45 protein-coding genes and 2 tRNA genes (1 of these 47 running past the window's edge) are annotated in these 57,671 nt (G+C 35.2%); 31 read left to right on the forward strand and 16 right to left on the reverse strand.

Annotation, left to right across the window (positions count from 1 at the left end):
• The 7 genes from FT986_RS08160 to FT986_RS08190 form a co-directional block, all read left to right on the forward strand.
• The coding region (locus tag FT986_RS08160) for a UDP binding domain-containing protein (protein ID WP_305054933.1) at positions 1–615 on the forward strand (615 nt) is incomplete at its 5' end.
• A gap of 85 nt (positions 616–700) precedes the next feature.
• Positions 701–1,672, forward strand: a complete 972-nt coding sequence (locus tag FT986_RS08165) for an exo-alpha-sialidase (protein WP_255505937.1) — start codon at positions 701–703, stop codon at positions 1,670–1,672.
• An 82-nt stretch (positions 1,673–1,754) separates the two neighbouring features.
• Positions 1,755–2,453 (forward strand): hypothetical protein, encoded by a 699-nt coding sequence (locus FT986_RS08170; protein WP_255505938.1) that lies wholly within the window; start codon positions 1,755–1,757, stop codon positions 2,451–2,453.
• A 175-nt stretch (positions 2,454–2,628) separates the two neighbouring features.
• Complete coding sequence (locus tag FT986_RS08175) at positions 2,629–3,729, forward strand: two-component regulator propeller domain-containing protein (RefSeq protein ID WP_147864655.1); 1,101 nt, start codon at positions 2,629–2,631, stop codon at positions 3,727–3,729.
• A gap of 48 nt (positions 3,730–3,777) precedes the next feature.
• Positions 3,778–4,803, forward strand: a complete 1,026-nt coding sequence (locus tag FT986_RS08180) for a serine hydrolase (RefSeq protein ID WP_147864656.1) — start codon at positions 3,778–3,780, stop codon at positions 4,801–4,803.
• Between the two features lie 259 nt (positions 4,804–5,062).
• On the forward strand, positions 5,063–6,325 hold the full coding sequence (locus FT986_RS08185) for a T9SS type A sorting domain-containing protein (protein WP_147864657.1): 1,263 nt from the start codon (positions 5,063–5,065) through the stop codon (positions 6,323–6,325).
• Positions 6,326–6,667: 342 nt separating this feature from the next.
• Positions 6,668–7,024 (forward strand): DUF6567 family protein, encoded by a 357-nt coding sequence (locus FT986_RS08190; RefSeq protein WP_147864658.1) that lies wholly within the window; start codon positions 6,668–6,670, stop codon positions 7,022–7,024.
• A gap of 153 nt (positions 7,025–7,177) precedes the next feature.
• On the opposite strand, the gene FT986_RS08195 is transcribed toward FT986_RS08190, so the two are convergent.
• Positions 7,178–7,777 carry an NAD(P)H-dependent oxidoreductase gene (locus tag FT986_RS08195; protein WP_147864659.1) on the reverse strand — a complete coding sequence of 200 codons (600 nt, stop codon included), beginning with the start codon at positions 7,775–7,777 and terminating at the stop codon, positions 7,178–7,180.
• Between the two features lie 91 nt (positions 7,778–7,868).
• Here FT986_RS08195 and FT986_RS08200 point away from each other — a divergent pair, with 91 nt between their 5' ends.
• The 3 genes from FT986_RS08200 (at position 7,869) to wecB (ending at position 10,845) form a co-directional block, all read left to right on the forward strand.
• Positions 7,869–8,771 carry a LysR family transcriptional regulator gene (locus tag FT986_RS08200; RefSeq protein WP_147864660.1) on the forward strand — a complete coding sequence of 301 codons (903 nt, stop codon included), beginning with the start codon at positions 7,869–7,871 and terminating at the stop codon, positions 8,769–8,771.
• A gap of 187 nt (positions 8,772–8,958) precedes the next feature.
• Positions 8,959–9,561 (forward strand): sugar transferase, encoded by a 603-nt coding sequence (locus FT986_RS08205; RefSeq protein ID WP_147864661.1) that lies wholly within the window; start codon positions 8,959–8,961, stop codon positions 9,559–9,561.
• Positions 9,562–9,720: 159 nt separating this feature from the next.
• Positions 9,721–10,845: a non-hydrolyzing UDP-N-acetylglucosamine 2-epimerase gene (wecB, locus tag FT986_RS08210; RefSeq protein ID WP_147864662.1), complete on the forward strand. Its 1,125-nt coding sequence runs from the start codon at positions 9,721–9,723 to the stop codon at positions 10,843–10,845.
• A 293-nt stretch (positions 10,846–11,138) separates the two neighbouring features.
• Here wecB and FT986_RS08215 read toward each other — a convergent pair whose 3' ends face one another.
• On the reverse strand, positions 11,139–12,419 hold the full coding sequence (locus tag FT986_RS08215; RefSeq protein WP_147864663.1) for an OmpA family protein: 1,281 nt from the start codon (positions 12,417–12,419) through the stop codon (positions 11,139–11,141).
• A gap of 287 nt (positions 12,420–12,706) precedes the next feature.
• Here FT986_RS08215 and FT986_RS08220 point away from each other — a divergent pair, with 287 nt between their 5' ends.
• A complete protein-coding gene (locus FT986_RS08220) occupies positions 12,707–13,330 on the forward strand; it encodes a hypothetical protein (RefSeq protein ID WP_147864664.1) in 624 nt (207 codons plus the stop codon).
• A gap of 243 nt (positions 13,331–13,573) precedes the next feature.
• On the opposite strand, the gene FT986_RS08225 is transcribed toward FT986_RS08220, so the two are convergent.
• The 6 genes from FT986_RS08225 to FT986_RS08250 all read right to left on the reverse strand — a co-directional run bounded on the left by FT986_RS08225 (position 13,574) and on the right by FT986_RS08250 (position 26,609).
• Entirely contained in the window at positions 13,574–18,163 is a 4,590-nt protein-coding gene (locus FT986_RS08225; RefSeq protein ID WP_147864665.1) for a T9SS type A sorting domain-containing protein, read from the reverse strand.
• A gap of 15 nt (positions 18,164–18,178) precedes the next feature.
• On the reverse strand, positions 18,179–18,397 hold the full coding sequence (locus FT986_RS08230) for a hypothetical protein (protein ID WP_147864666.1): 219 nt from the start codon (positions 18,395–18,397) through the stop codon (positions 18,179–18,181).
• Positions 18,398–18,653: 256 nt separating this feature from the next.
• Positions 18,654–21,680: a T9SS type A sorting domain-containing protein gene (locus FT986_RS08235; RefSeq protein WP_147864667.1), complete on the reverse strand. Its 3,027-nt coding sequence runs from the start codon at positions 21,678–21,680 to the stop codon at positions 18,654–18,656.
• Between the two features lie 141 nt (positions 21,681–21,821).
• On the reverse strand, positions 21,822–22,019 hold the full coding sequence (locus FT986_RS08240; RefSeq protein WP_147864668.1) for a hypothetical protein: 198 nt from the start codon (positions 22,017–22,019) through the stop codon (positions 21,822–21,824).
• Between the two features lie 10 nt (positions 22,020–22,029).
• The gene (locus FT986_RS08245) at positions 22,030–25,260 is read right to left on the reverse strand and encodes a T9SS type A sorting domain-containing protein (protein WP_147864669.1); all 3,231 of its coding nucleotides are present in this window, start codon (positions 25,258–25,260) and stop codon (positions 22,030–22,032) included.
• A 206-nt stretch (positions 25,261–25,466) separates the two neighbouring features.
• Positions 25,467–26,609, reverse strand: coding sequence for an acyl-CoA dehydrogenase (locus tag FT986_RS08250; protein ID WP_147864670.1), 1,143 nt, complete (start codon positions 26,607–26,609; stop codon positions 25,467–25,469).
• Between the two features lie 86 nt (positions 26,610–26,695).
• On the opposite strand from FT986_RS08250, the gene FT986_RS08255 reads away from it, so the two are divergent.
• The 9 genes from FT986_RS08255 to FT986_RS08295 all read left to right on the forward strand — a co-directional run bounded on the left by FT986_RS08255 (position 26,696) and on the right by FT986_RS08295 (position 34,094).
• On the forward strand, positions 26,696–27,769 hold the full coding sequence (locus FT986_RS08255; protein ID WP_147864671.1) for an anhydro-N-acetylmuramic acid kinase: 1,074 nt from the start codon (positions 26,696–26,698) through the stop codon (positions 27,767–27,769).
• A gap of 71 nt (positions 27,770–27,840) precedes the next feature.
• Positions 27,841–29,067 carry a Glu/Leu/Phe/Val dehydrogenase dimerization domain-containing protein gene (locus tag FT986_RS08260; protein WP_111539422.1) on the forward strand — a complete coding sequence of 409 codons (1,227 nt, stop codon included), beginning with the start codon at positions 27,841–27,843 and terminating at the stop codon, positions 29,065–29,067.
• A 31-nt stretch (positions 29,068–29,098) separates the two neighbouring features.
• On the forward strand, positions 29,099–30,568 hold the full coding sequence (nhaB, locus tag FT986_RS08265; protein WP_147864672.1) for a sodium/proton antiporter NhaB: 1,470 nt from the start codon (positions 29,099–29,101) through the stop codon (positions 30,566–30,568).
• Positions 30,569–30,653: 85 nt separating this feature from the next.
• Entirely contained in the window at positions 30,654–31,355 is a 702-nt protein-coding gene (locus tag FT986_RS08270) for a MotA/TolQ/ExbB proton channel family protein (RefSeq protein WP_111539420.1), read from the forward strand.
• Between the two features lies 1 nt (position 31,356).
• A complete protein-coding gene (locus tag FT986_RS08275) occupies positions 31,357–31,746 on the forward strand; it encodes a biopolymer transporter ExbD (RefSeq protein ID WP_111539419.1) in 390 nt (129 codons plus the stop codon).
• 2 nt (positions 31,747–31,748) lie between these two features.
• On the forward strand, positions 31,749–32,609 hold the full coding sequence (locus tag FT986_RS08280; RefSeq protein WP_147864673.1) for an energy transducer TonB: 861 nt from the start codon (positions 31,749–31,751) through the stop codon (positions 32,607–32,609).
• Positions 32,610–32,616: 7 nt separating this feature from the next.
• Positions 32,617–33,834, forward strand: a complete 1,218-nt coding sequence (locus FT986_RS08285; RefSeq protein WP_147864674.1) for a folylpolyglutamate synthase/dihydrofolate synthase family protein — start codon at positions 32,617–32,619, stop codon at positions 33,832–33,834.
• A gap of 63 nt (positions 33,835–33,897) precedes the next feature.
• Positions 33,898–33,972: transfer RNA gene (locus tag FT986_RS08290), tRNA-Val, on the forward strand.
• 47 nt (positions 33,973–34,019) lie between these two features.
• A tRNA-Val gene (locus tag FT986_RS08295) sits at positions 34,020–34,094 on the forward strand.
• A gap of 37 nt (positions 34,095–34,131) precedes the next feature.
• On the opposite strand, the gene murF is transcribed toward FT986_RS08295, so the two are convergent.
• Together murF and gldJ are read right to left on the reverse strand one after the other, a co-directional pair.
• Positions 34,132–35,409 (reverse strand): UDP-N-acetylmuramoyl-tripeptide--D-alanyl-D-alanine ligase, encoded by a 1,278-nt coding sequence (gene murF / locus FT986_RS08300; RefSeq protein WP_147864675.1) that lies wholly within the window; start codon positions 35,407–35,409, stop codon positions 34,132–34,134.
• A gap of 68 nt (positions 35,410–35,477) precedes the next feature.
• Entirely contained in the window at positions 35,478–37,139 is a 1,662-nt protein-coding gene (gene gldJ / locus FT986_RS08305) for a gliding motility lipoprotein GldJ (RefSeq protein ID WP_147864676.1), read from the reverse strand.
• 212 nt (positions 37,140–37,351) lie between these two features.
• Between gldJ and porU the strand changes: the two genes are divergently transcribed.
• The 10 genes from porU (at position 37,352) to FT986_RS08355 (ending at position 50,641) form a co-directional block, all read left to right on the forward strand.
• On the forward strand, positions 37,352–41,131 hold the full coding sequence (gene porU / locus FT986_RS08310) for a type IX secretion system sortase PorU (RefSeq protein WP_147864677.1): 3,780 nt from the start codon (positions 37,352–37,354) through the stop codon (positions 41,129–41,131).
• Between the two features lie 41 nt (positions 41,132–41,172).
• Positions 41,173–42,345 carry a type IX secretion system outer membrane channel protein PorV gene (gene porV, locus FT986_RS08315; protein WP_147864678.1) on the forward strand — a complete coding sequence of 391 codons (1,173 nt, stop codon included), beginning with the start codon at positions 41,173–41,175 and terminating at the stop codon, positions 42,343–42,345.
• Between the two features lie 83 nt (positions 42,346–42,428).
• Positions 42,429–42,911, forward strand: coding sequence for a cytidine deaminase (cdd, locus tag FT986_RS08320; RefSeq protein WP_147864679.1), 483 nt, complete (start codon positions 42,429–42,431; stop codon positions 42,909–42,911).
• Between the two features lie 97 nt (positions 42,912–43,008).
• Complete coding sequence (gene pdhA, locus FT986_RS08325; protein ID WP_111539411.1) at positions 43,009–44,007, forward strand: pyruvate dehydrogenase (acetyl-transferring) E1 component subunit alpha; 999 nt, start codon at positions 43,009–43,011, stop codon at positions 44,005–44,007.
• Between the two features lie 5 nt (positions 44,008–44,012).
• Complete coding sequence (locus FT986_RS08330) at positions 44,013–45,719, forward strand: pyruvate dehydrogenase complex dihydrolipoamide acetyltransferase (protein WP_147864680.1); 1,707 nt, start codon at positions 44,013–44,015, stop codon at positions 45,717–45,719.
• 70 nt (positions 45,720–45,789) lie between these two features.
• On the forward strand, positions 45,790–46,764 hold the full coding sequence (locus FT986_RS08335; protein ID WP_147864681.1) for a M28 family metallopeptidase: 975 nt from the start codon (positions 45,790–45,792) through the stop codon (positions 46,762–46,764).
• Positions 46,765–46,768: 4 nt separating this feature from the next.
• Complete coding sequence (locus FT986_RS08340) at positions 46,769–47,458, forward strand: SDR family oxidoreductase (RefSeq protein WP_147864682.1); 690 nt, start codon at positions 46,769–46,771, stop codon at positions 47,456–47,458.
• Positions 47,459–47,466: 8 nt separating this feature from the next.
• Positions 47,467–48,063, forward strand: a complete 597-nt coding sequence (locus tag FT986_RS08345) for a SprT-like domain-containing protein (protein ID WP_111539407.1) — start codon at positions 47,467–47,469, stop codon at positions 48,061–48,063.
• Between the two features lie 5 nt (positions 48,064–48,068).
• Positions 48,069–49,154, forward strand: coding sequence for a mannose-1-phosphate guanylyltransferase (locus FT986_RS08350; RefSeq protein ID WP_147864683.1), 1,086 nt, complete (start codon positions 48,069–48,071; stop codon positions 49,152–49,154).
• Between the two features lie 8 nt (positions 49,155–49,162).
• Positions 49,163–50,641: a DUF389 domain-containing protein gene (locus tag FT986_RS08355; protein ID WP_147864684.1), complete on the forward strand. Its 1,479-nt coding sequence runs from the start codon at positions 49,163–49,165 to the stop codon at positions 50,639–50,641.
• Positions 50,642–50,647: 6 nt separating this feature from the next.
• On the opposite strand, the gene FT986_RS08360 is transcribed toward FT986_RS08355, so the two are convergent.
• A complete protein-coding gene (locus FT986_RS08360; RefSeq protein ID WP_147864685.1) occupies positions 50,648–51,412 on the reverse strand; it encodes an ABC transporter ATP-binding protein in 765 nt (254 codons plus the stop codon).
• Entirely contained in the window at positions 51,412–52,149 is a 738-nt protein-coding gene (locus tag FT986_RS08365) for an ABC transporter permease (protein WP_147864686.1), read from the reverse strand. Before FT986_RS08365 ends, FT986_RS08360 begins: the two co-directional genes overlap by 1 nt.
• A 114-nt stretch (positions 52,150–52,263) precedes the next feature.
• On the opposite strand from FT986_RS08365, the gene pafA reads away from it, so the two are divergent.
• Positions 52,264–53,952: an alkaline phosphatase PafA gene (pafA, locus tag FT986_RS08370; RefSeq protein WP_147864687.1), complete on the forward strand. Its 1,689-nt coding sequence runs from the start codon at positions 52,264–52,266 to the stop codon at positions 53,950–53,952.
• 10 nt (positions 53,953–53,962) lie between these two features.
• On the opposite strand, the gene FT986_RS08375 is transcribed toward pafA, so the two are convergent.
• The 4 genes from FT986_RS08375 to gcvP form a co-directional block, all read right to left on the reverse strand.
• Entirely contained in the window at positions 53,963–54,811 is an 849-nt protein-coding gene (locus FT986_RS08375) for a glycosyltransferase family A protein (protein ID WP_147864688.1), read from the reverse strand.
• Positions 54,812–55,336: a methyltransferase gene (locus tag FT986_RS08380; RefSeq protein WP_147864689.1), complete on the reverse strand. Its 525-nt coding sequence runs from the start codon at positions 55,334–55,336 to the stop codon at positions 54,812–54,814. It abuts the gene before it with no gap.
• 10 nt (positions 55,337–55,346) lie between these two features.
• Positions 55,347–56,408, reverse strand: coding sequence for a 3-oxoacyl-ACP synthase III family protein (locus FT986_RS08385; protein ID WP_147864690.1), 1,062 nt, complete (start codon positions 56,406–56,408; stop codon positions 55,347–55,349).
• 292 nt (positions 56,409–56,700) lie between these two features.
• On the reverse strand, positions 56,701–57,671 hold the 3' end of the coding sequence (gcvP, locus tag FT986_RS08390; RefSeq protein ID WP_147864691.1) for an aminomethyl-transferring glycine dehydrogenase. It continues 1,873 nt past the right edge of the window; 971 of the gene's 2,844 nt are visible here — the last part of the coding sequence; the start codon falls outside the window, past its right edge; it ends in the stop codon at positions 56,701–56,703.

The raw sequence follows: 57,671 nt of genomic DNA on the forward strand, positions 1-57,671 counted from the left end.
GAAATGTGTAAACTGACCGAAAATTCAAGTCGGGATGTACAAATTGCTTTTGCGAATGAGTTGTCATTAATTTGCGCTAAAGCGGATATCAATGTATGGGAGCTAATTCATTTAGCAAATAAACACCCTCGAGTAAATATCTTACAACCAGGATGTGGGGTAGGCGGCCATTGCATTGCTGTAGATCCTTACTTTATCACTTCAGAGTTTCCAATGGAGTCGCAGATTATTGGAAAAGCGAGAGAAATCAATAACTATAAAAGCTTTTGGTGTGCCGAGCAAATCAAAACAGCGAAGCATGACTTCCAGCTTAAGCATGGGAGAAAACCCTCCATCGCTTTGATGGGCTTAGCTTTTAAACCTAATATTGATGATTTAAGGGAATCTCCAGCCAAATACATCGTGCAAAAAGTATTACAAGACGCACAAGATGAAAATTATTATATTGTAGAACCTAATATTGAAATCCATCAGGTATTTAAAATCACCTCTTATCAAGAAGCTCTAGAAAAAGCTGATATTGTTGCTTTCTTAGTTGCACATCAAGAGTTTAAAGAGGTAAGCTTAAATGAAAACCAAGTCGTTTTAGATTTTTGTGGTGTTTTAAATAACTAAAGAGGGAAATTTGTGATGGTTTTATTAAGGTATTAAACATATCCAAATACTTTATTAGGTTTTTGAAAAAAATATACCTGAAGAATTGAATAAAATAAAATACACAAGCCTGCTTTTAGTATTATTATTGTTGCTGAACTGTCAGACCCACACACGATCATCTCACGATGGTCTAATAGACATTAAAACCACAGCAGAAGGTCTAACATTGTTAGGTGAAAATATAATATCAACCTCATTATACGAAAGAGATTTTGCCGTATCGCCTCAAAGTGATGAGGTGATCTATACCCTGGGCGATTACAAACAAGAGAAAAGAAATCTTGTATATCTAAAGCGAGTTCAAGGAAAGTGGACAAGTCCACAAATTTTAAACATATCGGGCGAGTATCAAGATATAGAACCTTTTTATACGAAGCAGGGTAATAGATTGTATTTTGCGTCTAACAGACTTATTTATGGGGATGCCTCTAGAAAGGATTACAATATTTGGTATAGTGATCGTACCCAAACGGGATGGTCTGAGCCCGTCGCCTTAGATTCAATTATTAATACTAGAGGGGATGAGTTTTTTCCGTCTTTAAGCGATGCGGGGAATCTATTTTTTACCGCGACAAAAGATAACGGAATGGGAAAAGAAGACATTTTTAAATCTGAGTGGATAGCCGGTAAATTTCAAACTCCTAAAGCATTGCCTAAAGAAATCAACACTGCATCTTATGAATTTAACGCTTATGTAAGTCCGGATGAAAACCTGATCATTTTTAGTTCATTTGGAAGATCAGATGGGTTTGGGAGTGGAGATTTGTATATAAGTAGAAAAGATAGTTTAGGGAAATGGTCGGCATCTAAAAACTTAGGAGCGATCATCAATTCTGATAAATTGGATTATTGTCCGTTTGTAGATTGGAAGTCTGGTAATTTATATTTTACCAGTGAAAGAAGAACATTAGGGCCTAAAAAATTAGAAAGTATCGAGGCATTAAAAGCATTTGCTCATCGTCCACAAAACGGTTTTGGGAATATCTATAAAATTGGTGTTGACCAATTAGAATGATTCATTACAAGAATAGATGACAACTAAGAATATTAATTACCCATGGCCTAAAATGATTGCCTAAAGTTGTTAAAAAACAGGTTTGGAAAAATTGAAGCATAGATTTTACAACAAAAGTAGAAAAGAGCAAAATAGGATTTTAGGGGGAATCGCCTTGGGTTTTATGCTATTAATTACAGCTTCTATAATTATTTCTATTTATGCTGAGATCTATCTGATAGGGATATTAACCTTTGCCATAGGCTTATCTATAATAGCACCTTTTTTTGATATGCCATCTTTGAAAAAAAGTGGAAGAATAATTTACTATTCATCTCTCTTTGTAAGTGAAAAACCCAAAGACGGAACCCTTAAAATTCACGGAGGGACTTTATTTGATTACTATTATGTCCTCGATAAAAACATGAAGGCAAAAGAGAGAAGAAATTTTATACTCCAACAGTACGTAGAAGGATTGTTACGCCTTATGGCAAACTATAAGACTGATAAAAAACTAATAATTCGGGGGACAAGCTACATCATCAATAAAAGAACCGCTAAAAAAATAGGTTTCGAAATCCGTAAAACAGATAACTTGCAAAAAATCATACTATATTATAATTACTTCAATATTTTGATTTCAAATTCAATAGCAAAGAAAAAATTATCCTTTCCGAATTTAAATAATACCAAGACATTTGAAGCACATATCGACCACCTGCTTGAGAAAAAGGAATATATAGAAAAATTAAATGTATCTTTAACAAGGGCTATCACTCATGCTTCTGAACCCTCTATATAAAATAATATAGTTGCTTATAATATGAGAAAAAGGGATAGAATCTACCGTAAAATGGGCAAGTGGAAATTGCAATTTAGAGTAAAAAAACAGAAACTTTGGGTTCGAATTGGCTCCTTTTGTCTCCTCATTTCACCCCAAAACCCTTAACGACAATCTTAAATAAATCACAGAAGTTATGTATAAAGCAAAAGCAATTTTATTTCTAGCTTACTTCGTGGGGACAATTCTTTTAGGAGGATGTAATAGTCAAACCCCTCAAAAAAGCACTCCGGAGCCGCCGCATATTTCCAAGCAAGGTCAAATTCCATTAATTTATCAAGAGGATATAGCTTCCGATAGAAAGCACGCAGATTTAAATGGAAGGGTAACTGAGTTTGTAAGAAAAATGTATCAAGATAGTCAAGGGAACTTTTGGTTGGGTACCAATGGGAACGGAGTCATTCGATACGACAATAACTCCCTCCAGCAATTTGACATCAGTGAAGATTTCAATAAAGATGTTGGGGCTGTAAGAGGTATAGTTGAAGATAAAATGGGCAATATTTGGTTGGGTACTTCTAGTGGTCTTATAAAATTTGACGGAGAGAATTTTAAGGTTTATTCCGCAAATGAAGGATTACCTAATAATGAAGTTTGGGGCTTGACTATTGATGAAAAAGGACTTCTGTGGCTGGGGACAACTGAAGGTGTTTATCAGTTTGATGGTAAGAATTTTACTCTGTTTGAACTTCCTAAATCTACAGTAAAAAAACCTGAGCCTATGTTGAGCGATCAATTGGCTTTTAAGATTTTGCAAGATAGAAACGGAACGATGTGGTTTGTGGTGGATGGAAATGGAATTTACACTTATAAAGATGCTCATTTTAAACAATGGACAGAAAGTAATGGCTTAACGGATAATCAGACATTTGATATTTTTGAAGATACCAAAGGAAATATATGGATAGGGACTTTTAACGGAGGAGTAAGTAAATATGATGGCAATACTTTTTACAACTATTCCAGGGATAATAGAATTGAGGGATTAGAAGCCTATAATTTTATGGAAGATAAAAAAGGTAATGTGTGGTTTTCTGCTGAAAACCATGGGGTTTATCGCTATGATGGCAAGAATTTCACTCAATTTACTGTCCAAGACGGACTGGCAACCAATACTATTCAACATATTTTTGAAGATCGTAAGGGACAGATTTGGTTGAGTACCTGGAAAGGTATAAGTGTATATGATGGTAAAGAAATAACAGACCTGGCTGATAAAGAACCATGGACAAAATAGATAACCTATAGTACCAAAGTTAGGCTTATTCTCTCGTTTATAAATACTATGACAAAAAAAATATTACGTTTTCTATTTATTCTAGGTAGCATAGCTTCCTTGTTCTTTGTTCCATGGCCTTTGGTAATAGCTTGGGTCACTCCAACTCCAAGTACCATTCAAGAACAAGTCGATAAGGCCGCAGATTATGGGTTTGATGGTATAATAGTCTATATTGATGAAAAGGGCAAACCTCCCAAATTTTATACCTCGGGTTATAAGAACAGAGAAACCAAAACACCTACCGATCCGCATTCATTATTTAAAATTGCGAGTGTAGGTAAACTCTATACCGCTGTTGCTATGGCAAAATTAGTGAACAGCGGGCATGTAATTTTAGACGAAAGCCTTGCTGATTATTTTCCAGAATTAAAAGGGCGAATCGAGAATGCCGATAAAATCACGCTCAAAATGATGCTTCAACATAGAAGCGGAATTCCTGATTATACCCGAATTCAAAACTATTGGGCGTACCCTAAACAAACCGATGAGGAAAAACTCCATTTGGTGCTAGATTTACCTGCCCATTTTAAACCCGATACGGCTTATGAGTATAGCAATACCAATTATTTGTTGCTTTCTCATCTTATTGAAAAAGTAACGGGACAAGATAAATTTCATTACATTAAAAAAAATATATTAGAACCTTTAGAGCTTCATCATACCTATGGTTCTATTAAAGATGTTCCTATGGAAGAAGTTATGAGTGGTTATTATGTGGGTTATAAAAAGGACTTGAAAACAGAGGACCATGGCCTTATGTTAGCCACAGCAGAAGATCTAGGTAAATTTATACGAGCACTTAATGAGGGGACGGTGTTTAAGAATAAAAAAGAACAGGATATATATTCCTCGATTTATAAATATGAACATACGGGGTTGATCCCAGGATACCAAACGATAGCTAAATATCATAAAGCTAAGGACGCAGTAGTAATTCAGTTGACCAATACAGTCGATTTTGAGGGTTACCAATGGAATTTATCAGAAATCATGTATAACCGAGTGGTACGTATAATGAGTGAAAAAGATTAAATAACCGGCTTTAGTTTATTATCTAGCAATATATGAAAGTGAACTACTCTATAGGATGAATGTTTTTGAGATATTTTAGAAGATTAGGTAAAGTTTTACTTTAATAAGAGAATTACCTAAAGGAAGATTACATTAAAAGACTAGGGAAGACCTAAATCAATGCAATAGATATATAAAAACTATTTTTACTAAATTTACTTCTTTAACGTTCCTCCACTATAATTAACCATGCCTATAGGTGTTTATAAATACAACTAAAATGAAATATGCTTTTGTTACCTCTTTACTCATTTTCTTATCTGTTTTTACCGCTCAAGGGCAAGCTACTAAAAAGGTACTCTTTATAGGGAATAGTTATACCGGGGTCAACAATTTAACCTTACTTGTTCAAAATATTGCTATAGATATGGGGGATGTCTTGGTATATGACTCGAATACGCCTGGAGGCTATCGATTGATGAATCACGCCACCCATACAACCACCTTAAATAAAATTAATGCGCAGGCTTGGGATTATGTGGTCTTACAAGCCCAAAGTCAGGAGACTTCTTGGTCTAATGCGCAAATGCAAACCGAACTCTATCCCTATGCGGCTACTTTAAGCAATGCCATTAGAGCAAATAATGAATGCACTCAACCCATGTTCTATATGACTTGGGGAAGAGAAAATGGAGATAGTAGCAATTGTGGCAATGCTCCTTGGGTATGTACTTATGAAGGGATGGATGATGCTATTAAAAATACCTACAATTTTATGGCGGCCGCCAATGAAGCTGAGGTGGCTCCTGTAGGAGCCGTCTGGAGGTATATTAGAAAACACTATCCCACTATAGATTTGTATGCTGGTGATGGTTCACACCCTTCCCTTGAGGGTTCTTATGCCGCAGCTTGTGTGTTTTATACGATGATTTATAAAAAAGATCCTCTAGGAATTAATTGGAACTCTAGTTTGTCTACTCTGGATGCCGATAGGATTAAAATGGCTACTAAAAATATAGTTTTCGATCAAATGCCGACTTGGGATTTTACGGTGAACCCTGCAAAGGCAGATTATTCGGAGGTGGTAAATGGGAATCAAATAACATTTACCAATACGAGTGATGATTTTGACAGTTTACTGTGGGATTTTGGGGATGGAAATACTTCTACAGACCTACACCCAATTCATTCGTATGGAGCTGTCGGGGATTATAATGTATCTTTAACGGTATATAAATGTGGCAAATGGGATACAATGACTAAAACAATATCGATTGCTCACCTAGAAAATAAAGATGCCTTATTAGAGCAAATAGAAATTTACCCTAACCCAGTGATGGATAAACTGATTATAAGCTTAAATTCTACCTATCACCATATTTTGCTAGAACTCTATGACCTTAACGGAAAATTAATGCTAACGACCAACCATACACAAGGAAAAGATTTAAAAGCAGATATGTCCCATTTAAGCAGTGGAATATATCTCATGAAATTATCTACAGAAAAACATATATTTATTTCCAAAATATTGAAAAAGTAACCTTTTCACACCATCTGAAATGGTTAGCTAATTAGGAGGAATTCTTATGGGATTTTTAAGACATAGGAATGTAACTCATAATAGATTTGCCTATAGGTATCTTGTTGTAGGGATTAAGATTGCTTTAGGCCACGTACTGAAAAGCTTGTTAGTATAAATCTTAACCTATAAGCGAAACTGTTAGATATATAGAAATCAATCCCTATTTGTACAAAGATAATTCGATAATTCTTTTGAAAGATTTAATGAGAGTACGGAAAACCGTAAGGCAATTCAATTGCATCTCCATTACTTTGGCTTTATAAAAACAAATAAAGTCAATTAATCACTAAATCTAATTTCATGAAAAAATTACTATTACGAATTTCCTTAATGATGTGTATTAGCGTTTTATTTTCAAGTTGCGCAGCAGGTCTTACGGGCTATATGAATAATTCAGCTTCCTTAAGTTCAAATAACTATAGTTACGTAAAAAGAGATCTTCAAGGTAAATCTCAGGCAACTTATGTGCTTGGTATTGGTGAAATGAATAGAGAAGCAATTGTAGATGAAGCAAAGCAGAACATGCTCGAAAACCATACCTTACAAGATGCTCAGACTTTAGCCAACACGACGGTCAATTTTAAATATTCGAGCTTTTTGGGAATTATTTCTACAACAAAATGCTATGTAACGGCAGATATTGTGGAGTTTAAATAAATGGATACTCAATTTATAAAAACGGATCAAATGAATGTGTTTGATCCGTTTTTTTTGTTTACCCTACAAGAACTCCTTGCAATAGAAACAAACTTTGCTTTATTGAAAATCATCGGGTTGTAGAATTACTCTAGTCCTTGAAAGCTAAAGTTATTAAAAACCCTTTTCGGTAACTTTTGCTAAAAAGTTTTTATAGTTTTTTAACTCTAAAGGAACATCGGCGTTTTTTTCCATATCATAAAAATGATGGCTGGCTAAGAATTGCATTCCAGTAAAAGCATTCATCTTATGAAAGCCAAACATTACTCCTTCATCCACTGAATGTTGTTCAAAAAATTCATCAGCTAAAGAAAAAGCTGTTTGAGGTGCATTCCAACTGGTGGTGAGTATATATTTTTTACCCTGCATCATTCCTCCAGTGCCATAATTGAGATGAGGGTTAGTTCTACTTCTTCCATCACTTTTATAAATTCCGTTTTGGTGTCCTTCCGTAAATACCTCATCTAAGTATTTTTTAAATCCAAAAGGAAGCTGAAACCACCAAATAGGGGTGTGGTAAATGATCAAATCTGCCCAAACAAATTTTTCCACTTCCTCTTTTATATGATAAGGTTCTCCCACTTGGGTAGTTTTTATTAGAAAACTTCCTGATGCTTTTAATTGGGCTTGAGTTTGAAGAAAAAGGGATTCATTAAATTTCCCTCCTGAATGTGCGAAAGGATGGCTTCCATTGATTATAAAAATATTTTTCATAGTTTATAGATTTAGAAATGCAAAACTATCATGAATTTATGTATTGTAAAAATAATACAAATCATATCTTTGTATTATAATTTTAATAGAAATGGTGAATTTAGAGTGGTATAGAACTTTTAAAGAAATTTTTGAGAAGGGGACTTTGACAAAGGCATCGACGGCCTTATTTGCTTCTCAGCCTGGGGTAAGTGTGCACTTAAATGCTTTGGAAGCTTACGTAGGTAAAAAATTATTTGAACGTACCTCAAGAAAAATGGTTCCTACTGAAGATGGAAAATTACTTTATGTTTCTATCGCCGATGCATTAAGTCAATTAGAAAAGGTTGAACAGCATTTTAAAAAAACTACACAAGAACAAAACCCCTCACTTCATATAGGAATGTGTTCTGAAATGTTTCAGCTCGTGATAGAACCCGAAATTCCCCATCTAAACTTTGATCTGTTAGCTCGGTTTGGGGCGCATACCGATTTAATTCATGACTTAAATCAAGGGATTTTAGATTTAGTCATTACCCCACATCAACAAAAGGATAAAAAATCATTGGTAGAATATATACCCTTTTCTAAAGAAAGAATCGTATTGATAGCGGGAAATCAGACCGATACAACACGAATAAAAAAGCATCTAGAATCTCAAGACTTTAAGGCATTAGAAAAAGAGTTACTGCAACACGTATGGTATAGTTCTTCTAACGAAATGGAGCATTTTAGACGTTTTTGGTTTGAAAATTTTAAACAGAAACCCTCCTTTAAGCCTAATTATATTCTTCCCAGTATCACCTCTATCATCAGGTGTTTATCTCATAACAGAGGCCTAGCCGTAGTACCCGATTTTTTATGCAAAAAGGAGTTGAAGGGACAAGAGATTGATTTATTATGGGAAGGAAGAGTAAAAACGGAGAATACCTTATACTTTGCTTCAAGAACAGATTTGAAATACAAAAAAGAATTAGATACGCTCCGTAAGTTATTTATTACCAAGTTAGCCTAAAAAAATTATTTTGGAATTTGAGTGCTGATCAATACTAATGAAAAAAAGAAGTACTACATGCATATAAGGAGACTGCTTTTTATAAGAGGTTCACGTTTTCTAATTCCTATAAAGGAATTAAACCTAATAGCTCATTTCAACTTTAATTTAATTGCGTAATTTTGAACAGCTATAAAAGGAAAAGAAAGTGTTAACTAAAAAGGAAAAGCTTAATAAAAGAGGTTTTGATATTATATTTTCTTTCGTGGGATTGGTCCTCACATTCCCTTTAATTTTTATAAGTTTTTTAGCTATTGTTATCAGTAGCCGCACTTCAGGTATTTATGCTCCTTATCGTATAGGCAGGCATGGGCTTCCTTTTAAAATCTACAAACTTAAGACCATGAGAGAGGTCAGCGGACCTATCAACTCGGTCACGACAAAGAATGACCCTCGCATTACGAGTATTGGAAAGTGGTTACGGAAATTTAAAATTGATGAGCTTCCTCAGCTTTGGAATGTGTTAAAGGGTGAAATGAGCCTGGTGGGACCGAGACCCGATGTAGCAGGATTTGCAGATCAGCTTCAGGGTCAAGACCGAGAAATTTTATCCTTGTTACCTGGAATTACGGGTTTAGCCACTTTAAATTTTAAGCAAGAGGAGGAATTACTGGCTCAACAAAAGGATCCTGTAACTTATAACAGAGAAGTGATTTGGCCTGAAAAGATAAAGTTAAATAAGGAGTACATCGAAAATTATTCCTTTGGTTTAGACATTCAAATTCTTTGGAAAACCATAGTAGGTTCGTAGGTAAAGCAATCATTCTTATCGGATTTTTTGTGCTCTAGAAAATCAAATACAAAAGCTATTGTAAACTCAAATCTAGTATTTAAGGAGGCGGTTTCTAGATTATACTTTTGTTGATAGGTTAATTTTAAATAAGTACCTTTAAATTTTTAAAATCATCTCATGAAAAAGAAGAATTTATTAGTATTTGGAACACGTCCTGAAGCCATAAAGATGGCGCCTTTAGTCAAAGAACTACAAAAAAATCATCAAGACTTTGAAACTAAGGTCTGTGTGACGGCTCAACACCGAGAAATGTTAGATCAAGTTTTAGACTTTTTTGAAATTGTACCCGATTATGATTTGGACTTGATGAAACCGAATCAAAATCTACACCAATTAACGGCTGATATTATCACGGAATTAAAAACTGTGTTAGAAGAATATCAACCTCACTATGTTTTTGTTCACGGAGATACGACTACCACTATGGCTACAGCTATTGCTAGTTTCTATAGCGGAGCTAAAGTATGTCATATAGAGGCAGGATTAAGAACGTGGAATAAAAACTCTCCTTTTCCAGAAGAGATGAATCGACAAATTACGGGAAGGGTAACAGATTATCATTTTGCGCCTACTCAGCAGTCTAAAGAGAATCTGCTCTTAGAAAATATTAAAGAATCAAAAATAAGCATTACGGGTAATACGGTGATTGACGCCTTGTTGGAAAGCTCTGAACGTGTAAAATATTTAGAGAATGAGGAGATTACTCACTTAAAATCTATAGTTTCTAGCCAGAAAGATCTTATTCTCGTCACTGGACATCGTAGAGAAAATCACGGTCAAGGTTTTGTAAATATTTGCTCGGCTTTAAAGGAAATCGCTAATAAAAAGCCTGAAGTTCAAATTGTATATCCTGTACATTTAAACCCCAAAGTCAAAGGACCCGTAAATGAAATTTTAGGAGCGGTCCCCAACATTCATTTAATTGATCCTTTAGGCTATCCCGCTTTTGTCTGGTTAATGAACCAGTCAAAATTAATTATCACAGACAGTGGGGGAGTGCAGGAAGAAGCCCCAAGTTTAGGGAAACCAGTTTTGGTGATGAGAAATAATACAGAGCGCCCAGAAGCAGTAGAAGCTGGAACCGTGATTTTAGTAGGTACAGAAACGGCTAAGATTGTAGAGGAGACCCTTTCTCTATTAGAAAATAAAGAGCGATATAAAGAAATGAGTGGAAAGCATAACCCTTATGGAGATGGGAAAGCTTGTGCGCGTATTGTGGCGTTTCTAAAAGATGAAAACTAAATATACTAATATAGGTGAGCCTATAAAATTAGAGTAAGCTAATTTAGGTTTTATTAGAACCTATCTATTTTTTAGTATAGCTAGATGAAAACAGCAAACAATTTCCTAAAATTATAGTTCTTTACATACGATTAGAAAAGGAAATAATTTTTATTCATGAAGAGGGCTTCATTTTGGTTTTTCATGAGTAATTTGTACTTTTAATACTTGCCAAATTCAATCTCATTTTACTGAAAACAAAAAAGGCTATCCATTTGGATAGCCTTTTTCAATGATATAAGTGATTGGGGGAATTATTTCAATCTAAAAGTTACTCTTCTTACTAACTGACGAGCTTCTTTAGAGGATTTATCCACAGAGTCGTCAATTCCTTCTCCTCTATGTTCTAAACGATCTTCTGAAACTCCTGAGGCTACTAAGATATCGTGTACTTTTTTAGCACGCTTCTCTGAAAGTTGCATGTTGTAAGTAGCATTTCCAATCTCATCTGCATACCCAATCAATTCAGCTTGAGCTGAAGGATTGTTATTCATATACTTCACTAAGTAATTGATAGCTTCATAAGAATAGGTTTCTGGTTTCGTGCTATTGAACTCAAAGTAAACATTTACATAACCTTCGTTAATTAAAGTTTTTACATTAAGTCCGGCGTTCGCAGCTCCGTTTGTAGAGTTTGCTTTAGCATAACGCTTGTCTAAAGAACCTTCAATTTCATCAGGAACTCCATTATTGTTTTTATCTACAGCAACACCTTTAGTATCTGTAGCTACACCGTTCATAGTGTTTGGTTCACGATCTAAATAATTAGGTACTCCATCTTGATCACTATCGATCATGTTGGTTTCAATTTCAGCGATACGGTTTGATAAAGAATCAATTTCTTGAGTTAATTCTTTTCTTGTTGTCATATCTACCCAATCAGCATGCTTTTCTTTTTTACCTAAGTAGATCTGAATCCCTGCAGAAAAAGTTGCGATGTTACCATCAAAGTATCGATCCCCATTATCTGCACGGTTTCCATCCCAAGTATACGTTTGAGATAAGTTACCAGAAAGGGTCATATCTGCATAAAATGCAATATGATCTGAAATTCTGATCTGTGGAGTTATTCCTACCATCAACATAGCGCTAAAATCATCTTCATCTGCAAAAGTAACATCTTCTCCTAATTTGATATTAGCTACACCTGCTCCAGCGTGTCCTAAAAGGTTGAAACGTTGAGTCCATTCTCTAAAACCTAAAATAGATCCTACATTTACGACTCCTTCTAAGTTTGCTCTATAGTAAGTAGTTTCAAATGGAAGACTGTTGTCTCCTTCCGTAATTTGAGAATACATACCTCCTAATTTGAATCCAAATTTCTCGTTGATCATATAGCGTACCCCCAATTCTCCACCTATAGAACCGGTTAAAGAAGAATTGTACAAGGCTGTAGCGCCATCCTCACTGTAGCCTGTTCCTGGCTCACTCATATTAACCCCAGCTTCGATAGACCAGTGATTATATTCAGTTTCTTGTGCTTGGATCATAGACGATGCCAAGATACACGATAATAAAAAAGTAATTTTTTTCATAATGATTAATGTAATGATTTTACATTTCGTTTTGCTGACAAATATATAACAGTTTTTAATCTAAAAAAAGAAATACAATTTTAATTGTTAAATAGTTAGCTGTTTAAATTTCACACAATTTTAAATAATTAGCTTTCATTTTATAGCAACTTTAACAGAAAAAATAGCTTCAGGTAGTAAAATAGTCATTTTTATTGAATTCCAAGTACCTATAACATGGTTTTCTTAAGAAAGATTTAATATAAAAGATATTAAGTTTAAAGAGTATATTTGAAAAATTTGCAAATATGCGTTTATTCTTATTGATTATTTTCCTCGGATTTGGTGTGTTTCTTCAAGCACAACAACAATACAATCAGCTTTCTTTAGATGTAAAATATGGAGCCTCAATCCCTATTTCTCCCACCCAAAGTATTTCTAGGTCTGAATATATTTCCTTTAATAATTTTCAAGTAGGAGGTAGGTATATGCTCAATCAAAAATTCGGTTTATCGGGAACTTATACTTATCAATCTTATGGAAATCAAACCGCAGGTTTAAGTTTTCATCGATTTTCTTTGGAAGGGGTGGCTAGTCTTAATCATATTTTCAATTTCCCATATTATATCAAAGAATATGTCAACTTTCAAGTACATGCAGGGCCGGGGATATCACTCGCTTCTCCCAATAATGTTTCCAATTATGATCGTATGGGTAATTTACTATTAGGAGGAAGTTTGCTTTTTAATATTTCACCTCATTTAGCGCTAGGAGGAGATCTTACTTATTCCTATCAAATAGGGCAATGGTATGGGTATAATGGTGAGGTATTAGATATCCAAGGGAATTCCGAAAACGGAGCAAATTTATTTGTGGGCATTGGTGTCTATATTTATCTTGGAAAAGAAAAATACCATGCTGATTGGTATTAGGATGTTATTTACTAAACCTTAAACCAGAACCTTTCTGTAACCTTGATAGATTTTTTTCTTTGATCATAGTAAAAACTACATTACTTTACTGTACATTGAAAACTGGCTGATATTCCATATTCCTTATTAAACATTCTTATAGTTTGTCTTACTAGATAAAACCAAGACTGCACGACTTAAAATGAAAAAGCTGAACTATGATATCATAGTTCAGCTTTTTTGGTTAAATATTCTTCTATAGAATTAAGACTTGATAAGTTTTATTTCATAGGTATGATTATTTTCAAGATCAATCATTTTCAAAAAGTACATTCCGCTAGCTGAAAATGGAATTGAATTGATTTGAAGCGTTTTCTCTGCGTTAGGAGATACTATTTTTTCGAATATCTGCTGACCTAAGACATTATAAACTTTAAGCTCTATACGATTTCCATGATGTTGAGGGAGTTGAAGGTATACTTGGTTCCCCGTTACCGGATTAGGGTATACTTGAATTCCTTGAGCTGTATTTGAATTGATATTTAAAGATTTGCCAAAACTCAAACTAAATCTATCGGTGGCTATACTTGCAGGAATAGAAGCATCAACTTGGAAGTTAACGTATTGTGTTCCTGTAGAGAGTAAAGTAGAAGTTTGTAAATAGGCGTCTTCTAGATATACCTCATAATTAAAAGCATCAGTTAAATCTACCTGTAAAACATAATCTTGGTAGCGGTATTGATACGTAAACAACGGCAATACTTCTCCCTCATAAGGCAGTGCTCTGTTTTCTATAGTTATATAATTTCCTTGATCAATACGTGCCAAATTTTCATCTAGATTAAAGAACTTAGGAGCATCCTGGGCGTCAATAGCATTGTTAGCTTGAGCAGAAAACTTGATTCTCAATCCATCAGAAGATGTTTTGTTATTGGTAAAAGCTTCTTGAGTAAATAACTGTATATTAATTTCTTTACCCATCGCGAGTGTAGGTCTAAATACTTGATTAGATGCTACATCGACAGCCTTATTAGCTTCCGTAAAAGCTAAGGAAGGTGTTGTTCCTGCATTTCCAGTAAGAAAGAATGCTGCTTGCATAGGCTGTAGATACTGATTTGCATCTGAACTTGCATTATTATTAGAGCCATCAGACAAATCTATCGTGACGTACCCACCGCGACCTCCAGGAGTACCTGGAGTAGGAGAACCTCCTAAGTCGGGATCGTATACATAATAGAAGTTCGGAGCAACATTGTTGGTTGCTGCATTTGTCATAATCAAATCCATATCTACTGCCGCATGGTAAGGATTTCCAAAAAAGTTAGCAGCTCCATCGGTTGAGTTAAAGTTAGTTTGAATAACATCTCCAGATAGCACATTTCCTTTATTTCTTAATCTAGTATTTGTTGGAAAGGCACTGTTAGAAGTTACGTCAATAGAGCGATCTCCTCGAACAAGCAATCGGTAAGGTACTCCTGCCACTAAATTGGTGTTATCAGTATTATTAATTTTTTGCCATTGAGATAAACCATTATCATAAGTGTACATAGAAGGGTTTCCAGAAGGAGTGTAATCAAAGCCATTGGTTTGATCAGAACTCGTATCTACACCAGTGATATGTGTACCGTAACCAGAATTAGGATTATTGGTATAAGAAGTAGCAGCTTCTTGCCAGTTGGCATGAATACTCTCTCCCGAATCTACTGAAGAGGTAATTAATCTAAAGGCTCTTTTAGCAGGAAAACACTGTTCTGTAGTGATATCTCCTGAAATTGTTCCTTGCACACGGTCAATTTGAGCAGGCCCGTTAGTGAAATCGCATCTTAAATAAACCTGACCGCCAGTGGTTAAGATTCCTTGGTTAATGCGCAACACCTCATCGATAAATAGAAATTCATCTGTAGCTAAAGCAATAGTTACTCCTGAAGGATTGTTAAGTTCAAATTCTCCCATGGAAAAACCATTGTTAGAAAAAGTCTGTGTAGTATTACCATTCAACCTAAAGCTCGCTTCTGAGCCATCAATACTTCCTAAGTTATAAATATCACCTTGTATGGAAAATTCAATCCCTGCATCAAAACTAGCACCTGCACCAGAAGCAATATGAATACATCCCACCGAAGCATTTTCTGTAATAGCTGCTCCAGCATTAAGAACCACAAGTTTTCTTCCTTGATCATTGTTATTTGGAGCCCCGTCAATACCAGATCCATTTGCGTAATTAGTTCCATCCCAAGTTATAGGTTGCACATCCTTGTAACGTAAAGTAAAATAATCTCCATCGTCTAAATTTATCCCTGAAAAACTCATATTACTACAGTTGATAGTACCAGATACTACCGTAGGAGTGGTAAAACTTGGATTATCAGCAATTATCAATTCAATAGAATTATAGTAAGCTGAACTAAGGCTAATTTGATCTATTAAAAAGTCTAAATCTACAGTTCCTACATCTCCTCCTTCGTCTACTCGCCAGATTGTTGCTAATTTTTGGTTATCAATACCTGTCGTGGAACAGTCGATATCAGCAGCGTCTAATATAGGGCTACCTTGTCGATTAGCAGCAATTAATAAGTGCTCATTGGTATCTAATGATGAAGGATTGGTAATATTGATAATTCCTGTTCCTATTTGAGAAACATTTTTATTCTCTGCGGTAGTTCTGTAAATACCTACTAAATTATGATCAAAATCACCTCCAACAGCACTGTCGAAAGCAAAAAGGTCGTTGTTGCTTAAATTTAAATTGTACTTAGACGCGTAATAATTATGTAAGACTCTAACTTGTACTGTGTTTAGTGAGAGGTCGTGAATTAAAAACTCAGCAATACTACCTTCAAAATAGTCTCCTGTGCTATTACTTCCATCTACTGTAATGTTATCGGTATGTCCTCCTAAAGTAATATCTCCCGTATGGGCATATAAAAATCCAATATTAGATATGGTACCTGCTAACACCCCATTTAAATAGCATCGAATACTTCCTGTTGTGGAAGAATTTCCATCATATACATAACTTAATACATAATTGGTATTACTCACGATAGGAGTACTATAGGATGTATAAGTCCAAGGAGACCCTGCTCCGTCATTGGCGTTGTTAAACCCCCCAAAATGTAATTCTCCATCTTTTATGAAAAACTGAAGATTTCTTGTGTTTCCTCCTTCTTCATAAAGCATTTGAGTATTTGTAATGTTTGAGCCAGAATTAAAAACCATACTAAACGTACGATTAGAATAAGGTTCAGAAGTATTTAACTCTGCATTATTCGGAATGATAAGTTGATCATTATTACCGTCAAATTGTACGGCCGGGAAGCCATTCATTTGATTTTCTAAAAAGAGGGGTTGCCTATTTCCTGTAGTTTGTTCAATCGCTAAACCGTTTTGTCCTTGATTTATCCAAGAGCTTACTTTATCGTTAGAAGCTAAGTTTAGATCTTCTGCTTGATACCAGAAACGGGTGTTTAATGAAGTAGAAACTCCTCCAGGTAACACAGTATTAGGGTTAGATTGCGCAATTCCGAAACTTAAAAAGTCACCATTGGCGATACTTACATTACTGAATGTAGCAATTCCACCACTGATAGAAGTAGCGTTAATTTCGGTAGCACCGGTAAATGAAATATTATTGCTTACAAACATCACAACTTCAGAATTGTCTCCTACATTCTCATTAAAATCATCGATGAGTAATGAAAAGTCTACGGTACTGAATGCTCCAAATTTTGTTGCACGCCAATTACTGGTAAGTCTATACATTGATTTGTTAGAGTTAGAACAACCGTAAGAAGGAGTTTCTAAAGCAGTATAGTTAAATTCGTCTGCAGCAATAGCTAAAAATTCATTATTAGAAAGAGAAGTGTTTTGAGCAACTCTCAGAATTCCAGTTCCCTCAGAAGAAGTTATATGCTGTTGGGTTGCATTTTGCTTCCCTATCCCAATAAAATGAAAATCAAAATCATTTTCAGCAGGAGCATCATATGGGTAAACATCATTTGCTCCTAAACTAATATTGTATTTAGAAGATAAATAATTTTCTACACTATAAAGCTCTGGATTATTTAGTGATTTACTATAAAAAATAAACTCTGCAATTCGGCCAGTAAAATAAGAGCCATCTCCACTAACAGATCCAGTATGATAATAAGTATCATTTACCTGAGCTCCTAAAATAGCTTCGTTATGATTAAAAAGTCGACCTATTCCTGTTAGGTTTCCAAATGATATTCCATTAAGGTAGGTTTCGATAACACCAGTATTACTAGAGTTTCCAGAGAATTTAAAAGATATGATATAATTCGTATTCGCTGTGATCGTAGTACTAGCAGAAGTAAATCCCCATGCTGTATCTGAATCATCATCGTTCAAATTATAAGCCCCTACATAAAGGGACCCTCCGTCGATATAGATATTTAATCCACGTATGGAACCCCCTTCCTCATAGATAACTTGACGATTTGTTACATTAGCGCCAGTGCGAACAGCCATGACAAGAGTTCTGTCAGAATATGGACCTCCTTGATTGATGACATTATTATCAGCAATTTCTAAGTAGTCATTCCCATCAAAACTCAATACTGGAAAACCATTTAATTGATTAGTTAGAAAGGTAGGACGACGATTAGAAATGCTCTGGGTAGCATTTAAGGTATTACCACCTACGTTAGGAAACACAGAAACCGTAGTGTTATTAGCGGTTGTAGAACTTAAGGTGTTGGCGATAAACCAAAAAGGATTATCGGTATCTGAGCCTACTCCTCCTGGACCATTTTGTGCTAATGATAAACTGGTAAAACTGCAGAAAATCATACATATTATCATGGAAATGAAATGAAAGTAATTTTTTTTCATAATAAAGTAGATTAGTTAATGTTGATTCTTATCGTCCTTTAATTTTCTGTATCCTATAATTCCACCCATAAGGATAGCAAGACTTATAAATCCATCTATAGGTGCAGCTGGTGCAATTGCAGTTTCATCATCTACATCATCCATAAAACCTGGAAGTTGAGCTTGAACTGTCGTAGGAAATAAACTTAGACCTACTATGGCGAAAGCGATTAAAAAAGATTTTCTATTTTTCATAAATTGTAAATTTTACTTTCTAATAATAATCTCTAACAAATTTAAAAGCAATACTTTAAATCAAATAAGCTTCTCTTAATTATTCGATTAAGGTGTATGTTTTTCGGCTAAATGACCATTGCTTAAGACGTGAAATGAAAAAACCCTAAGGCTAGTATTTTTCTAAGCTTAGGGTTTTGGTAATAATGGTTTTTTATATGAGTTGTAGGAACTATGTTTAAGTAGGTGAAAACACTTTGAATATAGCAGATTTCGATTATTGAATAATTAATTTCTGACTAAGTTTTTTCTCACTTTTAGAATCAATTACTTCTAATATATAAATCCCTGTGCTTAATTGAAGGTTTGATAATCTTACCTTTCTATTTGAGTCTATTGTTTTTTGGTTAGCATAAACAGCTTGTCCGGCGATATTGTAAATAATGAATTCTAAATCACTAGAGAAATTTGTTGGGATTTCTATGTTTATTAAACCTTCAGTAATCGGATTAGGATATACTTGTAGTTTCTTCAATTCCAGTTGTTGGCTTGTTAAATTATTGGTCACAAATTTCAATTCAAATCGCTCAGAATTGATACTTTCATCTATTTCTGTATCAACATTAAACTGATGAATAAAAGTACTAGAAGTTATTTTAGTTTCACTTAGTAAATAATGATCTACGAGATAAATATCATAGGATGGTAATTGATTGGTTTGTATTTTTAAAGTGTATTGAGTAGAAACGTGTCCTGCTAAATATAATGGAATACTCTCTTGATCTAATGGGAAATCACGACGGTTAATAGCTAAATAATCACTACCAGCTTTGCTTGCAAAAGTTTCATCTAGATTGAAAAATTTAGGTGCATCTTCTGCGCTAGCATTATTTTGATAGTTGCTATCAAATTTTATTTTTAATCCGTCTGATGCCGTTTCTTGGTTTATATATGCTTGGGTTGGAAATAAAGTCAATTCCATAGAAGGTAAAGCAGCTTGAGGTCTAAATACAGTGGTTTGATTTGCATTTACATTTTTAAAGCTTTCTTCTATGTTTAATTGAGGGGGTGTATTCGCTAATCCTGTTAATAAGAATGCTGCTTGTCCTGGTTGTAGAAATTGATTAGCATCTGATCCTGCTGTAGCAGAATTATCATCCATATCTATCGTAACATATGCTCCACGTCCGTTAGCTCCACCAATAGTTGGGTCCCAAATGTAATAGTCTGATTGAAAATTGGTGGTGTTAATATTGTTTTTTAATACTAAACTCATATCAATAGCCGCGGGATAAGGATTTCCGAAGAAATTAGCACTCCCAGACACATTGTTAAAATTGTTCATCGTAACTGTACCACTGGTAATGTTCCCTTGAGCACGTAAAATAGTATTCGATGGAAGGCTAAGGTTAGAAGTAATATCGGTCGAACGATTTCCTCTTACCATAAGACGATAAGGCACTCCTGCTATTAAAGAGGTGTTATCGGTGTTAGGCATTTTCTCCCATTTAGAAGTAATATTATTGAAAATATACATGCTTGGATTACCTGAAGGTGTATAGTCAAAACCATTAGTCCCATCAGCAGCACCATTTACTCCGGTAATGTGAGTTCCGTATCCAGGGTTAGGGTTATGAGTATAGTTAAGGGGGTCTTCTTGCCAATCCTCTCGAATCGTATTTGTGCTAGTTACAGTAGAAGTTAGAAAGCGAAAAGCTCTAGTGGCAGGAATACATTGTTCTGTTATAACCTCCCCTGTAATACTCCCATTGCTAAGATCGTCAATTTGTGCTACTCTTTGAGTAAGGTCATCAAATCTGCAGGCTAATGTTAATTGATCATTAGTTTCTAGGATACCATTTTCAACTAAAAGTATAGTATTAATTCTTAACATTTCATCGGTGGCTAAGTTAATTACAAGATCGCTTCCTTGATCAATAGTCAGATTTTCTGTTTCAAAAGAATTTCCGTTTATGGTTTGTTGTGTTGCTCCAGCAAACTCTAGGTTAGTTGCTCCAGCGGGAATATTTCCATAGTTATTTAAATCTCCTGTAAGGCTAAGCGTGTTATTAGAAGTTAGGTCTACTTGAGCTCCTTCCTTAATAGTTAGCTCATGGATAGAAGCTGTTAAAGGAAGGCTAGGGTAGTTGGGAACATTAGCGGGAACTAAAATATCTGAGGTTCCGTTCGCACTAGGCAATCCGCTACACCAGTTTCCTGATAGTACAGGATTAGTGTCTACCGAACCTGTCCACACAAATTCATTAGGGTCATTATCGGGACCGAATAAATAATTGAAGGCTAAGGCTCCAATAGATGCTCCAGAAAACTCTCTTATGCTAAATTCAATTTGAGAGTTTGTGCCTAAAAACCCTTCCCATACATTAGGTGTAGCCACGTTGCTGTCCCAATCATTGAGTTGATAAACATCTACACCGTCAATCGTTAATACAACGTCATCGTCATGTCTCGGAATATCAAGTTGATAGTATCCGCAAGGAAAGCCTTCTCGTCTATAAATATAAGAGTGATTTTCGTTTTGAACAGATGTTCCAACATAACCAGGAGCATTCGAAGGATTGCTGGATGTTCCCCATAAGGTAGAAGTGTTAAAATCTAAACCAGTATGTGTGTAAGTACCAGCATATTCTTGAAAATTATTTCCGTCAAAAACAGCTACAACCCACTCATTATTTCCGAAAGTTTCTGGATCTGGAACTGTGGTATCTTCAACGATTTGAAGTCTTCCATATGAATTTCCAGCATTTTCAGCCCATACAAATTCAATTTCTGTTGTGTTGTCTAGCGTTCCAGACCAAACTCCGTAATGCGTGTCACAACAACTATTATGACTCCAAACCTCTGTTCCGTCGATAATTAATTTAGCAGAATCATCATGTCCACTTTCTCCATTTTGTCCTGCTAGGTTGATAACATAATTTCCAGTAGGAAATCCCTTTCGTTTGTACGAAACTAAATGGTTATTGTCGGTTACGCTACAGCCTTCATAACTAGTGTTCGTAGGATTTTTAGGATTAGAATTGGTTGCCCAATAGGTATCTGAATCTATATTTAGGTTATTAATTCCATATCCAGAATCGATATAATAGCCTCTGTAATTAGAATAATCAAAATTAGTTGCATTGTAAGTATTGAACTGGTAGACATAAGCTGTCCATTGATCTTGTACAAAGCTACCTGGTGAAGGATCTGTATTAGCATCTGCACATTGAGCAGAAGACGTTATAGAATAAAATGTGCTTAATAAGACTAAAAGAAGTTTGAGAATGTAATGTTTTAGCATAACTTAAATCGTTGATGTATAGCACAAATTTATAGCGCTAGAACTTCTTGCTAAATGCTTATTTAGTATTTTCGATTAAACGTAAGATTCTTAGGATTATAGTAAAAAAAAAGGTGCTATTTAAATAGCACCTTTTTTTCATTATTTTTTTAATCGTTTGACTCCTAAAGCAGCACCCGCAGCTAAGCCTGTATAAATAAGTAAATCTATTGGGGCTGCTGGTGTCTCATCATCTACGTCATCCATAAATCCTATTATTTGTTGAGCAGATGCTACATTAGTAAAAGATAAAAAGACGAATAACGGTGTTATGTATATAAGTTGTTTATAGCGCTTCATATAATCTTTTTTAAGGGTTAATAACTTTAGTAGTGTGTTGAACGCCATTCTCATTATTGGTAATCGTTAAATAGTAAATACCAGAAGGAAGAGCTAAATTACTAAGTGAAATTTTGCTTTTCCCTGTAGTGTTTACAGTTTTGCTTAGGACTTTTTGCCCCATTACATTTAACATATCCAAGTTAAGTTTGTTACTGCTGTAAGCTTGTGGTAATTCAATATGCAGTGTATTGTTTGATATTGGATTAGGGTAAATGTAAAAGTCTGCCGTTTGTTGAGCATCAGTATTTAAATTAGCTTCTCCAAATCTCAATGTAAATCTTGTACCTGATATACTTGCAGGAATAGAAGCATCTACTTGATAAGCAATAGCGTTGTTTCCTGTTCCTAGTAAAGTAGAAGTTTGAAGGTAGGCATCATCTAAATATAGCTTATGTTCAAAAGCTTCATTTAAATTAATACTTAACACGTAGTCATCATAACGGTATTGATTAATAAATAAAGGTAGTTCTTCATTTTCAGTAGGTAACTCTCTTTTTTCAATGGCTAGGTAGTTTTGATTGTCTAATCGTGCTATGTTTTCATCTAAATTACCCATTTTAGGAGTATCACTATAATTAACAGCGTTATCAAACTGAGGCGCGAAACTAATTCTTAAACCGTCTGATGGACTTTGTTGGTTAGTAAATGCTTCTTGAGTATAAAGATTGATCGCAATACTATTATAATTTAATGAAGCGGGTCTGAAAACATCGGTAGCAGTTGCTTCAACATTTTTATCACTTTCTCTAAATACCAATTGTGGAGCTACAGATTCATTACTTGTAATAAAGAATGCAGCTTGCATAGGTTGTAAGAAACGATTTGCTTCAGAAGTTCCTGATGCTCCTTGTAAAACAGAACTTGATAAATCATCTAAATCTATAGCGACAAAAGCACCTCTTCCTCCAGGTTGACCAACCGTTGGACTTCCTCCTAAGTTAGGGTCATAAATATAATAACTTCTAGTAGTGTTAAGTGTTAGTGGGTTGTTAAAGACTTTTCTCATATCTACAGCAGCGGCATAAGGATTTCCAAAGAAATTATAGGCTCCTTCACTAGCATTAAAATTGGTTAAGGTTACTGTGCCTGTTTGGATATCCCCCGTAGCTCTTATTTTTGTATCTTCTGGGGTAGCTGAGTTATTTAAAATATTAATACTTCTATCTCCTCTAACAAATAAACGATAAGGGTTACCTGCGTTTAAGGGTACCAAGGTGCTTGGGATAGCAGTCCAGCTAGCGTTAGTATTATCAAATGTGAATAAAGATGAATTTCCACTTGTGTTATAGTCAAAACCGTTCGTCCCGTCAGCAGTAGTATTTGGGTTAGGTCCAAGTCCGGTTATATGGGTTCCATATCCAGGGTTAGGGTTGTCTAGGTAGCCAGAGGCACCTTCTTGCCAATTGGCTCTTATTGAATTAGACGTGGTAACAGGTGAAGATACAAGTCTAAACGCTCTTCGTGCTGGGAAACATTGTTCGATGGTCATTTCACCAGATATAGAACCTTCAACACGATCAACTTGAGCAGCTCCTAACTGAGCGAAATCGCATACTAATGTAAGGTTGTCGTTTGTATTAAAATTCCCTTGTTTTATTTTTAATACTTCTGATATAGATAGTGTGGTATTAAGGGCAACTCCAGCCGAGTTTTCAATAGTTAGTTGAGCTAGATTTCCATTGAGAAGTCCGCTATCTATTGATTGTGCAGAACCTCCAGAAAAATATAAATTGGATCCTGGTGTGCTACCGTCTAGAAAACTATTTCCTCCAATTTGAGTTACTAATCCTTCGATAGCAAATAAAAATCCGTTAAGATTAATCGAAGCTCCTGGACTCATTGTTAAATTCTTAACTCCAGCATCTATATTTAAAATAGGGTAGTTAGGGATAGGGTCTGGTGCATTGTGTTGAGGAATAAATACATTAACATTAGCATTAGGTACGCCATTATCCCAGTTACTTGGATTGCTCCAGTCACTACTTATAGCTCCTGTCCAAGTGGTATCTCCACAAGAGGGTTTTTGAACAATATTGTCTGTAATGGCCGGTTCTAAACTAGAGCTTTCAAATATAATTTTGTGATCTCCTCCAATTTCAAATTCTAAATTATCAAAGATTACTTTTCCTGTTGCATCCGTTAATTTTTTGGTCGTCCCTAAAAGTTCACCAGGACCTGAATATATTGACGCAGTAATAGGGAAACCAGCTTGTGGAATAAAGGCTCCATTAAAATCTTGAACTTCTACTTGAAAATTAGAATTCATCGTTCCGTCACATTCAGAATCTGTAGGTTGAGCTAAGATAGCAAGCTTACTCGCTACACCGATAGATTGTTCATTGTAAGCAATAAATGCGGGGTCAGATGTTCCTCCTGCAGTATAAATAAGAGCGACTACTTGAGAAGAATTTGTAGTTGTAATACCAAATTGAGATAATTCAATCGGTAAAAAACGTAAATTTCTTTGGGTTTTTACATAACCACCTCCTCCAGAAGTACTGTTAAAGTTATAAAAATCTACTAACCAGCTTCCAACTATTGGGCTGGTAGAGCTGCTGCTCATATTGATACTAACTGGGTTTCCTACTGTGGCTCCCGAGCCATCAATAAATTTTAAATTATCATTGTTACTACCGCTAGGGTTAGCTATATTAGAAACCACGATGTCTGGAATACCGTCACTAATATCGGCTGAGGTAATTTTATTGCTACTTAAATCAAAGCGAACCTCTTGTCCAGTTGGTGTATTAGCGATACCTGTTCCTAAATCAAGCCCTTTATCTCCATCGGTTAGGAAGTAAGCTAGATCTGCGTCAGAAGTGATAGGGTTAAAAGGGTTGCTAGGGTCGTTGTCCATTGCGTTATCTAATCCGTCGTAAAGTTGACCTAATCCCACAAAATAAGATCCTCCAGTGGCACTAGAAGGTAATCCTGAAAGTGGAAGTCCTCTAAAATTATCTGCGGTAAATCCAGTTACACCGTTTGCAGTTAAAGCAGCATCATTTACCCCTGTTGAGTAAGTTGTTCCGTTAAACTTAAATCCTAATAAGAGATGTGAATTATCTGGTTTGGTATTGTTAATGCTCCCAGAATTGGATTCCCAGAAACCTTGGTAGTCCGTATAGATTCCTGTAATTTGACTGTAAGAATAGCTAGAGATAAATAAAATTAAACTCAGCGCAAAGTAAACTTTTTTCATTCAAATAAAATTGGTTAGAACTCTTTTTTAAGTAATTAGCGCTAAATGTATAAGTTCTTAAACCTTAAAAACTATCTTTTCAAGGTTTTTCGTTTAAAGGGTTAATTGATTAGTTGAACTGTAGAGAGGGTTGCATTTTTTTTAGAATACGTTAAAAAAAAACCCCATCGTGGTGATGAGGTTTTATATATAAAAAGTTGTAATTACTAGTCTTTTAAGAGACCTCTAGAAATTACAATTTTTTGAATTTCTGAAGTTCCTTCGTAGATCTGAGTAATTTTTGCATCTCGCATTAAGCGCTCTACATGGTATTCTTTTACATAACCATTACCACCGTGTACTTGTACGGCTTCCACAGTCGTGTCCATAGCAACTTGAGAAGCGTAAAGTTTGGCCATAGCGCCACTCATATCATAATTATTTCCTTGATCTTTGTCCCAAGCAGCTTTCATCACCAAGTGTCTTGCTGCGGAAATTTGGGTGTGCATATCAGCTAATTTAAAGGCGATAGCTTGATGGTTACAAATTTCTGTTCCAAAAGCTTTTCTAATTTTAGAATAATCTCTGGCTAATTCGTAAGCTCCACTTGCTATTCCTAAGGCTTGTGCGGCGATCCCAATTCTACCTCCTGAAAGGGTTTTCATAGCGAATTTAAAGCCAAAACCATCTTCTCCTATACGGTTCTCTTTTGGTACTTTAACATCGTTAAAGTTAAGGGTGTGGGTGTCGCTTCCGCGGATTCCTAATTTTTGTTCTTTAGGACCTACTTCAAAACCTTCCATTCCTTTTTCAACGATAAAGGCATTGATTCCTTTGTGCTTTTTCTCTCTATCGGTTTGGGCAATGACTAAATAATAATCTGCGCTATTACCATTGGTGATCCAGTTTTTTGTTCCGTTAAGGATATAGTGATCACCTTTATCTATCGCTGTAGTTCTTTGCGATGTAGCATCACTACCTGCCTCTGGTTCGCTTAAACAAAAAGCTCCAATAGATTCTCCTGTAGCTAACTTGGTAAGGTACTTTTTCTTTTGCTCTTCATTACCGTAAGTTTCAAGTCCCCAGCAAACCAATGAGTTGTTGACAGAAACTATAACAGAGCAAGAAGCATCTATTTTAGAAATTTCTTCCATGGCTAAGACATAAGAGACTGTGTCCATCCCGCCACCGCCATACTTTGGCGATACCATCATTCCTAAGAAACCTAACTCCCCCATCTTTTTTACTTGCTCGGTAGGGAACTCCTGTTTCTCATCTCTTTCAATTACTCCAGGAAGTAACTCATTTTTAGCAAAATCTCTTGCAGCATCTCTTATCATTAAATGCTCTTCTGTTAACTTAAAATCCATTGGATGTTGATTTAAATTTAATAAAACGTGGCAAATATACTTCTTCGAGTTTAAAAATTCAATCAAATACCTTTAATTTTACGGATATGGAAAACTTAACTTATCGGGTAGTAGGTGTCATGTCGGGTACCTCTTTAGACGGAATTGACCTAGCGCTTATAGATTTTGTAAAATCTAAAGAAGGCTGGGGTTTTAATATCATCTTGGCAGAAACCTTAGCTTACTCTAAGGAATGGAAAGATAGATTAGCTCAAGCCTCACGGTTGTCTAAAGAAGAAATAACTCATCTAGATGTTGCTTATACCGATGAGCTGGCTGCGGTTATTTCCTCATTTTTAAGCCGGCATAGCATTTTTGTAAGCAGTTTAGAAGCTGTTTGTTCTCATGGCCATACAGTCTTGCATCAACCTGAGGCGGGAATCACTATTCAAATAGGGAATTTACCCGTATTAGCTCAAAAAATAGGAATGCGAGTGGTGTGTGATTTTAGGGTAGAAGATGTAGCATTGGGCGGACAAGGAGCGCCGTTAGTTCCTATAGGAGATCAAATGCTCTTTACGGAATTTGATTATTGCTTAAACTTAGGTGGTTTTGCAAATATTTCATTGGAAGAAAATGGAAGTCGCTTAGCTTATGATATTTGTGCTGTAAATACAGTACTTAATGTGTTATCTCAAAAGATGGGTGTAGATTATGATGAAGATGGAAGAATAGCTGCTTCGGGAGAAATAGATCAAGACTTATTGAGAAAATTGAATGAACTCAGTTTTTATCAAAAATCACCGCCTAAATCGTTGGGAGTAGAGTGGGTGGTAAAAGATATAATGCCTTTGTTGGAAGAAACTCATATTCCTGCACCTCATAAAATAGCCACTTTCACCTATCATGTAGCTCAGCAAATAGCCAATAATTTAGCAAAGGACTCCTCTAAAAAAGTATTGGTTACTGGGGGAGGAGCATATAATAAAACACTTATTGAATTTTTAAAATCGATGAGTGTCGTAGAAGTGATCATCCCTTCTAAAGAAATTGTAGAGTTTAAAGAAGCTTTAATCTTTGGTTTTTTAGGAGTGCTAAAACTGGAAAAGGAAGTAAATGTCCTTAAATCGGTTACTGGAGCTTCAAAAAACCATTCATCAGGCAAGGTGTTTCTTCCTTAAATTTCTAAGCGTTAAAGTCTTCTTAACATTTTGGTTTGTTTATATTTGCGAAGCAAAAAATTAACCTACTTATGAAAGAACTACTTAAACTCTACGAAAATAAACAACCAGAAATAGTTTTTAACTGGAAAGACTCTGAAACTGAGGCAGAAGGTTGGACGGTAATTAATTCACTACGAGGCGGAGCAGCTGGAGGGGGAACCCGTATGCGTGAAGGTTTAGATATGAACGAAGTATTGTCATTAGCCAAAACCATGGAAGTGAAATTTACCGTATCTGGACCGACAATTGGTGGTGCAAAATCGGGAATCAATTTTAATCCGCATGATCCTAGAAAAAAAGGTGTTTTAGAAAGATGGTATAAAGCCGTTTCTCCTTTACTGAAGAGTTATTACGGAACGGGAGGAGATTTAAATGTAGATGAAATTCATGAAGTAATTCCTATCACAGAAAGCTGTGGAGTATGGCATCCTCAAGAAGGTGTTTTTTCAGGACATTTTCAACCTACTGAAGCCGACAAGATTAATAGAATCGGACAATTACGTCAGGGTGTAATCAAAGTATTAGAAAATACCGATTTCTCACCAGATGTATCAAGAAAATACACCGTTGCCGATATGATTACAGGATACGGAGTAGCGGAAGGTGTAAGACATTATTATGAGATCTACGGTGGTGAAGTAAAAGGAAAGCGTGCAGTGGTGCAAGGATTTGGAAATGTGGGATCTGCGGCAGCTTATTACTTAGCTCAAATGGGAGCAAAAGTAGTTGGGATTATCGATAGAGACGGCGGATTGATTAATGAAGAAGGTTTCTCTTTTGAAGAAATTAAGCAACTTTTCTTAAATAAAGATGGGAATACTCTAGTCTCAGATCAAATGATTCCGTTTACGGAAATCAATGAAAAAATTTGGAATTTAGATACAGAGATTTTTGCGCCTTGTGCAGCATCTCGATTAATTACCAAAGAGCAAATTTCATCTATGATAGAGAGTGGATTAGAAGTGATTTCTTGTGGTGCGAATGTGCCCTTTGCTGATAAGGAAATTTTCTTTGGGAATATTATGGAATACACTGATGAGCGTGTAAGTTTAATTCCAGACTTTATTTCTAACTGTGGTATGGCAAGAGTTTTTGCTTACTTTATGGAGAGAAAAGTGCAAATGACCGATGAGGCTATCTTTAATGATACTTCTATGACGATCAAAAATGCTATTCAAAATACATTCGATCATAATAGCGATAAAACGAATATTAGTAAAACAGCTTTTGAAATAGCTTTAAAACAATTGGTGTAAGCCTTGGGCTTATCGTTTCAATCTTATCGTCATGTTAAAAAATTTCTTGGGGAGTAGCCCTGTATGGTTTAAGTATACCATAGTTTTCTTTCTCATTTTTAATGTTTTTTCGCTTTACATTTTAGGGCCAACCCTTACTGCTTGGTTTTTTATAGCAGAGTTTATTTTTACACTCGCTATGGCTTTAAAATGTTACCCTCTGCAATCGGGTGGTTTATTAGCGATAGAAATATTGGTACTTAGGTTAACTTCCCCAGAAGCTGCAAAAGTAGAAGTGATTCAAAATTTTGAAGTCATCTTTTTACTGATGTTTATGGTGGCTGGGATCTATTTTATGAAGCCTTTACTCATGTATATTTTTAGTAAGGTATTTATAAAAGTGAAATCAAAAGTGATTTTGTCGCTCTTGTTTTTAACCTTATCTGCAGTTCTATCTGCATTTTTAGATGCTTTGACTGTCACGGCTGTTCTTATAAGTGTTGCGGTTGGATTTTATGGGATTTACCATAAAATCCAATCTGCCGACACCGACTATAATGCGAGCGGTATATTAGACCGTAAAGAGTTGAGTGGAGAAACCCTTGAAGAATTTAGGGCCTTTTTAAGAAGCCTTATTATGCATGGGGTAGTAGGTACTGCTTTAGGAGGAGTTTGTACATTAGTGGGAGAACCACAAAATTTATTGATTGGAGAAAAGATGGGCTGGGACTTTGTTGCCTTTTTTGTTCATATGGCACCTATTACTCTTCCTGTTCTAGTGGCTGGAATGTTCACCACTATATTTTTAGAAACTACAAAGACTTTTGGTTTTGGAAGAAAACTACCGCGGCCTGCAAGAACTATTATAGAAAATTATACCTTAGAAAAGGATAGGAATCGTACCCCTTCGCAAAAATACGGACTAATCATCCAAGCGATTTCAGCGGTGTTTCTCATTTTCGGACTTGCATTTCATATCGCACCTGTCGGTTTTATAGGTTTGGGACTTATCGTTATTCAAACCGCTTTTATGGGTATAGTTGAAGAACATAGCTTAGGAAAAGCCTTTGAAGAAGCCTTACCGTTTACAGGCTTAATTGTAGTCTTTTTTGTAATTGTAGCTATGATTCATGATCAACATTTATTTCACCCCATTATTAATTGGGCGTTATCATTAGAACCTGATCATCAGCCAGTAGTATTTTATGTAGCAAATGGTGTTTTATCGATGATAAGTGATAATGTGTTTGTGGCGACGGTATATATAGGAGAGGTAAAAAACGCTTTTGATGCAGGTCAAATTTCTGCAGATCAATTTCGTCGTTTAGCAATAGCGATCAATACCGGTACTAACTTGCCAAGTGTAGCTACACCCAATGGTCAGGCTGCATTTTTATTTTTGTTAACTAGCTCTTTAGCACCGCTTATTAATTTGAGCTACGGTAAAATGGTAAAAATGGCATTACCTTATACTATTGTGTTGAGTATTATTGGTTATTTAGGTGTGTTATTTTTTCTGTAAAAGAAAATTATAACTTAGCTTTAACTATTAATATAATTTATAATCCTTTTTTTCGTTACTAATTTAGATACTTAATAAAAAACTTATGTTGGCGATTACTTTACAAGAAACTGCAGAAGCTGCTGCTCAAAATGGAGAGACTGTCGTAGAGGAAAAGACACTTTCTTTTATGGATTTACTTTTTAGTGGAGGCTTAGGGGGTACGATTATTATTTCTATTCTTTTTGTTCTTTTTGTTGCTGCAATTTATATTTATTTCGAACGTCTTTTTGCGGTAAAAGCAGCATCAAAAACAGATGCTAATTTCATGCATCAAATTAAAGATAATGTGGCAACAGGCAATATTGAAGGTGCAAAAATACGTTGTGCTCAAGAAAATTCCCCTGTAGCTAGACTTACGGCTAAAGGAATATCACGTATTGGTAGTCCGTTAGAGGATATCAATACCGCTATAGAGAATGCAGGAAGGTTAGAAGTGTATAAATTAGAGAAAAACGTAAGTGTTTTGGCTACCATTGCTGGTGCTGCACCTATGATAGGATTCTTAGGAACTGTAATTGGTATGGTTTTAGCTTTCCACGAATTGGCTACCAGCAGCGGTCAAGCCGAAATGGGGTCGTTAGCAGAAGGGATTTATACCGCTATGACAACTACAGTTGCCGGACTAATTGTAGGAATCGTTGCTTATATTGGGTATAACCACTTAGTAGTGAAAACCGATAAAGTAGTGCATCAAATGGAAGCTACTGCAGTCGATTTTCTAGATTTACTAAACGAACCAGCATAATATGAACTTAAGAGGAAGAAACAAAGTGAGTCCTGAGTTTAGCATGTCTTCTATGACAGATATCGTTTTTCTCTTGCTTATCTTTTTTATGTTAACATCTCCGGTAATTACACCAGAGGCTTTAGATCTTATTCTTCCCAAAGCAAAAGGGAAGACAAGTAATGTGCAAAGTTTAGCGGTAAGCATTAATAAAGACTTAGAAATTTTTATTAATTCAGATCAGGTATCTAGTGATCAATTGGAGCTAGAGTTGCAAAAAAGATTATCGGGAGAAGAAGATCCTACCATTATTTTACGCGCAGAAGAAAGTGTGCCTATTCAGAATGCAGTAAGCGTGATGGATATTGCTAAAAGAAATAAATATAAAGTAGTTTTAGCTGTAAAGCCATAAATATGAGTTTACTAGAAACCAAATACGAGAAGAAGTCTGCTATCATTACTACGGTAATATCAGTGGGTCTTATTTTATTGTTATTGTTTTTTGGTTTCACTTATTTAGATCCGCCACCAGAAAATGGGATTGCGATCAATTTTGGAACGAGTAGTGTTGGTTCAGGTGATGTTCAACCTACAGAGCCTATAAAATCGGCACCCCAGCAAAATACAACACCACCTAACGAGCCTCAAGAAGAAATGAGTACTCCGTCAGAGGAAGAAGTGGCTACGCAAGATACCGAAGAAGCTCCTGTAATCGAAAAAGAAAAAGAGCCAAAAAAAGATAAATCTCAAAAGGAAAAGAAAGTTCAAGACCCAGTAAAAGAGGTAAAACCTCAAAAGGAAAAAGAACCAGAGAAAGCACCAGATCCTCAACCCGAAAAGTCAACTTCAGATGCTTTAAATAGTATTCTTAACGGTCCGGAAAAGGATGGAAAAGCCAATGGAGGTGAAGGGAATGATAATCAGGCTGGAGATAAAGGAGATCCCAATGGAGATCCTAATGCAAATTCATACTACGGACAAGGAAAAGGTCTGGACGGGGATGGAAATTACCGTCTAGGAGGTAGAAAACCTTTAAATAAAGAAAAATTTCAACAAGACTGCAATGAGTCTGGTGTAGTAGTAGTAAAAATAGAAGTGAACCAACAAGGAAAAGTGATTAACGCCGTTGCTGGTTCTCGGGGAACAACCAATACTGCACCCTGTCTTATGGAGCCTGCAAAACGTGCAGCTTTGGCGACTAAGTTTAATAGTGATGCCAACGCCCCTGTAAAGCAAACGGGTTATATCGAATACGAGTTTAAACTTTCTGAGTAACAATTTTATGACTTACCAAGAAACCTTAACTTGGATGTTTGGGCAGCTACCTATGTACCAACGCCAAGGAAAATCAGCCTTTAAAAAAGACCTTACTAATATTCTCGCTTTCGCGGAAGTTTTACAGCAACCCCAAAATAATTTTAAAAACATTCATGTAGGAGGGACCAATGGGAAAGGTTCTACAAGTCATATGCTCGCTTCAGTTTTACAAGAAGCAGGTTATAAGGTGGGTTTATATACTTCTCCGCATCTTAAAGATTTTACCGAACGAATTAAGATTAATGGCAAAGAGATTCGTAAAGAATTTGTTGTAGATTTTATAGCGACACACCGAGAGTTTTTAGAGCAACAACACCTTTCTTTTTTTGAAATGACTGTAGGGATGGCTTTTGATTATTTTAGTCAAGAAAATGTAGATATTGCTATTATAGAAGTAGGCCTTGGCGGCAGATTAGATAGTACTAATATTATAAACCCCGAACTTTCCATCATTACGAACATAGGAATGGATCATACCCAGTTTCTAGGAAATACAATTAGTCAAATTGCTACTGAAAAAGCTGGAATCATTAAAAAAGAGATTCCTGTAGTTATTGGAGAAACTTCAGCAGAATCAAAAGATGTTTTCATTCAAAAAGCAAACGAAGTGAAAGCACCAATCGTATTAGCTGAAGATGAAGAGAAAGTAAATCTAGAATCTGATTTAAGAGGAGATTATCAAGAAAATAATAAGCAAACCGTAGCTGTAGCAGTCCGTCAACTAAGAGATCAAGGTTGGAATTTATCTACCGAAAACCTTCAAGATGGGTTGGCTAATGTGGTTAAGAATACAGGATTAAGAGGTAGGTGGGAGTTATTGCAAGATCAACCTAAGGTCATTGCAGATACAGCACATAACAAGGAAGGTTTAGAAATAGTCCTGCGTCAGTTAAAAAAATTACAACCTAAAAAGCTTCACATGGTTTTAGGCTTTGTAAATGATAAAGATTTAGATCAACTTCTTCCTATGTTTCCAACAGACGCTATCTATTATTTTTGCCAGCCAAATGTGATAAGGAGAATGGATGTAAAAGTATTGGCAAGCAAAGCTGCGCTTTTTGGCCTAGAAGGAAAAATGTACACTTCTGTTACAGAGGCATTAAATGATGCTAAAGCAGATGCTGGTTCAGAAGAAGTTATTTATGTAGGAGGAAGTACATTTACAGTAGCAGAAATAATTTAAAAGTTTTATTTTTTTTCTTGTGATATCTCTAAAATGTATTATATTTGCACTCGCATTATATGCGGGCGCTTAGCTCAGTTGGTTCAGAGCACTTGGTTTACACCCAAGGGGTCGGGGGTTCGAATCCCTCAGCGCCCACTAAACCTGGAGTTTGCTTCAGGTTTTTTTAATCTACTATAATGCACGGGCGCGTAGCTCAGTTGGTTCAGAGCACTTGGTTTACACCCAAGGGGTCAGGGGTTCGAATCCCTTCGCGCCCACACAATAAAAAAGGCTTCCTAAATTAGGAAGCCTTTTTTATGTCCATAGCTCTAAGAGTCTTTCTAGTTGCATTCCACGGGATCCTTTTATGAGGATAGTATTGTTTTCTAGTGATTGTTTAGATAGGTATAATTTCATATCGCTAAATTCTTTAAAGGAAATAACTTTATCAGTGTGAGTTTTGTAGAAGTTTTTACCACAAACTATGGCTAAATGGAAATCTAGATTTTCTAAAAGATTTACAATATGTTGATGTTCTTCATCTGAAGTTTGGCCGACTTCAAACATATCGCCTAAAATAATCGTTTTTTGTTTTGAGGGTAGGTCATTCAAGTTTTCTATAGATAACGCCATACTAGTAGGATTGGCATTATACGCATCTAAAATGATAGTGTTATGGTCGGTTTCAATAACTTGTGATCTATTGTTGCTTGAAACGTAATTCTCTATCGCTTCTTTAATCGAGTTAAACTCTACCTTAAAATATAGTCCGATTGCTGTAGCTGCAGCCATATTAGCGCTATTGTATTTACCAGTGAGCTGAGAGCAGATAATTTTATTATCGTGCGAAATGGAAGCTGTATGGTTGTGAGAATGGTTGCTAATGGTGTAATTGGCTTCTTTCATTTCTCCAAAGCTAATGGTGTTTTGGTAGAAATTACATTTCTCTACTTGAATTTTATCTTCGGTATTAATGAATATTGTTCCTTCATTAGAAATTAGATAATTGTATAGTTCACTTTTCCCTTTAATTACACCTTCAATTCCTCCAAAACCTTCTAAATGAGCTTTCCCAAAATTAGTGATATAGCCAAAATTTGGTTTAGCAATTTTACATAAATCTCTTATTTCTCCTTGGTGATTTGCACCAATTTCTACAATTCCTATTTCTGTTTCTTTGGTCATCGAGAGTAGGGTGAGGGGTACGCCTATATGGTTATTTAGGTTTCCTTTAGTGGCAACTACCCGATATTTTTTTTGAAGAACTGCTGTGGTGAGTTCTTTTGTGGTTGTCTTTCCGTTACTACCTGTTATGGCAATAATTTTTAGTTTGAGGTAGTTACGATGATAATGTGCTAGAGCTTGTAATGCTTCAAGGCAATTATTTACCAAGATGGTATTTTCGCTTTCAAAATCTTTGTCATCTATAATTGCTTTAGTCGCACCTTTATCAAGAGCTTGTTTTGCAAATTTGTTTCCGTTGAATTGACTTCCGCTTAAAGCGAAAAATAAATTGTTCGTGTTTAGAGAGCGAGTATCAGTAGAAACTCCTGTGCTGTCTAGAAATAGTTGATGTAGTTTAGAAATATCCATAGAATGAAAGGTAAAAAAAAGCCCTTTCGTGAGGAAAGGGCTTTTTGTGATATGTGTAAATAATATAATTAGTCTCTAGCTCTTTTCCCTTTTTGAGATTTAGAACCTACTCTAGACATTGCATTTCTAAACCCGATATAATCTGTAGCCATATCTTGTGGGAAATATCTTCTTTGTGCAGGATCTAACCAATAAGCTCGATCTCTCCAAGAACCTCCTTTATAAACTCTAACTTCATTATCAATTAAGGTAGTTCTGTTAGCGTCTGTATCATATTGTCTATCCAATCCAGTAGCGTTACCAGTACTGTCTTTTTGTACATTTACTTTATGTTGAGGAGAGTTGTACATTCTAGTTTTATCACTTTCAGAGTAATCTCTACTTGAGCTAACATCACCATCTCTAAAGTCTCTATTGTCACTTTTTGAGAATTGAGTTCTTAAGTAAGTATCTTCAGAGGTTACTGGTTCTTGTGCGATTTCTCCAGGTAGAGCTCTTGCAATAATACTACCATTGCTTAATGTGTCAAAAATAATGCTGTCTGATTGTACAATTTTCACCGTACCATCTTTATTGATCGCATTTTTAGTATAAACGTTACCTCTATAGTAGTTAAAGTCATTAAACTCATCATCTACAATTGGTCGGTAAACATCGGCAACCCACTCGGCAACATTACCTGCCATATCGTAGATTCCAAAATCGTTTGGAGAGTAAGATTTGATTTCAGCAGTAATATCTGCTCCATCATCAGACCATCCAGCGATTCCACCGTAATCTCCATCACCTTGCTTAAAGTTAGCTAGCTGATCTCCTCTTTTTCTTCGACCACCATCTCTAGTGTATTGTCCATCCCAAGGATATTTTTTTCTACCTCTATATTTGTTGTACTCTCTTACTGAAGACATTCCTAAGGCTGCGTATTCCCACTCTGCCTCGGTTGGTAGTCTGTAAGCTGGTAATAATACACCATCTTTACGTTGTACATAGTTGTGAGTAGAATCTTGATCTACAACCTCTACAAGTCTTGCTGAAGCTCTTCCTCCTTTAGTTAAAGAATCGTTACCTCCATAAACTTTAGACGGAGCGTTGATGTACGTTTCTGAGTTGAATGTTGAGGCTGGGTCAGCTTTAAACCTTGCTCCTTTTGCTGTGTAACCTTTCTCCTCCAAAACCATTTCATTGACACGGTCTGTTCTCCATTTACTAAATTCTGTAGCTTGAATCCAGTTAACACCTACAACAGGATAGTTTTGATAGGCTGGGTGACGAAGGTAATTATTGGTCATAGTTTCATTATAACCTAATCTATTTCTCCATACTAAAGTATCTGGTAAAGCACCGTAATAAATATTTCTATATTTTTCTTCGGTTGGGTCGAAAGTGTACTTTAACCAATCTAAATATTGAAGATACATACGGTTAGTCACCTCTGTTTCGTCCATATAAAAAGACTGTACGTGCTGTTGAGTTGGCGTGTTGTTCCAATCATGCATTACATCATCTTGAACTTTACCCATTGTAAAAGTTCCTCCTTCTACGAATACTAAACCAGGTCCGGTTTCTTGCTCGTCGTAGTCGGTTTTGTATTTTAAATTACCATCTTTTCCATCGAGCCTCCATCCGGTTGCACGGGAATTGTCTTTGTAATCTTCAGAGTTGTTACATGCCGTAAAAGAAGCAGTTATAGCAATTAAAAAGATTGATTTAAAAACAGTTTTTAATCTCATATCACAGTAAGTTTGTAAATATTTTGGGCTTGCAATATAGTAATTAACGTGAAATTAACAAGTTTGTTTTGAAAATTTAGCAGATATATTACTTTTTTTTGCGTAATTCTTAAATAGATAAACGCCTAAAGCTTAAGAATCGTATGTTGATTATTTAATATATTTTTGAAAGCTGTAAATATACTACAATAATATATTTAACGTTTAATTTGATGATGAAGTATTTCTACATTTTATTTTTGATTGGTACTATAGCAGTTTCTGCCCAAGAAAGAACTATTTTAATACCAGATGATTTTCAAGAAAAATCAAATTTTTCAATTGATGATGACGCTAAGCAAATGACTTACAATTATCAATGGAAAGAAAATGGATCTATTAATAACTACCAAGTTAAAAGTGTATCCTATGAGTCTAATGAAAAAATAGATTTGAATAGGATAGATAAGAAATTAATCCCGTCCGTTCCAAAAGTGAAGCTTGTAAATTCTATAGCTAGAGATGATAGTTATTTTGTAGCTTCTGTAAATCCTTTAGTGAATCAAAACGGTCAAATAAAACGAATTTCTTCTATTACGATTTCTTACACTAAGTTGTCTGGTCGGCCATCATCTGTTTCCAACACGCCTTCGATATCTAATTCTGTTCTAGCTTCTGGGGAATGGGCTAGATTTTATGTGCCGAAAACGGGAGTGTATAAACTTTCTAAAACCTTTTTAAATAGTCTCGGGGTTGATTTATCTAATCCTAATTCTATAAAAATATATGGACATGGAGGAGAAATGCTTCCGTTAAGAAATAATGAAAATGAATTTTATGATATTCCACAAATCTCTATTCAGGTTATAGGGGGGGAAGACGGTAGTTTTGATGGAGGCGATTATATTTTATTCTACGGAACTGCTGTGCATAATAAATGGAGTGATGAAAATGAAACTACACAGAATTTGTATGCAGATCGCTCTTACTATTATATAACCTCTGGCGGAAATAATGGATTGCGGGTTTCTGGTTATATAGCACCTACAGGTAGTGCGCAAGTGAACATCAATACTTTTGATGATGAGCAAGTGTATGAAGTTGATGAATATAGTATAGCTAAAGCTGGAAGAAAATGGTTTGGAGATCGCTTTGATGTCGAGAATGAGAAATCTTATGAGTTTACATTTAAAAATCTTGTAACCTCAGAACCCGTACAAATTATAGGTAATGTGGTTGCGGCTTCCGAAAGTTCTACCATGATGAATGTTTCAGTTAACGGGCAAAGTTTAATTGATCTAAATTTTTCTACGATTAGTGATGATATTTACGGAAGAAGTTCTGCTATTAATGAAGTAATAAATGTAAGTGGGGACGAAATTACGATAGACTTAGTTTATAATAATTCGGGGAACCCTTCTAGTTTAGCTTATTTAGATTTTTTGCGGGTTCAGGCTAAACGTTCATTAATTGCGGATAACACCCAGATGCAATTTACTTATAATGATGCAGCGACTACCTCGGGAATTGGAGAGTATGTAATTCAAAATACTGGGTCTATTTCACAAATCTGGGATATTACTAACAGAGATAATGTAAAGTCTATTTCTAATTCACAAAATGCTAATACTTTAAATTTTAAGGCTGTGATGGGGGAGAGAAGAGAGTATGTTGCTATTTCAGATAACGATTTATATACTCCACTCAAAGAGGCAGATGCATCCGTAGCAAATGTTAACTTAAAAGGGAATGTGTTTAGAGATAGTCAAGGTAATTTTCAAGATTTAGATTATTTGATTGTGACTAATCAAGATTTATTGAATCAAGCTAATCGTTTAGCTCAATTCCGTAAAGATCGTGATGGGTTAGCGGTAAAAGTAGTGTTGGTGGATGATATTTATACAGAATTTAATTCAGGTAAACAAGATATTGGAGCTATTCGGAATTTTGTAAAGTATATATATGACAATGCTTCTAGTCCGGCTAAGCGTATTAAATATTTAGGACTTTTTGGCGATGCATCCGTAGATTATAAAAATAGATTAGAGAATAACAATAATATTGTACCTACATTTCAAAATTTATATAGTCTTGGAGTGAGTACATCTTCAGCGGCATCAGATGATTTTTTTGGGATGATGGATCCTCAAGAAGGTAATATGATCTCCCAGGATAAATTAGATATTGCCGTAGGAAGAATTTTAGCGGATACACCGGAGCTTGGAAAAATATGGGTAGATAAAATTATAGGTTACGAGGATGCAGAGTCCTATGGGAGTTGGCGTAATAATTTTGTCTTGATTTCAGATGATGCCGATGAATCGGGTTCTGGGGGATATGGCTTACAGGTGCAATTAGATGCTTTGGGGGATGATATTTCCGCAAATAAACCTTTTATTAATGTAAAGAAAATACATAGTGATGCTTATGAGCAAGTTTCTAGCTCGGGTGGCTTTAGGTACCCTCAGGTAAATGAGGAAATAGCGAATGCCGTAGAGGTGGGTACAAGTGTAATTAATTATTTGGGTCATGGGAACGAAAATGGATTAGCTTCAGAACGTCTGGTTACTATTCAAGATATAGAAAGTTGGCAGAATGAAAATAAATACAACCTATTTATAACTGTAACCTGTGATTTCACACGTTTTGATAATCCGTTAAGGCTTTCCCCAGGAGAGGTAAATCTTTTTAAAGAAAAAGGAGGGTCGGTAGCGATGGTGACCACGACCCGTTCTATAGGTGTAACTACAGGGGTGACTTTCAATAATGATTTTGCTCCTTTCTTATTTAATTATAGTGGAGGAGACGACAGTATTGCTGAAGCCGTAAGAAAAGGAAAAAATACTCTTGGAGGAGGGGGAAGGGTTATTTTTTATATGGGCGACCCTGCGATGAAACTTCAACTGCCAGATCCTCAAATTAATTTAACAGCTATAAATGATGTGCCTATTTCGCAATCTATTGATACACTTAAAGCATTAGATTACGTTAAAGTAGCTGGAGAGGTGGTAAATCCAGGAGGTGGGGTTTTGACTAATTATAATGGAGAATTATCTACCATAATTTTTGATAAAAGAATAGACAGGCAAACTTTAGGAAATGATGGTACATCCGATAGTAATAATAACCTTTTAGTTATGGATTTCACTACGTTAGGTGAAATTATTTTTAGGGGAAGAGCCTCGGTAACCAACGGTAAATTTGAATTCGATTTTGTAGTCCCAAAAGACATAGCAATTCCTGTAGGGAATGGTCGAATTAGCTTTTATGCTGAAAAAGAAAATGAGTTAGAGGATAATAAAGGGTATAATAATGACATTTTAGTAGGGGGTATTAATGAAGATGCTCCAGAGGATAATATAGGACCTCAAATAAAACTTTATATGAATGATGAAAGTTTTGTGTCTGGCGGAGTGACTAACTCATCACCATTTTTATTAGCAAAGTTAGAAGATGAAAATGGAATAAATACGGCCAGTGGTATAGGTCACGATTTGGTAGCAATATTGGATGGCGATGAGACAAACCCTTTTGTGGTCAATGATTATTATGAAACCGAGCTCGATGATTATATGCGCGGAAATGTAAATTATAAATTGAGAGATTTAGAAGAGGGGTTACATACACTTACTTTTAAAGCCTGGGATGTTTATAATAATTCTAGCACAGCAGAAATTCAATTTGTGGTTGCGGGAGATGAAGATTTAAAAATCACCAACGTTTTAAATTATCCTAATCCATTCCATAATTATACAGAGTTTTGGTTTAACCACAACAGACCTTTTGAGCTATTAGATGTGCAAGTACAGGTATTTACCGTTACCGGTAAAGTGGTTTGGACGAGAAACCAACAAATAAATACGAAAGGGTTTTTATCTAGAGAAATCACCTGGAATGGAAAAGATGACTTTGGAGATGCGATAGGAAAAGGAGTGTATATTTATAAATTAACGGTTAAATCTATGCTAACCAATAAGAAAGTAGAGAAATTTGAAAAGCTGGTTATTCTATAACTCGAATAAAACTATATATTTGCAAACATTTAAGAAATCATATGAAAAAGATAACAATATTCCTTTTAGGAGCTATTACATTATTTAGTTACAAAGCAAACGCACAAAGTGAAACTGAAGCCCCTGGTATTTCAGACCGAGTAATTACTACAGGTGTTCCGTTTTTGTTAATCTCTGGAGATGCTCGAGCGTCTGGTTTAGGGGATCAAGGGGTGGCTACACCGGTAGATGCTTACTCTCAACAATGGAATCCAGCAAAATATGCTTTCGCGGAAAAACAACAAGGGGTGGGACTTTCTTACGTTCCTTATTTAAGAGAGTTAGTAACCGATATTAATTTAGGAGTATTAACTTACTATAATCGCTTTAGTGAACGTAGTGCAGTATCTGCTAGTTTGCGTTATTTTGGTCAAGGTGAAATCGAGTTAAGAGAAACACCAGATCAAGCACCAAGAGTAGTTGAGCCTAATGAATTAGGTCTTGATGTTTCTTATGCCTTGCGTCTAGGAGAAGAGATTTCGATGGCAGTAACAGGGCGTTATATTCGTTCAGATTTAAAAATACCAGGGATTAATGGAGATGCAAGTGCTGCTAATTCTTTTGGAGTAGATATTTCTGCTTTTTACCAAAGTGAAGAAATTGCTTATAGCGATTTCAACGGTCGTTGGAGAGGGGGAGTTAATATTTCTAATATTGGTCCAAAACTTAAATATGATGATGCTGGTTCAGAAAATTTTATTCCGACTAATTTTAAAGCTGGAGCAGGATTCGATTTTATTCTAGATGCTTCTAATACTATTGGAGCTTATGGAGAATTTAATAAATTATTAGTGCCAACACCGAGCGATTCTAATGGAGATAATTTAATTAATGCTGAAGATGATTGGTATAATGAAAGTTCTTTTGGGGCAGTTTTCTCTTCTTGGGGAGATGCACCAGATGGATTTAGTGAAGAGCTAAAAGAAATTACTTGGTCGTTAGGAGCAGAGTATTGGTATGAAGATAGTTTTGCTTTTCGTTTAGGGTATTTTAATGAAAGTGAAGAAAAAGGATTTAGAAAATTCTTAACCTTAGGAGCAGGTTTTAAATATTCAATTACACAAATAGATGTTTCTTACTTATTTTCAACTTCAAAAGCAGTTGCTAATCCATTAGAAGGAACTTTAAGATTTAGTTTATCGTTCAATTTTGGAGAAGATTACAGTGAATATTAATAACATTCTTTAAGATAGTTTTAAAATGCCGAATTACAATTCGGCATTTTTTTGCTTTATATTGTTCCGCCTAAAAAAGTGTAATGAAAGAAAAGAAAATTATAACGACCGTTCAGGTTTTTGAATCGATTGATGAATTACCAAAAGATGCTCAAGCCTTAATGATGGAGGCTCAAAAAATAAGAGAAAAAGCTTATGCTCCTTATTCTAATTTTTTAGTGGGAGCAGCTTTACGACTCGACGACAATACCATAGTAACGGGAAGTAATCAAGAAAATGCTGCTTACCCTTCAGGTTTGTGTGCAGAGCGTACAGCAATTTACTATGCTGGTTCTCAGCATCCCAACAAAAAAATTAATTCTATGGCTATATGTGTAAAATCACCACAAAAGGTAATTACACAACCCACACCTCCTTGTGGTGCTTGTAGGCAAGCTATAGCAGAATATGAGGTAAAGCAACAACAGCCTATAGAAATTTATTTTATGGGGGAAAAAGGAAATGTAATCAAAGCAAAAGCATTGTTAGACCTCTTACCTTTGGCTTTTGATGCAAGTTTTTTGTAATTTTAAATTATAAAGCACTAAAGTGTTTTTCCTTTAGTAGTTATTATATTATTTTTGCTTCTCGCTAAAAATGGCTTAGCGATAAAATTAAATTTTCATGAGAGAAATCACCAAAGAAACTTACCTTAAATGGTATGAAGATATGTTGTTTTGGCGCAAGTTTGAAGACAAGCTAGCGCAAGTATATATTCAACAAAAAGTACGTGGATTTTTGCACTTATATAACGGTCAAGAAGCAATTTTGGCTGGTGCTTTACATGCGATGGACTTAGAGAAAGATAGGATGATTACCGCATACCGTAATCACGTTCAGCCTATTGGTATGGGCGTAGATCCTAGAAGAGTAATGGCAGAGCTTTACGGAAAAAAAACAGGAACATCTCAAGGTTTGGGAGGTTCTATGCATATTTTTTCTAAAGAACACCGTTTTTATGGTGGTCATGGTATTGTAGGTGGTCAAATTCCTTTAGGTGCAGGAATGGCTTTTGGAGATAAATACTTTAAGAGAGATAATGTAACGCTAACCTTTTTTGGAGATGGAGCTGCAAGACAAGGTACTTTACACGAAGCCTTCAATATGGCAATGAACTGGAAATTACCAGTAGTTTTCTGTGTAGAAAACAATGGTTATGCTATGGGAACTTCCGTAAAGAGAACTTCTAACCACGAAGATATCTGGAAGTTAGGTTTAGGCTATGAAATGCCTTGCGGACCTGTAGATGCGATGAATCCAGAAAAAGTAGCAGAAGCGATGGATGAAGCTATCGAAAGAGCTAGAACTGGAGGAGGACCTACTTTTTTAGACTTAAAAACTTATCGTTATAGAGGTCACTCTATGAGTGATGCTCAAAAATATAGAACTAAAGATGAGGTAAAGGAATATCAAAAAATTGATCCTATTACTCAAGTTTTAGATAAAATTAAAGAGAACGATTGGGCAACCGATGAAGAAATAAAAACGATAGATAAACGCGTAAAAGATTTAGTAAGCGAATGTGAGAAATTCGCAGATGAATCTGAATATCCATCAACGAGTTTGATGTACGATGCGGTTTACGAACAAGAAGATTACCCTTTCACTCCTCATAAAATATAATTCTTATGGCAGAAGTAATTAAAATGCCTCGATTAAGTGACACCATGGAAGAAGGTACGGTGGCACAATGGCTTAAGCAAGAAGGTGACAAAGTTGAAGAAGGAGATATTCTTGCTGAGATTGAAACCGATAAAGCTACCATGGAGTTTGAGTCTTTTCATGAGGGAGTCTTACTTCATATTGGGGTTGCTGAAGGTGATACCGCTCCGGTAGATCAATTGTTAGCAATTATAGGAGAAGAAGGAGAAGATATTTCAGATTTGATCAATGGTGATGATTCTGCTAAAGCGGATAAAAAAGAGGAAAAGAAAGACGATAAAGAATCTTCTAAAAAGGAAGAGGAATCTGAAAAAGAAAACGATAAATCAGAAGCGACAGAAGAATCTGAAAATAAATCAGAGGATGATGACACTAATGAAATTCCAGAAGGTGTAGAGGTTATAAAAATGCCTCGATTAAGTGACACCATGGAAGAAGGTACCGTGGCAACTTGGTTAAAGCAAGAAGGTGATCAGGTAGAAGAAGGAGATATTTTAGCCGAAATAGAAACCGATAAAGCAACCATGGAGTTTGAGTCTTTCTATGAAGGAACTTTACTTCACATTGGTGTAGCCGAAGGTGAAACTGCTGCAGTTGATTCCGTTTTAGCTGTTATAGGACCAGAAGGGACTGATGTTTCTGCTGTTCTCAACAATAACAGTGGAGGTGCTCAAAAATCTTCAAGCAGTAAAAAAGACAATTCAGCTAAAGAATCTAAAAGTGATTCTGAAGAGAAAGAATCTTCAGAGGTGCAACATGAAGATGAAAGTGGAGACAGAATTTTTGCTTCTCCATTAGCTAAAAAAATGGCTGCCGATAAAGGTATTGATTTAGGGAAGGTAAAAGGTTCTGGTGAAAACGGTCGTATCGTTAAAAAAGATATCGAGAACCATAAACCACAACAGCAAGAAGCTTCCGCGAAAGCAAAATCAGAACCTGCTACTAAAACCGAAAATGAAAGTAAGGTTGAGGCTTATATGCCAGCAGGAGAAGAAAGTTTTGAGGAGATTAAAAATTCTCAAATGCGCAAAACTATAGCTAAACGTTTAGGAGAATCTAAATTTACAGCGCCACACTACTACTTAACGGTAGAAGTGAATATGGAAAACGCTATACTTTCTCGAAAGCAAATTAATGCGATCCCAGATACTAAAGTATCTTATAACGATATGGTGATCAAAGCTTCTGCAATTGCATTGAGAAAACACCCACAAGTGAACTCGCAATGGACAGGTGATGCTACTAAAATTGCTAAGCATATTCATATAGGAGTAGCTGTGGCTGTAGATGAAGGTTTGGTAGTACCAGTACTTAATTTTGCTGACCAAATGAGTATGACTCAAATTGGAGGAAATGTAAAAGATCTCGCAGGAAAGGCGCGTAATAAAAAGTTGCAACCTAAAGAAATGGAAGGAAGTACTTTTACCGTTTCTAACTTAGGGATGTTTGGAATTACAGAGTTTACCAGTATTATTAATCAGCCTAATTCAGCTATTTTATCTGTTGGTGCTATTGTAGAAAAGCCAGTAGTGAAAGATGGACAAATTGTGGTTGGTAATACGATGAAAGTAACTTTGGCTTGTGATCATAGAACCGTAGATGGTGCTACAGGAGCAAAATTCTTAGAAACTTTAAAACGTTATTTAGAAAATCCAGTAACCATGTTGGCCTAACCCACATTACTGTTTTATAAAACCTTAAAAATCCCGCTCTAAAAAGCGGGATTTTTTTATCTTTAGCCTTATGAGAAAAATAGTATATATAATCGTTTTCGTTGCGATTTCGGCTTGTGGACAGCATCAAGGAAAGGAAAAAGTGGATTCATCAACATCTTCTAAAAATTACAATTTCCAAGAAGCTGAAATTAAAAAATCACTTCAAGTTTTAAGTTCAGATGAATTAAAAGGAAGAAGTACTGGTAGCGAAGGGATAGAAGCGGCAGCTTCTTATGCAGAAGATATTTTTAAAAACTACCAATTAAAACCTTATTTTGAAAGTTACCGAGATAGTTTTGCGGTAAAGGGAAAAACGGGATACAATATGGTTGCTTTTAAAGAAGGAACAGATCCTCAATTAAAAAATGAGATTATTGTGTTGGGGGCTCATTACGATCATATTGGTGTAGAAACACAAAGTAAGAGAATTATAGATAACGATTCTATTGCCAATGGGGCGAATGATAATGCGGCAGGTAGCGTAGCGGTTTTAGAAATGGCTAAGTATTTTGCAAATAAAGAGACGAAAAGAAGTCTCATGTTTGTGCTTTTTTCAGCTGAAGAGATGGGGCTTTTGGGTTCTAAACATTTAGCAAAGCGACTAAAAGAAGAAAAAGCACCTGTCTATTTTATGCTTAATTTTGAGATGATCGGGGTTCCGCTGCCACATCAAGATTATCTGGCTTATCTCACAGGCTTTGAGAATTCTACTTTAGCTGAGCGTTTTAATGAAGAAACGGGGAAAAATACCTTTGGTTTCTTTGAGAAAGCAAAATCCTTTCAACTGTTCAAACGAAGTGATAATTATCCCTTTTATGAAGAACTAAATGTTCCTGCACAGACGTTGTGTACATTCGATTTTTCTAACTATCCTTACTATCACCATGTAGATGATGAAATGGAATTTTTAGACACTACACATATGGAGAATTTATTAAAAGAAGTGGTGATAGGAATCGAAGCATTAGCTAATGAGAATGAAAAAACGATACAGTTAAAATAAAAGAATGAGCAAAAAAAGAATAATTGTTACAGGTACAAGTAGAGGAATAGGTTTAGAACTAGTGCAGATTCTTGCTAATGAAGGACATGAAATTTTAGCGCTTTCGCGGAATGAAAAACCAGTTAAAGATTTACAGCATGCTCATATTCATAGCTTTCCTTTTAATTTAAATGAAGAAGAAGATCTTCATAAAGTAAGCGAGTTTGTGGAGAAAGAATGGGATGGAAGTTTAGATGTTCTTATTCATAATGCAGGAAGTTTGGTGAATAAACCCTTCGAAGAAATTTCAGCTAAAGAACTCATGACTGTTTATCAAACCAATGTATTTGGTGTTTTTCAGCTTTCACAACAATTGGTAGGGAAAATGTCCAAAAACGGACATGTAGTGACCATAAGCAGTATGGGCGGAGTACAAGGGAGTATGAAGTTTGCAGGCTTGTCGGCTTATAGTTCTAGTAAAGCTGCTGTAATTAATCTTACCGAATTACTTGCAGAAGAATACAAAGAAAACGGACCTAGTTTTAATGTGTTGGCTTTAGGAGCGGTACAAACCGAAATGTTACAAGAAGCATTTCCTGGTTATGAAGCGCCAACTTCTGCTAACGAAATGGCTCAATATATAGCAGATTTTTCCCTTAACGGAAATAAATATTACAATGGTAAAATGCTTCAGGTTTCTAATTCTACTCCTTAAATAGATTCATGCAACAGGTGTTAGCTAAATATCTCCCAGAGCGAGCTGTACAGCCTTTGTTTCAGTTAATCGAAAATCATGCAATTCATTTAAAGATTGTAAATGAACGCAAAACGCGGCACGGTGATTACCGCCAGATGGGTCAAGTGCATCAAATTACAATCAATGCCAATTTAAATAAGTATAGGTTTTTAATTACTTTGGTTCACGAGATTGCTCATTTAGTAGCTTTTCAAAAGTATGGAAGATTTATAAAACCCCATGGGAAGGAATGGAAACATACCTTTCAACAATTAATGCTACCTTTATTAAATCCGTCTATATTTCCGTCAAGGTTATTACCATTATTAGCAAGACATTTTAAAAACCCAACGGCGAGTAGTGATACCGATGCTGTTTTATCTGTAGCATTAAAAGAATACGATCCCACTAGTGATAAAAACTATATATTTGAAATTCCTATGGGAAGCACTTTTAGAATTCCTAATGGGAAAATATTTAAGAAAGGAAAAAAAAGAGTGAAGCGCTATGAGTGCTTAGAAATGGAAAGTGGAAAAGTTTATATTTTTCAACCTAATGCTCAAGTAGAATTAATAAAAGTTTGAAATTGATGGATAATAAAAATTATTTTGCAGTATTAATGGCAGGAGGCGTAGGTTCTCGTTTTTGGCCAGTAAGTAAGAAAAGCTATCCTAAGCAATTTCACGATATGTTAGGAACGGGAGAAACGCTTATTCAAAAAACCTTTTCTAGATTAGAAAAACTAATACCTGCAGAAAATATATACATCTTAACTAACGAATTGTATGATGACTTAGTTAGAGAGCAATTACCAAAAGTACAAGATCATCAAATTGTTTTAGAACCTTCTATGAACAACACCGCGCCTTGTATTTTATTATCTTCTCTAAAGGTTCAAAAAGAGAATCCAGATGCAGTGATGATCGTAGCTCCTTCAGATCACTGGATAGAAGATGAAGATGCTTTTATTGAGAATGTACAAACTACTTTTGATGCTTGCCAAAGAGATCAAAGCTTATTAATGACCTTAGGGATTCAACCTACATTTCCCCATACTGGTTATGGGTATATTCAATATCAAGAACAAGAGGCAACACCTATAAAAAAGGTAACCAATTTTACCGAGAAGCCAGATTATGCGACGGCAAAATCTTTTTTACAACAAGGAAACTATGTATGGAATGCGGGTATCTTTATTTGGAGTGTAAAGGCAATTACTGCTGCTTTTCAAAACTGTTTACCAGATATGTATTCGCTTTTCGCGGAAGGAATTAAAGATTATAATACCGCTACCGAAAAGCAATTTATAGAAGAGAATTATTCCAAGTCAGAGAATATATCTATTGATTATGGGATTATGGAAAAATCTGAACACGTCTCCGTCTTACCCGCAAAATTTGATTGGAACGATTTAGGATCTTGGGGTTCTCTTTACGATAAATTAGAAAAGGACGAAGCTAAAAACGTAGTCGTTAATGCTCAATCCTACATTGAAAATTCTACTGGGAATATCATAAGAACTACTAAAGGAAAAACAGTGGTGCTTAAAGATCTAAATGATTATATTGTGGTAGAAAATGAAGAGGTTTTACTTATTTGTCCTAAGAAAGACGAACAAGAAATTAAAGTGTTGAGAAATTCCGTAAAGGAAAAATTTGGAGACGAACTTATTTAATTTAGTACTTGGAAGAAAACAATACACATACCAATCCAGCAGAGGAGAGTCAAAAAGAAATCGTTAAACGAGATTTAAAGGGAACTTTCAATAGCCTCAAACAGTTTCTAAAAGATCTGTTAGATATAAGAACAGATACCGATAGGGATTCTACTATAGAAGCTGTAAAGAAAGACATTACCTTTAAGGGGCATAATGCTTGGATTCTTATCTTCTCTATTTTTGTCGCATCAATAGGGCTAAATGTAAGTAGTACTGCCGTAGTGATTGGAGCGATGTTAATCTCCCCTCTTATGGGACCAATCGTGGGGATGGGGCTATCTGTTGCTATTAATGATGTAGATATGCTTAGGCGTTCTCTTATTAACTTAGGAGTGATGGTGGTTTTGAGTGTGCTTACCGCATTCTTATACTTTCTAATTTCTCCGTTAAACGGAAGTAATGCCGAATTAGAAGCAAGAACATATCCTACTATTTTAGATGTTCTCGTAGCTATTTTTGGTGGTTTGGCACTTATTGTAGCTAAAACTAAAAAGGGGACGATAGCGAGTGTAATCTTTGGGGTTGCGATTGCTACCGCTTTAATGCCTCCTTTATGTACTGTAGGCTATGGTTTGGCTCAAGGCAGCTGGTCGGATGCTGGTGGAGCTCTTTACTTATTTTCTATTAATGCTACTTTTATTGCACTTTCAACCTTTGTAGTATCTAAATTATTAGGCTTTCCATTGGTGAAATATGCCAATTCTAAGCGAAGAAGGTTTATTGCCCAAATGGCTTCGGCGATTGCGATTATAGTTATGGTTCCTAGTATTTATTTGTTTTACAATATGCTAAAGGAGTCTTACTTTAAGCAAGATGCCCAAGAATTTGTAGAGGAGGAATTGATGATTTATAAAGAGTCTTTTCTTCAAAAGAATTCGACGATTGCTACTTTTGATGGTGGAAACGATCCTAAAATTGAAGTATCTTTCTTAGGAAAAGAAATTCCTAATTCTGTCATAAGCTTATGGAGGGAGAAAATGAAGAGGTATCCTAATTTAAAAAATACTTCACTTATTATTCTTCAAAATGAGAATACAGAATCTTACGATCAGTTAGAGTATATGAAAGAGTTTAAAAGACGAGACTCCTTAAATATTCTCAATAAAGATGAGCGTATTGCTTATTTGGAAGATGAGGTTTCTAAATTAGCTAGATTTAGTAAGAATGAAATTCCGTTTCAGCAAATTAGTAAAGAAGCTCAGTTAAATTATGAAGACATTCGGGCCTTTGGTTATGCACAAAAAATAATTTCAGATTTCAATAAAGTTGATACTATCCCAGAATTTAATGTAGTTTGGAATGATAGTATAACTAAAGAAAAGAGAAATAAAGATGAGGTTAAGTTAAAAAGGTGGCTTCAGTTTAAATTAAGTTTAGATACTATTTCTATGCAATCGAGTATAGAGAAAGTTTCACCTAAAAAATCAGCGAAAGCTAAAAGTTAAATAACTTTAAAGACCTTGTAATTGCGCTTTTCTAACTTTTTGAAACAAATCTGATGAGTATACAAAACTAGTTAGAGATTCATTATCGGTTTTATAGATAATGCTTTTATCTCCCTGCCATTCTAGTCTACCATCTTTTAAGAAAACTATATTTTCACCAATTTCTAACACCGAGTTCATATCATGGGTGTTTATCACGGTAGTAATGTTATTCTCTTTAGTTATTTCGTGAATAAGATTGTCAATTAAAATTGCAGTTTTAGGGTCTAAACCAGAGTTAGGTTCATCACAAAAAAGATATTGAGGTTTATTTACAATGGCTCTAGCAATAGCAACTCTTTTTTGCATTCCTCCACTAATTTCAGAAGGGAACTTATTATCTACCTTAAGTAGATCTACACGATCAAGAACTTCTCTAACGCGTTCCATTCTTTGTTCTTTACGTTGTTTGGTGAACATTTTTAAGGGAAACATCACATTTTCGGCAACACTCATAGAGTCAAACAAGGCGCTACCTTGAAAAACCATTCCCATTTTCTTTCTAAGTTCTCTTTGCTGCTCTTTATCTAAAGTAGAGTACGCTTTCCCATCATACTCAATTGTACCATCGGTAGGAAGTATTAGTCCTAATAAGCACTTTAAAAATACTGTTTTTCCTGCTCCAGATTGACCAATAATAAGATTGGTTTTTCCTTGAATGAATTCAGTATCTATACCTTTTAGAATTTCTTCTCCGCTAAAGCTTTTATGTAAATTTTTTACTTTTATCATTAGCTTAGTAATAATTGAGTGAGTACATAATTGGCGATAATCAAAATGACGCTAGTCCACACAAAGGAAGTGGTACTAGCTTGTCCTACCTCTAAGGCTCCTCCTTTCATATAATAACCATGATAAGAAGGTACGGTCGCTAAAATAAGAGCAAAGATGAAACTTTTTATAAAAGCATAAGCTAAATGAAAAGGTATAAAATCGTTTTGTAAGCCTTCTAAAAATTGATCACTCGCTACAAATCCTCCCATTACACCAGCCATATATGCTCCTCCAATCCCTACGAACATAGCGATAGAAATAACAAAAGGATATAATAACATAGCTACGATTTTGGGCAACACTAGATAATTTAGTGAGTTAATACCCATGACTTCTAAGGCATCAATTTGTTCGGTTACACGCATAGTTCCTATACTAGAAGTAATGTAAGAGCCTACTTTTCCTGCCATAATGATAGAAATAAAAGTAGGGGCAAATTCTAAAATAATAGATTGTCTTGCTGTAAAACCAATTAAACTTTTTGGTATTAAAGGGTTGTTTAAGTTTAAAGCTGTTTGAATTGTAACAACTCCACCAATAAAGAATGATATGAATATAACAATACCCATAGAATTGATAATAAGATCATCAACTTCTTTAAAGATTAATGTTTTAAGCACCGAAGGTTTTGTCATCCTTCTAAAGATGTCTTTTAACATTATAAAATACTCACCAATATCGTGAAGGTACCTCATTCAAATATATTTTTTGTAAATCTAAAATAGAATACCCAAAAACAAAAGTATTTAACTTACAATTAATTTTAAATCCTTTTAACATGTGTATTTTTGTGTTTTTAAAGAAAACTCATGAAAAAAATAACTCTCTTATTGATTTTAGTTACACTTTTTTATCAGTGTAAAACATCAAAATTAGACCAAAATAATTCGACTACGGTCGGTATAAATTCTACATCTACTAATCCGCTTTCTCAACAACCAAAATTGGTAGTTGGAGTAGTAGTAGACCAAATGCGTTACGATTACCTTACCCGTTTTTGGGATCACTTCCGCGAAGACGGTTTTAAAAAATTAGTTGGGGAAGGGTTTACTTGTAATAATAATCATTACAATTACGTGCCCACTTATACGGGTCCTGGTCACGCTTCTATTTATACGGGTACTTCACCTAAAAATCATGGTATTATTTCTAACAGTTGGTATGATAAGTTTTCTAACGAATATGTGTATTGCGCACAAGATGATACACGAGAAACCATTGGCGCCGAAACTACTGCAGGGCAAATGTCTCCTTGGAGAATGCAAACTACAACGGTATCAGACCAAAATCGTTTACATACCCAATTTAGAGGGAAAACAATTGGAGTAGCTTTAAAAGATCGTGGAGCAATTTTACCTGCTGGTCATACAGCAAATGCAGCCTATTGGTTTTATGGAAAAGATAAAGGTGCATTTATAACCAGTTCATTTTATAGAAATGATTTACCGCAATGGGTGAAAGATTTTAATGCTTCAGGTAAAGTAGAAAGTTATTTAAAGCCTTGGAATACTTTAAAAGATATCACCACCTATGTAGAAAGTGGAGCTGATAAAAATGATTTTGAACAACCCTTTCGCGGAAAAGAAACGGCAACATTCCCTTATGACTTAAAAGAATTAAGCGAAGAAAATGGAGATTACGATATTCTAAAATCAACACCTTACGGAAATAATATTTCAACCGATTTTGCTCTTGCTGCCATCGATGGAGAGCAGTTAGGACAAGATGAATTCACCGATTTTTTAACGCTAAGTTATTCTAGTCCAGATTATATAGGTCATAGTTTTGGCGTCAATTCAAAAGAAGTTCAGGATAATTATGTGCGTTTAGATGAAGACATTGCACGATTGATTAAAAATTTAGATGAAAAAGTAGGTAAAGGTAATTACACTTTATTTTTAACTGCCGATCACGGAGCCGTTCATGTACCTAATTACTTAAAAAGTAAAAAGATTCCTGCGGGTTATATGAATAGTAAAGCGTTGAAAGAAAAAGTGAATCAATTTTTAGGAGAAGAATACGGTATTTTAGATCTCATTAAAAATGTTTCTAATAATCAGATCTTTTTCGATAAAGAGGTACAGAAAGAGAAAAACATTAAAGCTACAGATTTAGCTAATCATCTAAAAGACTTTTTAATTGGTCAGCCTCATCTTTATAAGGTATATACCCGCGGAGAAGTGGAAGCTATGAATAGCAACAACAAGTTAAAACACTTTGTAGAAAATGGATTTCATCAACAAAGAAGCGGAGATGTAATTTTCTTGTATGATCCAGCTTTTATATCCTATTCAGAAGTGGGAAGTACTCACGGTAGTTCTATGACCTATGATACCCACGTGCCCTTAATTTTTTATGGTATGGGAATACAAAAAGGACAAACCTATGCAAAAACAGAAATAACAGATATTGCGCCAACCATTTCAGCTTTATTAGGAATCGCATTTCCTAATGCCGTAACGGGAGAGGTAATTCAAGAAGTTTTAGAAAAGAAATAATAAACGGAAATTAAAAGAGCTTCTGCTTCATCTTTTTCCAGCGGTAAGCTCTTATCCATTTCCCTTCTTCGGGAGAGACCATAAAAGGAAGGTTATTTTTTTTTGAGATAAGAAACCCCTTGATGTAGTCAATAAACAAGCGAGGTTGTTGCTTTTTCAACGCCAATTTAAGGGCGGCAATACAAGTAATTGAAAACCCGTATCGCATCTTATAAAAAGCTTCACCTTGTTTATAACGAGCTTTGGCATGATAGGTTTTTCCAGTAGGACGCAAATGTTTTACCTGTAGGTCTGAAGAAACATTTATTTCAAATCCATGATACTTTGCCAGCAGTTCATCAACGGTGTCCCAACCCATCACATTTTTAAGTCCGTTAATTTTGTCAAAACACTCTTTTGTATATGCTTTTAAAGCACCTCTAAGATGATCTTTATTGGTTAAGGATTCTAATTTCCATTCATTTTTGTGTGGAATCAAACAGACTCCACCAGCCATTCCAATTTTAGGATTTTCAAGAAAAGCCTTTGAAATATGGGCTAGATAATTATTAGGGAAAATAAGATCGGCATCAAATTTACATAGCACATCGTAATTGTCATCTAACTTCTCAAGACCTTTATGAAAAGCATTAATTACTTTGCTGCCAGGTAAATGTTCTTCGCTAGAGGAAATGTTGATGTAGTCTATAAAACTATATTTTTCAGCGAAAGCTTTTAAAATATTTTCGGTATTATCGGTAGAGTGGTCGTTAACCACCATTATTTTTTTAGGAAGAAGTGTTTGCTTTGTTAGAGACTGCAGAGTTTTGCCTATAAACGCAGCTTCATTATGAGCGGGGATAATGATGTAAATCTCCATTTATGATACTCTTTCGGCGTAGACAATATAATAACGTGGAGTTATTTTTCTAAGTAAAGGTCTTATGCCAATTTTATTCACAGGGTTCGTCCACTTTTTAGAGTCGATTATTTTCCACCCTGCTTTTTCTAATAACCAATCAAATTGCCAATCTTCAAACTCGTGATAATGGCGATCCCATTTATCGGTTTTACATCTGTAGGCAGGAGAAAACCATAGACTCAATGGAATGCTAGTTACAAGTTTATCAGCTTTAATTTCTCGTAACACGTTAAAAGGAGCGATAAGATGTTCAAATATTTCGAAAGCGGTAACAACATTTGCGTTAGAATGAATAACCGATGAAAAATCAAGATCTAAATCTTCCCCTTTGGTATTCTCGACTTGATACCCAGTCGATTTAAGACGTTCCGTTAACGGGTTTTCAACTCCTAAATCTAAAAGTTGAGAATCTTTCGAGATATGTTTTTCTAAAAAATCTAGGGTTTCTTGGTATCGCTTATGCGGAAAATTTTTCTCGTACAATGGTGTAAGCTTAAAATTTGTAAACAGCGGCGTTAATGTTCATGCCTGCTCCAACACTGGCAAAGAGTACTACATCTCCTTTCTCTATCGATTGATCTTTGAGTTGTTTTCTTGTGACCAAATCTAATAAAGTTGGTAAAGTAGCCACCGAGCTATTTCCTAATTTTTGAATGCTCATAGGCATGACATTTTTAGGGGCAGGAACATCAAAAAGTTGATAAAACCGATCGCAAATAGCCTGATCCATTTTTTCGTTAGCTTGATGAATTAACAATTTTTTTACATCTTTAATAGTATATCCACTTTCATCTAAACAAGCTTTCATAGCAGCTGGAACTTTGGTAAGTGCAAAATTGTAGATTTTCCTTCCACTCATTTTAATATACTTGGTAGGTTGCAAATTTTCTTTATTGTAAGAACCATCAAAAGTTAAATAGTTTGCTTCCGCGGAAGCGTACGTAGCCGATTTGTGTGCGATAATACCTACATCTTCGCTATCTTTATATTCTACAATGGTAGCGCCTGCACCATCGCTAAAAATCATACTATCGCGGTCGTGATCATCTACCACTCTAGATAAGGTTTCGGTACCAATAACCAAAATGCGTTTGGCCATTCCCGATTTTATAAATGCTCTGGCATGAATCATTCCTTCGAGCCAACCTGGACAACCAAAAAGTAAATCGTAACCTACACAATTAGGATTTTTGATTTTCAATTCATATTTCACTCGGGTCGCTAAACTAGGAACAGTATCTCCTTGAACATTTTTATCTTGCATGTCGCCAAAATTATGGGCGACAATGATATAATCTAGCGTTTCAGGATCAATTTTAGCATCTTCTATAGCTTTTTGAGCTGCGATGCTTGCCATGTTAGATGCGGTAACACCTTCTGGTGCGTATAACCGTTCATCTATACCCGTGATGGCTTGAAATTTTCTAATTATATTATCGTTAGTATCATTAATGGCAGAACCATCTTCATTTAAAAAACGATGATTCAAAAAATGAGAATTGATGATTTTTGTTTGAGGGATATAGCTTCCAACCCCTATAATTACTTCAGCCATAGATCTAAATATTGGTACAATGTAGTCATTTCTTTATATCCTAAAGAATATTTTATTAAAAATTAAGAAACCTTAAAGAAGACTTTAATTGTTAAAAAAATTTCAAAATATTGAATTAATAAATTTTTATCTACAAAAATGCAAGTATGATAATTTAAGCTTTAAAATATTTTACTTTTTTATTAAAATGGTAAAATATTTAGTTTTTAAGAGTCAATTAATGTTTAAAACTTATAAAAATAAAAAAGCCCATAATTAATTTACAGGCTTTTCTATTTTAATAAATAAGAGTTTACATATATTCTTCCATTGGTGCGCAAGTACACATAAGATTGCGATCTCCGTAAGCATCATCTACACGTCTTACTGATGGCCAAAATTTATTATCTGACACATATGGTAAAGGATAAGCTGCTTTTTCTCTAGTATAAGGAAAGTCCCAGTCACTAGAAGTAAGCATTTTTAATGTATGCGGAGCATTTTTAAGAACATTGTTAGGTTCTTCTTTTTCAACCGTTTTAATCTCTTCTCTAATAGAAATTAAAGCATCGCAAAAACGATCTAATTCTTCTTTACTTTCACTCTCTGTTGGTTCTATCATCATTGTTCCTGCTACTGGAAAAGAAACTGTAGGAGAATGGAAACCATAGTCAATAAGACGCTTCGCAATATCTACTACTTCAATTCCTTTTTCTTTAAAAGGTCTGCAGTCGATAATCATTTCATGAGCTGCTCTTCCTCTTTCTCCAGAGTACAACGTAGTGAAATGACCTTCTAAACGATTTTTAATGTAATTCGCATTTAATATAGCATGCTCTGTACTAGATTTTAATCCTTTAGGGCCTAGCATAGTAATGTAGGCATAAGAAATAAGGCATACTAAAGAAGAACCCCATGGTGCGGCAGAAATTGCATTAATAGCGTTTTCTCCTCCCGTTTTAATGATTGGGTTTCCTGGTAAAAATGGAACTAATTGCTTTGCAACACAAATTGGTCCAACACCAGGGCCTCCACCTCCGTGAGGAATAGCAAAGGTTTTATGTAAATTAAGGTGACAAACATCTGCGCCAATGTTTCCTGGATTGGTTAAGCCCACTTGCGCATTCATATTTGCACCATCCATATAAACTTGTCCGCCGTTATCGTGAACGATTTGTGTAATTTCTTTTATGGCAGATTCATACACCCCGTGTGTGGATGGGTAAGTAATCATAACTGCCGAAAGATTATCTTTATGTTTTAAAGCTTTTTCCTTTAAATCGT

Origin of the sequence: Mesonia sp. K4-1, assembly GCF_008017825.1 — a bacterium.
GTDB lineage: Bacteria > Bacteroidota > Bacteroidia > Flavobacteriales > Flavobacteriaceae > Mesonia.

Excerpts from the sequence above, each read along its gene's own strand:
- FT986_RS08175 (WP_147864655.1), top strand. The coding sequence starts at position 2,629 with ATGTATAAAGCAAAAGCAATTTTATTTCTAGCTTACTTCGTGGGGACA.
- FT986_RS08180 (WP_147864656.1), top strand. The coding sequence starts at position 3,778 with ATGACAAAAAAAATATTACGTTTTCTATTTATTCTAGGTAGCATAGCT.
- FT986_RS08185 (WP_147864657.1), top strand. The coding sequence starts at position 5,063 with ATGAAATATGCTTTTGTTACCTCTTTACTCATTTTCTTATCTGTTTTT.
- FT986_RS08190 (WP_147864658.1), top strand. The coding sequence starts at position 6,668 with ATGAAAAAATTACTATTACGAATTTCCTTAATGATGTGTATTAGCGTT.
- FT986_RS08195 (WP_147864659.1), bottom strand. The coding sequence starts at position 7,777 with ATGAAAAATATTTTTATAATCAATGGAAGCCATCCTTTCGCACATTCA.
- FT986_RS08200 (WP_147864660.1), top strand. The coding sequence starts at position 7,869 with ATGGTGAATTTAGAGTGGTATAGAACTTTTAAAGAAATTTTTGAGAAG.
- wecB (WP_147864662.1), top strand. The coding sequence starts at position 9,721 with ATGAAAAAGAAGAATTTATTAGTATTTGGAACACGTCCTGAAGCCATA.
- FT986_RS08215 (WP_147864663.1), bottom strand. The coding sequence starts at position 12,419 with ATGAAAAAAATTACTTTTTTATTATCGTGTATCTTGGCATCGTCTATG.
- FT986_RS08220 (WP_147864664.1), top strand. The coding sequence starts at position 12,707 with ATGCGTTTATTCTTATTGATTATTTTCCTCGGATTTGGTGTGTTTCTT.
- FT986_RS08225 (WP_147864665.1), bottom strand. The coding sequence starts at position 18,163 with ATGAAAAAAAATTACTTTCATTTCATTTCCATGATAATATGTATGATT.
- FT986_RS08230 (WP_147864666.1), bottom strand. The coding sequence starts at position 18,397 with ATGAAAAATAGAAAATCTTTTTTAATCGCTTTCGCCATAGTAGGTCTA.
- FT986_RS08235 (WP_147864667.1), bottom strand. The coding sequence starts at position 21,680 with ATGCTAAAACATTACATTCTCAAACTTCTTTTAGTCTTATTAAGCACA.
- FT986_RS08240 (WP_147864668.1), bottom strand. The coding sequence starts at position 22,019 with ATGAAGCGCTATAAACAACTTATATACATAACACCGTTATTCGTCTTT.
- FT986_RS08245 (WP_147864669.1), bottom strand. The coding sequence starts at position 25,260 with ATGAAAAAAGTTTACTTTGCGCTGAGTTTAATTTTATTTATCTCTAGC.
- FT986_RS08250 (WP_147864670.1), bottom strand. The coding sequence starts at position 26,609 with ATGGATTTTAAGTTAACAGAAGAGCATTTAATGATAAGAGATGCTGCA.
- FT986_RS08255 (WP_147864671.1), top strand. The coding sequence starts at position 26,696 with ATGGAAAACTTAACTTATCGGGTAGTAGGTGTCATGTCGGGTACCTCT.
- FT986_RS08260 (WP_111539422.1), top strand. The coding sequence starts at position 27,841 with ATGAAAGAACTACTTAAACTCTACGAAAATAAACAACCAGAAATAGTT.
- nhaB (WP_147864672.1), top strand. The coding sequence starts at position 29,099 with ATGTTAAAAAATTTCTTGGGGAGTAGCCCTGTATGGTTTAAGTATACC.
- FT986_RS08270 (WP_111539420.1), top strand. The coding sequence starts at position 30,654 with ATGTTGGCGATTACTTTACAAGAAACTGCAGAAGCTGCTGCTCAAAAT.
- FT986_RS08275 (WP_111539419.1), top strand. The coding sequence starts at position 31,357 with ATGAACTTAAGAGGAAGAAACAAAGTGAGTCCTGAGTTTAGCATGTCT.
- FT986_RS08280 (WP_147864673.1), top strand. The coding sequence starts at position 31,749 with ATGAGTTTACTAGAAACCAAATACGAGAAGAAGTCTGCTATCATTACT.
- FT986_RS08285 (WP_147864674.1), top strand. The coding sequence starts at position 32,617 with ATGACTTACCAAGAAACCTTAACTTGGATGTTTGGGCAGCTACCTATG.
- murF (WP_147864675.1), bottom strand. The coding sequence starts at position 35,409 with ATGGATATTTCTAAACTACATCAACTATTTCTAGACAGCACAGGAGTT.
- gldJ (WP_147864676.1), bottom strand. The coding sequence starts at position 37,139 with ATGAGATTAAAAACTGTTTTTAAATCAATCTTTTTAATTGCTATAACT.
- porU (WP_147864677.1), top strand. The coding sequence starts at position 37,352 with ATGATGAAGTATTTCTACATTTTATTTTTGATTGGTACTATAGCAGTT.
- porV (WP_147864678.1), top strand. The coding sequence starts at position 41,173 with ATGAAAAAGATAACAATATTCCTTTTAGGAGCTATTACATTATTTAGT.
- cdd (WP_147864679.1), top strand. The coding sequence starts at position 42,429 with ATGAAAGAAAAGAAAATTATAACGACCGTTCAGGTTTTTGAATCGATT.
- pdhA (WP_111539411.1), top strand. The coding sequence starts at position 43,009 with ATGAGAGAAATCACCAAAGAAACTTACCTTAAATGGTATGAAGATATG.
- FT986_RS08330 (WP_147864680.1), top strand. The coding sequence starts at position 44,013 with ATGGCAGAAGTAATTAAAATGCCTCGATTAAGTGACACCATGGAAGAA.
- FT986_RS08335 (WP_147864681.1), top strand. The coding sequence starts at position 45,790 with ATGAGAAAAATAGTATATATAATCGTTTTCGTTGCGATTTCGGCTTGT.
- FT986_RS08340 (WP_147864682.1), top strand. The coding sequence starts at position 46,769 with ATGAGCAAAAAAAGAATAATTGTTACAGGTACAAGTAGAGGAATAGGT.
- FT986_RS08345 (WP_111539407.1), top strand. The coding sequence starts at position 47,467 with ATGCAACAGGTGTTAGCTAAATATCTCCCAGAGCGAGCTGTACAGCCT.
- FT986_RS08350 (WP_147864683.1), top strand. The coding sequence starts at position 48,069 with ATGGATAATAAAAATTATTTTGCAGTATTAATGGCAGGAGGCGTAGGT.
- FT986_RS08360 (WP_147864685.1), bottom strand. The coding sequence starts at position 51,412 with ATGATAAAAGTAAAAAATTTACATAAAAGCTTTAGCGGAGAAGAAATT.
- FT986_RS08365 (WP_147864686.1), bottom strand. The coding sequence starts at position 52,149 with ATGAGGTACCTTCACGATATTGGTGAGTATTTTATAATGTTAAAAGAC.
- pafA (WP_147864687.1), top strand. The coding sequence starts at position 52,264 with ATGAAAAAAATAACTCTCTTATTGATTTTAGTTACACTTTTTTATCAG.
- FT986_RS08375 (WP_147864688.1), bottom strand. The coding sequence starts at position 54,811 with ATGGAGATTTACATCATTATCCCCGCTCATAATGAAGCTGCGTTTATA.
- FT986_RS08385 (WP_147864690.1), bottom strand. The coding sequence starts at position 56,408 with ATGGCTGAAGTAATTATAGGGGTTGGAAGCTATATCCCTCAAACAAAA.